Consider the following 55,345-nt stretch of genomic DNA (forward strand, 5'->3'; position numbering starts at 1 on the left):
GAATGATCTCATTCAGGAAGCTGGGTTGGGCCTCATGAAAGCTGCTGACAAGTTCGATCCTGACCGGGGCGTGCGGTTTTCGACCTATGCGGTCTGGTGGATCAAGGCCAGCATTCAGGATTACGTCATGCGCAACTGGTCAATGGTGCGGACGGGATCAACCTCTTCTCAGAAGTCCCTCTTCTTCAACATGCGCCGTGTTCAAGCCCGTTTGGAGCGTGAAGCCGCGACAGAGGGTATGGAGTTGGATCGTCATCAATTGCATCAGATGATCGCGGCCGAGATTGGGGTGCCTCTGCGCGACGTCGAGATGATGGAGGGAAGACTTTCCGGCTCTGACTTCTCATTGAATGCCTTACAGTCTGCCGATGAGGACGGTCGAGAGTGGATCGACGCCTTAGAGGATGAGCGTGAGCAGGCAGCCGAGACGGTCGAAAACAGCCATGACACCGAACAACTGCGCGAATGGTTGGTTACCGCGATGAAGGCGCTGAACGATCGAGAAAGGTTCATTGTTCGCGAACGCAAACTGCGTGAACCATCGCGGACATTGGAAAGCCTTGGGCAGGAATTGGGTCTTTCCAAAGAGCGTGTGCGTCAGCTCGAGGCGGCTGCATTTGTAAAAATGCGCAAGAACCTTGAAGCCCAATCGCGCGAGGTGCAACACTTCATTGCATGAGACAGCTTGCGATTCTGCTTTGTGCACTTGTGGTTATGGCCGGACCCGGCCATGCCGACGATCTGATACCGGATGACGTACTGACTGCGATGACCTCATCGGATGTCATTATTTTGGGCGAGATTCACGACAACCCTCAGCACCACGTTATCCAAGCCGAGGCTCTGAAGGCCATCATGCCATCGGCGGTGGTTTGGGAAATGGTGACCGAGGAAGGGGCGCAGCGCCTGGCCGACAAAGCTGTTTCCAACCCCGAGGAGCTTTCGAGAATACTTGAATGGCTGGAATCCGGCTGGCCGCCCCTTAGTATGTATTATCCTGTATTTCAGGCTTCGGACGCACCGGTATATGGCGCAATGGTGCCACGCGCTGCAGCCCGTGCCGCGATGGAGCGGGGTGCTGCCACCGCCCTAGGGGCAGACGCTGCTCGCTATGGATTGACGGTGCCTCTACCCCAAGATCAGCAGGCTGCGCGAGAAGCGGACCAGTTGGCCGCTCACTGCGATGCGATACCTGAGAGCGCTCTGCCTCAATTGGTTGCCATACAGCGGCTACGCGATGCTGTTCTGACCCGCGCGATCCTGCGCGCGTCGGATGAAACCGGTGGGCCTGTGGCGGTCATCACGGGCAACGGTCACGCACGCAAAGACCGTGGCATCCCGACCTTTTTGTCCCGATTGCGTCCAGGGCTAAAAGTGTTTGTGCTAGGCCAGTCCGAAGACGGTGCGGTAGCCGGAGAGTTCGACGCGGTGATCGACAGCCCGGGCATTGAGCGCGAAGACCCCTGCCTTGCTTTTGAAACGCAGAATTAACCGCTGGAACTGTTCGGCCCCCTTGCCTAATGTCGGGGCCGACCGGGACGGGAAGGGCTCAACATGCTGGCATCGAAACGCATTCTGCTGATCATTGGCGGTGGGATCGCGGCCTACAAATCGCTGGATCTGATCCGGCGTCTGAAAGAACGCGGCGCGGCCGTAACGCCCGTGCTGACCCGTGCAGCCGAAGAGTTCGTGACACCTTTGTCGGTTTCCGCCTTGGCTGGAGAAAAGGTCTACCGGGATTTGTTCGACCTGACAGACGAAGCTGAAATGGGTCATATCCAACTGTCGCGGTCTGCCGACCTGATCGTTGTTGCTCCGGCGACTGCGGATCTGATGGGTAAAATGACTTCGGGGTTAGCCAATGATCTGGCCTCAACACTTCTTATGGCAACTGACACGCCAGTTCTGTGCGCTCCGGCGATGAACGTCAGGATGTGGGAGCACCCAGCCACGCAGCGCAATCTCAAACAGTTGCAGGCAGACGGTATTCGCTTTGTCGGTCCTAACGAAGGTGACATGGCTTGTGGCGAATATGGCCCGGGCCGCATGTCCGAACCCCTTGAGATCGTAGCTGCGATCGAAGCTGAACTGGGCGCGGGACCGCTCAGCGGCAAGCGTGTGCTTGTAACCTCAGGGCCGACGCATGAGCCGATCGACCCGGTGCGCTACATCGCCAATCGCTCTTCCGGAGCTCAGGGTTCAGCGGTCGCCCGAGCCCTTGCTGCGCTGGGGGCTGACGTTGTCTTTGTAACTGGACCCGCAGATGTGCCGCCGCCACCGGGGGTTCAGGTGGTTGCAGTGGAAACCGCGCAGCAGATGTCTGACGCGGTGGATGCCGCCCTGCCGGTTGATGCGGGGGTATTTGCGGCTGCGGTTGCGGATTGGCGGGTTGCCAGTGCCTCGGATAAGAAGCTGAAGAAAAGTCGGGACGGGTTGCCGGCGCTGGAATTTGCCGAAAACCCGGACATTCTAAAGCGGATTGCCCATTTAAAGGCCGGACGGCCCGCGCTGGTGGTTGGCTTTGCGGCTGAGACTGACAACGTGATTGAACACGCCACTGCTAAGCGGGTACGCAAGGGCTGTGATTGGATCGTAGCCAATGATGTCAGCCCGGCAACAGGGATCATGGGCGGGTCCGAAAATGCGGTGATCCTGATCTCGGACCATGGCGCTGAGGAATGGCCTCGTATGGGCAAAGACGCGGTGGCGCAGCGTTTGGCGACTAAGATCGCTGATGCGCTGACACGCTAAACCAAGGGAGCGGTAATGGTTGCAATTCGTGTGATCCGAGAGGAGGGGTCTGATCCGTCGGTACCTCTGCCGTCCTATGAAACCGCCGGTGCGGCTGGCGCAGATGTGAGGGCGAACTTACCGGGGGCTGCTTCGATAACGCTAGAACCTGGTCAGCGTGCCTTGGTGCCCACTGGATTGCGCATCGAAATCCCGCAAGGATTTGAGGTACAGGTGCGCCCCCGCTCGGGCTTGGCGCTAAAACACGGCGTCACTCTGCCCAACACTCCAGGTACAATAGACAGTGACTATCGCGGCCCTTTGGGTGTGATCCTGCTGAACGCAGGGCAAGAGGCGTTTGAGATCACCCACGGTGAGCGTATCGCTCAATTGGTTGTTGCCCCAGTCCTGCAGGCCGTGTTCGAACCTGTTGACGCGCTTAGCGACACCGAGCGTGGCGCGGGCGGTTTTGGCTCGACCGGACGCGGCTGATGCTACTGGTTCTGATCCTGGCTGCGGGCCTTTGGGGTATCGGCTATTTGGCCGGAGTTTCCCGCTCTGCACGCATGGCTTCGGTTGGAATGTTGCTATTGGGTGTTATCACGGCCCAACTGGCTCTGCCTGATGGCCACCCGTTGCGTGAGGCGACTGGCGGCTCTGCGGCGATGTGGTTGATCTTGGGTGGCTTCGCCATTCTGGTTCTGGTTTACGGAAGAGTGCTGAAAGCGCTGCGAAATCGCGCAGTACCTGGCGCAGCCAAGGAGCCCGTAATGCCGTCCGACCAATTCTCTGAAACCGAACTGGAACGTTATGCTCGCCACATCGTTTTGCGAGAGCTGGGTGGCCCGGGGCAGAAGAAAATGAAACTGGCCCGCGTTCTGGTCATCGGTGCCGGAGGGCTCGGCGCCCCAGCGCTGCAGTATTTGGCGGCGGCTGGTGTCGGGACTATCGGCGTGATCGATGATGATGAGGTCGAGAATGCCAATCTGCAAAGACAGGTCATCCACCGGGACACTGATATTGGGATGCCCAAGGTTTTCTCGGCGCAACAGGCGATGCTGGCGCAAAACCCCAATGTGACCGTCCTGCCGTATCACCGGCGGTTAACTGACGAGGTCGCTTCGGACTTGTTTGCCGATTTCGATCTGATCCTCGATGGTACCGACAATTTCGAAACCCGCTATTTAGCTAACCGCACAGCGGTTGCGTTGGGCAAACCGCTGATCTCAGGTGCCCTGTCACAATGGGAAGGTCAGCTAAGCGTGTTTGATTCCGCCCATGATGCCCCCTGTTATCAGTGCATCTTCCCCGAGGCTCCGGCCCCCGGGTTGGCCCCGTCCTGCGCTGAGGCTGGGGTTATCGGCCCATTGCCGGGTGTGGTCGGGTCTATGATGGCGGTAGAAGCGATCAAAGTGATCACGGGTGCCGGGCAAGCGTTGCGCGGTGAGATGCTGATTTACGACGCACTTTATGGTGAAAGCCGCAAGATTACCCTCTCGCGTCGGACTGATTGCCCAATTTGTGGATCTGCTGCCTAGTTCCGTACTGGATCACCCGGCCTGCCGTTCCTAACTCTGTGGTCAAAGGAGACATGCATGACCAATCCGATCCTATCCGCTTGGACCACGCCGTTTGAAATCGCACCTTTCGCTGACATCGCCGATACAGACTTCGCCCCGGCACTGGACAAGGCGATGCAGGCCCACAACGCACAGATCGACGAAATTGCTGGCAACACGGACAAGCCCACTTTTGCCAACACGATCGAGGCGCTTGAGGCCGCAGGTGAGCAGATGGACAAAGTTCTGTCGGTGTTCTTCACTGTCGCGGGTGCGGACAGCAATTCGGCGAGGGAAGAGTTACAACGTGAATTCTCTCCCAAGTTGGCGGCGCATTTTTCGGGTATTTCTTCGAACAAAGCTCTGTTTAACCGCGTGGCTGATCTGTGGGCTCGCAAGGATGACTTGAACCTGACAGAAGAACAGGCGCGCGTATTGATGCTGACCCATCGAGGTTTTGTGCGCGCAGGTGCTGCTCTCGAGGGCGACGAGGACGCCCGGATGCAAGAGATCAAAGCGCGCTTGGCTTCGCTCGGGACCTCTTTCACTCAGAACCTTTTAGCGGATGAACGCGATTGGCGCATGGAACTGTCCGAAGATGATCTTGAGGGCTTGCCGGAATTCGTTGTGGATACCGCCCGCGCCGCTGGACAAGAGAAAGGGGCGAAGGGCCCGGTTGTAACTCTGTCCCGGTCACTCATCGTGCCATTCCTGCAATTTTCACCGCGCCGGGACCTACGGGAAAAGGCCTATCGCGCCTGGACTGCACGGGGCGCAAATGGCGGTGAGACCGACAACCGAGAGATTGCGGCCGAAATCCTAACCTTAAGAGAAGAACGGGCCAAGTTACTGGGGTATGAAAGTTTTGCGGCGTACAAGCTGGAAACCGAAATGGCCCGCACACCTGATAAGGTGCGCGATCTGCTGATGCAGGTGTGGGAACCCGCCAAAGCCCGTGCTGACTCAGATGCGGAAATCCTGACGCAGATGATGCAGGCGGAAGGCGTTAATGGCCCGCTGGAGGCCTGGGACTGGCGTTACTATGCTGAAAAGCGCCGCAAGGCCGAGCATGATCTGGATGAGGCCGCACTGAAGCCGTACCTGCAGCTGGACCGCATGATCGAGGCGTCGTTCGCTTGCGCCAATCGCCTGTTCGGGCTGGAATTTGCACCACTGGATGTACCGCTCTATCACCCCGATTGCCGGGCGTGGGAAGTCACGCGGAACGGGCAGCATATCGCGGTGTTCATCGGTGACTACTTTGCGCGTGGCTCGAAGCGTTCCGGCGCGTGGTGCAGCGCGATGCGGTCTCAGGCCAAGTTTCCCAAGGTGCAGGCGCCTGTCGTGATTAATGTTTGCAACTTTGCCAAGGGTGACCCGGCGCTGCTGTCATATGACGATGCGCGCACGTTGTTTCATGAATTCGGCCACGCGCTGCATCAGATGCTTTCGAATGTCACCTACGAAAGCATTTCGGGCACGTCGGTCGCTCGAGACTTTGTAGAGTTGCCCAGCCAGCTCTACGAGCATTGGCTGGAGGTTCCCGAGGTGTTGTCGGAGTTCGCTACGCATGCTGAAACGGGCGAACCGATGCCGCAAGAGATGCTGGAAAAAGTGCTCAAGGCTGCAAATTTCGATCAGGGGTTCCAGACGGTGGAATATGTGGCTTCGGCACTGGTTGATCTGGAGTTCCACAATGGCGCTGCGCCCGCTGATCCGATGGTAAAGCAGGCAGAGGTTTTGGCTGGAATTGGAATGCCCCAAGCTATCGGAATGCGTCATGCGACACCGCACTTTGCGCATGTGTTTGCTGGCGACGGTTATAGTTCCGGCTACTACAGCTATATGTGGTCCGAAGTGATGGACGCTGATGCTTTTGCCGCTTTTGAAGAGGCCGGAGGTGCATTTGACCCCGACAGGGCCAAGGCGCTGGAGGAAAACATTCTTTCCACCGGCGGTTCACGCGAGGCAGAGGATCTGTATCTGGCTTTCCGTGGGCGCTTGCCGGGTGTTGATGCGCTGTTGAAGGGCCGAGGCCTGATCGCCGCTTAGTACCCTAAGTCACGATCGACGAGGTGAAGGAAGGGTTCGCCAGCCTCTCCTCGTCGAATGTTCTCGCATATAACCTGGGCCGCCGTGGCGGGGCGCGTCTCAGACGCTATGTGAGGGGTCACTGTGACGTTAGGATGCGCCCAATAGGGATGGTCTGCAGGCAGCGGTTCTACCCTAAAAACATCCAACGTGGCGTGGCCTATGTGACCGGAGTTCAGGGCTGCGAGCAGCGCACCATCTTCGATCAAGGGGCCACGACCGGGGTTTATGATACACGCTCCGTTTGGCAGCAGGGCCAAGGCTTCGGCATTCAGTGTGTTCTCGGTCGCAGGCGTGTCTGGCAGCAGCAGAACCAAAATCTCTGCTTGGGATAAGGCGGCCCTAAGCCCGTCTTCGCCATGCAGACAATTGACGCCAGGGATATCTTTGGCGGTGCGGCTCCAACCGGTCACATTGAAGTTCAACGCGGCCAGCGCCCGGGCGACGGCTTCTCCCAAGGCGCCCAGACCAAGAATGCAGACCTCGCGTTGGTTGGCCAAAGGCGGTGCCTCGGGGTTCCAGACACCATCTTGCACAGTGATGTGCCGGTCCATCCCAAGATGGTAGCGCAGCACGTGGCCCACCACCCATTCTGTCATTCCCTGCGTCAGCCCATGATCCACCATTCGCGCTAATGGGACTGTCAGGGTTTCATTCCCGGCGATACTTTCAACTCCGGCCCACAGGCTCAGCACTGCCTTCAACTGCGTGTACGGGGTGAAATCCAGTAGCCCTCCGTTCGGGGCATAGACGACATAGTCGACCTGATCTGGCTCAAATTCAGTTCCCAGGTGAAAATCCACTCCCGCCTCAGTCAGGCCTTTGGTCAGCAAAAGCTCGTAAACAGGCCATAAGGCGGGGCGCGCGGAAAACAGGACGTTCACGGGCATAAGAGACCTTTCAGATCAGCGGGGGCGGTGGATATGGGCGCTTTGTACAATACCAAAGGCTGCCATCAGAACCAGCATGGCCGAACCTCCATAGCTCACCATCGGCAAAGGCACACCCACAACTGGGGCAAGGCCCATGACCATCGACATATTGACGGCAAAGAACAGGAAGAAGTTCAGCGCAATGCCCAATGTTACCAGCGACGAGAACCTGTCTTTGGTCGATAATGCAGTGACAAGACAAAACACCAGGATCAGACCGTAAAGGGTCAGAAGGGTAATGCCGCCGACAAAACCGAATTCTTCGGCCAATGTCGTAAAGATGAAGTCGGTGTGTTTCTCGGGCAGAAAGTTCAGTCGCGATTGGGTGCCCTGCATGAAGCCCCGCCCGTTCCAGCCGCCAGAGCCCAGTGCAATTTTGGACTGGGTGATGTGATACCCCGCACCCAAAGGATCCGTTGATGGATCCAAAAACGTATCGATCCGACGGAACTGGTAGTCCTTGAGCAACTGCCAGTCGGTTCCCCGGCTGTTGAAGACGGTGGCAATCAGACCAACCACAGCGGCGATGACTGCGGCGAAATATGCCCAATGGACACCGGCCAGGAACATCAGTCCCCCTCCTGCTGCCAGCAAAAGGATTGAGGTCCCAAGGTCCGGTTGTTTCAGGACCATGAATGTAGGGATCAGGATAAGGGCAACCGGGATCAGAACCCAAAGCGGTCGGGATGTTTTGTGCGAAGGCAGCCAGTCGTAATAGGCCGCCAAGAGCATCACCAACGTAACTTTCATGAGCTCTGAGGGTTGCAATCGCATGAACCCGAGGTCGATCCAACGCTGTGCGCCCATACCGACCGTGCCGAATAGTTCGACAAAAACCAGCAAAGCCAGCGAAACCAGATAAGCCAGTACGGACATATTTCGCCAGAACCAGATCGGCACAAGCGCAACAATAAACATAACCGTCAGGCCCAAGCCAAAGCGCTCTAGCTGTGGTTCGGCCCACGGCGTCCATGATCCGCCTGCCACGGAATAAAGCATCAGGAAACCGGCACTGGCGACACTGATCAGCAGCAGTGTCAGGGGCCAGTTCATATACAGGAATTTGCGGAATCCTGACGGAGTGGATTTTACGGCGTATTCAAGATAGCTCATGCGCGGTCCTTTTCGCTCGGACGCGCTTTGGGGCGACGATCACCCTCCAGCCGTTTTTGCTGTTCCTTGATCCGGTCGCGATCGGCGACAGGGTAGGCTTCTAACGGCGGTGTTCCGTCATAGAGCGCCTGTAGCATAATGTCCCGCGCGACGGGGGCCGCAGCCTTGGAGCCACCACCGCCATGTTCCACCACGACGGCCACCGCGTATTTTGGATTGTCATAGGGGGCAAAGCTCACAAACAGAGCGTGGTCACGGCGCTCCCATGGCAGATCCTCGTTGCGGATAACCCCGGCAGCGCGTTCGGCTTTGGTGATGTTCCGCACTTGACTCGTGCCGGTTTTACCCGCCATTCGGAATTCATCCGCGATAATGCGGCTACGATAGGCTGTACCGCGCCGGTCGTTCGAAACCGAGAACATTGCCTTGCGTACTTGCTCAAGGTTGTTGCGGTTTACCGCCAATGGCTCACCCGCGCCCGAGGGCTGTTCGACTCCGTTCACTGACCGCACCAAGCGTGGTGTTACTGAGCGACCCGTGGCAATTCGCGCTGTCATCACCGCCAGTTGCAGAGGTGAGGCCAGCATGAATCCCTGACCGATCGAAGCGTTGGCCGTGTCGCCTACCAGCCAGTCCTGACCATGAACGCGTTGCTTCCATTCTTGGTTTGGAGCCAACCCGGCGGCTACGGCGGACATTGGGATATCGTGCTTTACACCCAAGCCAAAGGTGCGCGCCATATCCGAGATTTTGTCGATGCCAACTCGCAGGGCCACGTCATAATAGTAAACGTCGCAACTGCGTTTCAGTGAAGTCTCCAGATCAACGGTGCCGTGCCCGCCGCGTTTCCAACAGTGGAACCGCCGGCTCCCGACTTTTAGGTGGCCGGGGCAGTAAACCGTATTGGCGGGTCCGATCACTCCGGCCTCAAGCGCGGCCATGGCGGTGATCATCTTGAAAGTCGAACCGGGTGGGTAAGTACCCTGCACCGTCTTGTTGGCCAGTGGGCGATAATTGTCCTGTGTCAGAGCACGATAGTCTGCGACCGAGATGCCGCGCACAAACAGGTTCGGGTCAAAACTGGGTGCGGAACTGATGGCCCGGATATCTCCGGTCTCACAGTCGATCACCACCGCAGCGGCGCTTTCCCCTGCCAGCCGCGCCTGAGCGTATTGCTGCAGGTTGGCGTCCACTGAAAGCTGTAGGTCGGCGCCGGCAGTCCCTTCCTGTCGATCTAGCTCGCGCATGACGCGGCCTGTCGCGTTGACTTCGACCCGTTTGGCTCCGGCCTTACCGCGGAGTGAGATCTCCTGCTTGGCTTCCAACCCGACCTTGCCGATCTGAAAGCGCGGGATTCGCAGAACCGGCTCGGGATCTTCGATCTGGCTCAGGTCATAATCGCTGACAGGGCCCACATAACCTACCACATGGGCAAAATCTTCGTAACGCGGGTATTGGCGTGTCATGCCGACTTCGGGTGTTACTCCAGGTAGCGCAGGCGCGTTGACCGCGACTTTCGAGATGTCTTCCCAAGTCACCTGATCGGCCAGTGTAACCGGAAGGAACGGTGCAGAGCGGCGCATCTCAGCCTTGGCGCGTTCAACTTCATCTTGTGTCAGTGGGATGAGTTCCGACAGTTTGGCGATGACTTTGTCTATGTCACCTGCGTCTTCGCGCACGATGACAATGCGGTAAGAAGGTGAGTTTAGGCCAATGACTTGGCCGTTTCGATCATAAATGCGACCGCGTGTTGGCGGGATCAAACGGATATTGATCCGGTTTTCTTCGGCTAGCAGGCGGTATTCGTCTGCCTGATCAACCTGCATGAAACGCATCCGAGCCGCCAAGCCTGCGATAAAGGCGGTTTGCAGACCACCCAGAATAAGTGCTCTTCGCGGTAGGCGTTTATAAGCGAGGCCCTGCGTCTTCGGTTTTCGTTGCTTCATGGCCGCGCCCCCAACGTTCCGCTGTCATTGGAAGACGCGCGTCGAATGCCCAGCCCGTTCTGGCTGAGTAGAACGATGAGTGGGTAGACCGCTATTGTGAACACCACTTGCATTACGACTGGACCCAATGCTGCTTGCTGTACCGACAGGATAGCAAGAATGATGCGGTTGAGCACGAAAACCGCAGAAATCACCACGGCAACCGTTGACCACTCTCCTGCAAACCCGGAGTCCTTCATGCCGGGCGTCGCAGACCTTAGGTAAGCTGAGCCAAGCACCACAAGCGCCGCTAGCAAGCCGGGTGGACGTTGCAGCAGCAGATCGGCCATCAGCATGACGAACGCGACCAGCAAGATCGGCACATATTCTGGACGACGGACAACCCAGGCAAAGGTCAGTGCAATCAACAGGTCTGGAAAGGGCCAGCGATCAGGCTGTGTATCCAACGGCAAGAGATGCAGGAACATGATCAGGGCGGCCAAAAAAAGAAAAAGGCCGCGTTTGGACCAAAGTTGGGAGGTTGGGCTACCCATCACCGGCCTCCGAAGGTGTCAATGCCGCCTCGGGCCGTTTGGGGCCTACAATATCGCCCGACTCCTGAATGCGGGGCGCGGATTGATAGCGCAGCACCCTGAGGAATTCGAGCCGCTCGAAGTCAGCAGACAGCCGGACTCGAAGCCGACCGCCGGGATCAGCTGTGATCTGCCCGATCAACAGGCCAGCCGGAAACACGCCGCCGTCACCCGATGTCACAACTCGGTCACCGGGTCGGACCAACTCGCGGTTTTCCAGAAATTCGACCGACGGTGCAGGGGTGTTGTCGCCCGTAATCAAAGCAGTTTGCCCTGAAGGTTGAATGGTTGCCGGGATCGCGCTTGACGCGTCAGTCATCAGGATCACGCGGGCCGTGTCAGGCCCAACGCCGGATATCCGACCGACGACGCCGATGCCATCCATTGTCGCCCATCCATCCTTGATCCCGTCGCGTTCTCCTACGTTTAGCAGAACCGACTGCCGGAAAGGCGAACCGCTGTCGGCCATGACAACACCAGTGATGTAGGTAAGCCTCGGGTCCAGCCGCACGTTGTTCAAATCCAGCAAGCGTGCGTTTTCCTGCTCAAGTTGCAGCGCGGCTTCTTTCCACGCACGCATAAGACGTAATTCGCTGCGCAATTCTTGGTTTTGCTCGCTCAGCCGCTGATAGCTTTGGAAATCCCTGACCAAGTTGACGACCGCAGTGACCGGAACCATTGCCCATTCCATCGACGGCACGACCCTGTCCACGACTTGCGCACGGAATCGTTCGACACGTGGGCTGTCGATCCGCCACACAAGGAAGATGCCAAGCAGGCACAGCACAACAATCCCCAAAAGCAAGCGGCGCAAGGGGGTGGTGTATTCGTCGCGCTGTGATCGGTCTTTTGCCACAGGACTCCTTCCCGTGCTGCTCGTGCCGAGTTTACCCTATTTTCAAAGGGTGCGCGCCTTAGCTTTCGTAGTCAATCGCGTGGCGCAGTTGTTTTTCGTATTCCAGAGCTTTGCCTGTGCCCAAAGCCACACAATTGAGGCTTTCGTCGGCAATAGAAACGGCGAGACCGGTCTGCTCGCGCAGCGCCAGGTCCAGATCGCCCAGCAGCGCACCGCCACCGGTCAGCATCACGCCCCGATCCACAATATCGGCGGCCAGATCCGGAGGTGTGGTTTCGAGAGCGGTCATCACCGCTTCGCAGATTTGCTGCACAGGTTCCGAAAGCGCCTCGGCCACCTGGGCCTGGCTGATTTCAATTTCCTTTGGCACGCCGTTCAAAAGGTCACGGCCGCGGATATGCATGGACTGGCCGCGTCCATCGTCGGGCATACGCGCAGTACCAATGGTGGTCTTGATGCGTTCGGCAGTGGATTCGCCGACCAGCAGGTTTTGCTGACGGCGCAGGTACGAGATGATGGCCTCGTCCATACGGTCGCCACCTACACGGACCGAGCGAGCATAAACGATGTCACCCAACGACAGGACGGCGACCTCAGTTGTACCACCACCGATATCAACAACCATGTTACCGGTTGGGTCAGTGATAGGCATACCTGCACCAATTGCGGCGGCGATAGGTTCTGCGATCAGACCAGCGCGGCGTGCACCTGCGGACAGGACCGACTGACGGATTGCGCGTTTTTCAACGGGTGTCGCGCCATGGGGGACGCAGACGATAATCTTGGGTTTCGAAAAGGTCGAGCGTTTGTGCACCTTGCGGATGAAGTGCTTGATCATTTCCTCGGCGGTGTCGAAATCGGCAATTACGCCTTCACGCATTGGGCGGATCGCTTCGATCGAACCCGGCGTTCGGCCCAGCATCAGCTTGGCGTCCTCGCCTACGGCCAGCACTTTTTTCACGCCGTCTTTGACGTGGTAGGCGACCACTGAAGGCTCAGACAGGATTACACCGCGCCCCTTGACGTAAACCAGCGTATTCGCCGTTCCAAGGTCGATAGCCATGTCCGCTGTGAACAGGCCGCCCAGATTGCCAAAGATCCCCATGTTTTCCCTGATCCTGTATGTCGATTTTTCTACTGCCCGCGACTCGACGGTTCCGGGACGGATGACTTATAGGGTGCCATCACGCCCGGTAAAAGGGCTGATTCCGCGATAATCAGCGCCTTTCCGCCTTATTGATGGGGACTTTAGAAGGCAATATGCTCTCATATCAACACATTTACCACGCTGGAAATCTGGCTGATGTGCAAAAGCACGCTTTGTTGGCATGTGTGCTGGAATATCTGACACGTAAGGACAAACCCCTTACCTACTTGGAAACTCATTCCGGACGTGGCCTCTATAATCTGAATGCGGCAGAGGCTGTGCGTACTGGAGAGGCCGAGGCGGGTATCCGACACGTCCAACAAGCAGACTGGTTTGGTCAGGACCATCCTTTGGAACGGGCAATTCACGCTGTGCAGGAGAGATATGGGGCGGACGCCTATCCCGGGTCTCCGATGATCGCAGCTAATCTGCTGAGAGAACAAGACAGCCTGCACTTTGCAGAACTGCACCCGCAAGAACACACTGCTCTGGCGATGGCAATGTCGCCGTTTGGGGCCAAGGTCTATAAACAGGATGGGTATGAGTTGGCGCAATCCCTGCTGCCGCCAACGCCGCGTCGTGGTGTAATGCTGATCGACCCGAGCTATGAGGTGAAATCAGAATACGACCGTCTGCCCGGTATCATCGGCAAATTACACCGAAAATGGAACGTGGGCGTGATTGCGCTGTGGTATCCAATTCTCACCGATGATCGCCATCGATCGATGGTTGCAGCCCTAAAGGCGCAGAACTTGCCAAAAACGTTGTGTCACGAGGTGCGATTTGGTCCGGTGCGTGATGGGCACCGTATGATCGGATCGGGCATGTTTGTTATAAACACGCCCTTCGGGCTGCAAGATGAGGCATCTCGGTTAACGGCTCTGTTCCAAAAGCTCTGAAACCAGCTTGCCTTTGGCCGCATGAGACTTCGGCGCCGCAGGTGCCAAATCCCGACAGTGTGCAGAAAGGCCGGGCCGCCGCATTTGCGGGAGCCCGGACTATGGTTGCAGTTAAGTCAGGTCTTTATAGCTGATCTCACGCGTGTCCGCGCCAGGACCGGTTTTTTCGCGGCGCACAACCAATCGGTTCAGAGCATGGATATAGGCCTTGGCCGACGCAACGACCGTGTCCGTATTGGCAGATTGACCCGTTGCGATCATGCCGTCCTCACTCAGCCGAACCGAAACGGTTGCTTGCGCATCGGTTCCTTCTGTTACGGCATGGACCTGATACAGCTGCAGACGGGCTGTATTGGGGTAGATCGCCCGGATCGCTTTGAATGTTGCATCCACTGGACCGTCGCCATGTTCGGTGGCGATGATGTCTTTGCCGTCCACTTCAAGCTCAACTGTTGCTTCGGCCTGACCGCCGGTGCCACATGTCACTTTCATCGAAACCAGCTGCAGATAATCGTCTTCTTCATCCAGCGTCATCAGCGCGATGAGGTCGTCGTCGAAAACCTCTTTCTTACGATCGGCCAGATCTTTGAAGCGGACAAAGATGTCCTTGAGTTGGTTGTCGCCTACCTCATAGCCCAAAGTTTCCAGCTTATCCCGCAAGGCGGCACGGCCCGAGTGCTTGCCCAAGGGCAAAGATGTACCGGACAAGCCGATATCCTCGGGGCGCATGATCTCAAAATTTTCGCGGTTTTTCAGCATCCCATCTTGGTGAATGCCGCTTTCATGTGCAAAGGCGTTCTTGCCGACGATAGCTTTGTTGAACTGCACGTTGAAGCCCGACACCGTAGCGACCCGACGCGAGATATGCATGATCTTGGTGGTGTCAATGCCGGTGTGCCACGGCATGATGTCGTTACGAGTGCGCAGCGCCATGACGACCTCTTCCAAAGCCGTATTGCCTGCACGTTCACCCAAACCGTTGATGGTGCATTCGATCTGACGCGCGCCACCTGCGACAGCGGCCAGAGAGTTCGCGGTCGCCATCCCAAGGTCGTTGTGGCAGTGGGTGGCAAAAACCACCTCATCCGCGCCCGGTACGGTCTCGATCAGGCGTTTGATCAGGTCGGCGCTTTCCACTGGGGCGGTGTAGCCCACGGTGTCAGGGATATTGATCGTGGTTGCGCCCGCTTTGATGGCAATCTCGATCACGCGGCAAAGGTAGTCCCACTCGGTCCGGGTCGCATCCATCGGCGACCACTGCACGTTTTCGCACAGGTTGCGAGCGTGGCTGACGGTTTCGTGGATCTTCTCGGCCATTTCGTCCTGTGTCAGGTTCGGAATGGCACGGTGCAGAGGCGATGTGCCGATGAATGTATGAATGCGGTTCTTCTCGGCGTGCTTCACGGCCTCCCAGCAGCGGTCGATATCGGCGAAGTTCGCACGGGCCAGACCGCAAATACGGCTGTTCTTGGACCGTTGGGCGATCTCTGACACGGCTTTGAAGTCGCCCTCGGATGCGATGGGGAAACCGGCCTCGATGATGTCGACACCCATTTCGTCCAACAGCTCAGCAATCTCGAGCTTTTCGTCATGGGTCATTGTGGCGCCGGGGCTCTGCTCGCCGTCGCGCAAAGTGGTATCGAAGATCAAGACGCGGTCTTGGTCGGTCACGTTAGTCATGGGAATCTCTTTCTTGTCTGTCCTAAAGCCTGTGGCGCGCTGGCGTCCTCCTCTGAGCGGGCGCGCCGGATGGCACGCTCAGAGGCGGATTAGGATCAGTAGGCCACGCAGAGACGCACCGCGAATGGCGGTGTCGGCAACAAAGATATCTGCGCGGTTGATCATGGGGCAGAATGTATACAGAGCGCGTCTGGAATGAAAAGACCAATTTATACAATAACCGTCCAAGGCGTGCTTCTTTTCGCCCGGATCGTTGATCCACTGGCTAAGCCGACTAGGTGGTTTCCCATGAAAACAGCTTTGATTATCGGATCAACAGGGGGAATCGGGCGGGCGGTCTTTGCTCGCCTGGAGGATCAAGGAGTCGCGGTTCAGGGTTTGTCGCGTTCGGTCGACGGGTTCGACCTGACCGACCCTGACAGCGTTTCTCGGACGTTGAACGCGATACCGGGTCCGGTCGACATGATATTTGTTGCCTCGGGCGCGTTGGAAATAGACGGCGCAGCGCCGGAAAAAACGCTGCGCGGAGTTTCGGCGGCCGCGATGATGGGCCACTTCGCGTTGAACGCCGTAGGCCCTGCCTTGGTTCTTAGCCATGCGGCGCGACTATTACCGCGCGATCGCCGTGCAGTCTTTGCTGTGCTGTCAGCTCGGGTGGGATCGATTGGGGACAACCGTTTGGGCGGGTGGGTCAGCTACCGTGCGGCAAAGGCGGCGGTGAATCAGATCGTCCATACCGGGGCGATCGAATTGGCGCGAACGCATAAGCAGGCAATTTGTGTTGCGCTGCACCCGGGAACAGTAAAGACGGAATTTACCCGCAAATACCTTGGCCGACATCCTGCTGTCGAACCCGACGAAGCCGCTGCGAACTTGCTGTCTGTCGTACAGCGGTTAACGCCAGCAGAAACTGGCGGTTTTTTTGACTCGGCAGGAGAACCGGTGCCTTGGTAATACCCCGTTTTTAACCGTCTGAAGCCTCTGGCTCGGGTTCAACGGTTTCGCTTGCTTCTGGAGTACTCTCGTCATCAGATTCGGCAAGCTCTCCGTCTTTCCACACGCCAGTCTCTTCTTCGCCATTGGCGTAGCGCATGGTTCCATTGCCCTGACGTTTTGCATCCACAAAGCTGCCTTCGTAGACGTCGCCGCTTGGGTAGGTCGCCGTTCCGACGCCGGTGATTTTTCCTTCGGCCCATTCACCGGAATAGCTAAAGTTGTTGGCCATCACTATTTCGCCCTGACCGTGGCGTTTGCCGGCCAGAAATTCGCCCGAGTAAACAGTCCCGTCTGGGTAGGTGGATTTGCCTTTACCTTGCCGTAAACCATCAACCCATTCACCGTCATAGCTGGAACCGTCGGCCGAAGTCAGAATGCCTTTGCCGTGGTTCTTGGCGTTTTTGAACTGGCCTTTGTAGACTGTGCCATTGGGGTAAGTGGATACGCCTCGCCCTTCGATAACTCCGGCAATCCAATCCCCATCGTAGGTGGATCCGTCCGTATAAGTGATCCGGCCTTTACCTTCGGCGAGATCTGCCTTGAAATCACCCACATAGATCGAGCCATCGGGATAGGTGACTTCGCCCAAGCCTTCGATCAGACCTTTGGTCCACTCGCCGGTGTAAACATACCCGTCAGTTCCGGTGTAGGTGCCCTGTCCGTGGCGGAAATCATCCTCGTAGTCGCCTTCGTAGACATCGCCGTTGGCGTAAACCACTTTGCCCTTGCCCTGGCGTCGCCCGTCAACCAGCGAGCCTTCGTAGACGTCGCCATTTACGTAGGACAGGCGCCCATTGCCGGTGATGCGATCTTCGGCCCAATCGCCCTTATATGCCATGCCGTCGGGAAGGGTCAGTGTGCCTTTGCCATGACGCTTTCCATCTTTGATGTCGCCTTCATAGACGCCGCCTTCAGCATAGGTGATTTTGCCTGCGCCTTGCTTGACGCCGTCTATCCAATCACCGCCGTAACTGTAGCCTGAGGCTGTCGTCATGACACCCTTGCCGTGATAACGGGCATCTTTGAAACCACCCTCGTACCGCGCACCGTTGGCATAGATCGCCAGACCGTTGCCGTTGATTGTTCCGTTCGACCAATCACCTTCATAGCTGCCACCATCGGCGTAGAGAATCTTGCCCTGCCCCTCCGGCTGGCCTTTGGCGAACATTCCTTCGTAGACCGACCCGTTGGCATAACGAGCGATGCCTTTGCCCTGGATCTCACCTTCGACCCACTCGCCCTCATATTCGAAGCCATTTGGCAGGCGATAGGTGCCAGTTCCGTGGCGCAGGCCGTTTTCGAACGTGCCTTCATAAACACCACCGACATCGTCATCTGCGACGATCACTTCATCACTCTGTGCGGCGGCGCTGGCTGCGATGATCGCTAGCGCTGATACGGCAATAGAAATGCGGAATGCGTTCATAATCGTTCCTGCCTGCCCGGTTCTAAATCCTTTTGCGCAAAACTAAGGTACGCGCGGGGGCAGAGCAACGTGTTTTGCCGCATTTGCCTTTCACTCGCGCAATGATCTGCTAAATGGCAATAAGACTGACGAGGGCAAGAGGGCACCATGGCCGACCGTTTCCGCATCACTTTGGCGCAACTCAACCCAACTGTTGGGGATATCGAAGGCAATGCCGCCAAGGCGTTAGCTGCTTGGGAACAGGCGCGCGATGCCGGGGCCAATCTGGTTGCGCTCCCTGAAATGTTCATCACCGGCTACAATACGCAGGACTTGGTGATGAAGCCTGTGTTCCACCAAGCCGCGATGGCTGCCGTCGAAGAACTGGCCGTCAAATGTGCCGAAGGCCCCGCGATGGCAATTGGTGGGCCATGGGTGGAAGATGAAAACCTGTACAACGCCTACCTCATTCTTAAGGGTGGGCGGATCGGCAGCAAGGTGCTGAAACACCACTTGCCCAACGAGACAGTGTTTGACGAAGTGCGGCTCTATGATTCCGGACCGTTGGGCGGCCCTTACTCCGTAGGCAATGCGCGCATCGGCAGCCCGATTTGCGAGGACAGCTGGCATCCTGATGTGGCCGAGACTTTGGAGGAAACTGGCGCCGAGTTTCTGCTGATTCCCAACGGATCCCCTTATTTCCGCAACAAGTACGACGTGCGTCTGAATCACATGGTTGCCCGTGTGGTCGAAACGGGCCTTCCGCTCATTTACCTGAACATGGTCGGCGGACAGGACGACCAAGTGTTCGACGGTGCAACGTTCGGCTTGAACCCAGGCGGAGAGCTGGCATTCCGTATGCCCGTCTTTGACGAGGCCATAGCTCATGTGGACCTGGAACGCGGGGATCACAGCTGGCGTATTGTGCCTGCCGAGGTCGTTCCGCAACCGGATGAATGGGAGCAGGACTATCGTGCGATGGTGCAGTCCTTGCGCGACTATATGGGCAAGACGGGCTTCAAGAAGGCTCTGTTGGGTCTGTCAGGTGGGGTTGATTCCGCATTGGTCGCAGCGATTGCGGTGGATGCCATTGGCGCGGACAATGTGCGCTGTGTGATGTTGCCTTCGGAATATACAAGTCAGGACTCGCTGGATGACGCAGAGGCTGTCGCCAAAGCGCTGGGCGTCCATTACGATTACGTTCCAATTTCTGACAGCCGGGCGGCAGTAACGAATACTCTGGGTCCGCTTTTTGCTGGTCGCGAGGCAGATCTGACCGAAGAAAATATTCAATCCCGACTGCGCGGCCTGTTGCTGATGGCAATCTCGAACAAATTCGGCGAGATGTTGTTGACCACAGGCAACAAATCCGAAGTCGCGGTGGGTTATGCTACCATCTATGGCGACATGAACGGTGGGTATAACCCGATCAAAGATCTGTATAAAACGCGCGTCTTCGAAACCTGTCGCTGGCGTAATGCTAATCATCGCGATTGGATGATGGGGCCACAGGGTGAGGTGATCCGCCCATCGGTTATCGACAAGCCACCAAGTGCCGAGTTGCGCGAGGATCAGAAAGACAGCGATAGCCTTCCAGATTATCCGATTCTGGACGCGATCCTGGACATTCTCGTCGATCAGGAGGGTTCGATTGCCGATTGCGTCGAGGCCGGTTTCGAAGAGGACGTCGCCCGGCGCGTCGAGCATCTTATCTACATCAGCGAGTATAAGCGCTTTCAATCTGCCCCGGGAACACGCTTGACCAGTAGAGCATTCTGGCTGGATCGCAGATATCCACTCGTGAATCGTTGGCGCGATCCAAGCTGAGTTGGTTGGGTCGCAAACAGCGGAATTTCGTTTCCACATTTCCTACAGTTCAGATCATTTTTTGAAACTGTTTCCCGTGGCTGGGGCGGCCTGACGGCTTCCAAAGCAATGGTTAACTGACGTCTTGAAATGGCGACATTTTTTTGCCACATTTTAGCTTAATTAATGCCTCATGTGGGGCAGTGCGACACAATTGAGTTCGCTCTCTGGTTAACCGGCTATGTGAAGCCGGATTCGAATGTGGCGCATCTGGTGTTAGATGTCTGAGTTAACGATTTGGTGCTATTATGTATGAGGGATATGACAAGCCGCTTCACCCGCCTCTAAGGTATAAATCCATGGAGTCCGAAGGTGGGGCGCTGGATGAGGCCAAGCTGGATTCAGCGATCGCCGATTTGCTGAGCGAAGAAGGTGACGAAGAACCCGAGCAACCGGTCGCTGCCGAAGTCGCAGCGAGAAGTGAACAGGTTTTCCCGGATTTGTCTGAGCAAGACGAAATAGATTTTGAAACTGCTGGGCAAGACAATGGGTTCGCTGCGGCGATCCGTCAAAAATTGGCCGAGTTGCGCGGCGCGGCCTGAATTCAGGTTTACTAACTGACGGCGCGGCTTTTGAGCTGCGCCTTTGGCGTTATAGCCACATCCCCGAAAAATCCTTGGGCAAGCGGTGCAGGGCGTGTTGCCTGTTCCGCAGTTCCTCGACTTCATTGCCGATAGAGTAACGAAGTAAGAGCGGTTGATGCCCGGCCCTAAACCAACCCCCGTCGAGCCAGATTTATCCCTCCCAAAATCCGTGGACGTTGTCGTGATTGGTGGCGGCATCATCGGAACGTCAACAGCGTTAGAGCTATCTGAGCGCGGTGCATCGGTGTTGTTGTGCGAAAAAGGCCAGATTGGTGCCGAGCAGAGCTCTCGAAACTGGGGTTGGGTGCGTCTGGGGATGCGCGATCCGCGAGAAATCCCGCTGATGGTCGAGGCTCTTCGTATCTGGCAGGGGCTAGATCAGCGTTTGGGCCGAAAGACCGGATATACACGGTCCGGTATCGTGTTCGGTGCCTCAAGTGAAAAGGACCGGGACGATCTTGCACGTTGGATGAGAAACGTTGACGGCTTGCAAACCGGAGCCAAGATTGTGTCCGGGGCAGAGCTCGACGAATTGGTGCCGGATAACCGAGTCGACGTGAAATACGCATTGCACATGCCTCAGGACGGGCGGGCCGAGCCGCAATGGGCCGCTCCGGCAATCGCTGAGGCAGCGCGTGACCGAGGGGCGGTTCTGATGACCAACTGCGCAGTGCGCAGTCTGGATGTTCAGAATGATCGTATTGCAGGGGTATTCACCGAGCGAGGACGCGTGGCATGCAACCATGTTGTTTTGGCCGGTGGGGCGTGGTCCCGGTTGTTTGCGGGTAACGCCGGAATCGACCTGCCGCAGCTCAAAGTCATGAACACCGTGTTGCGAACTTCGCCAGTCGAGGGACCGGAGGCTGCATTTTGGTCGGATGACTTTGCGATCCGCAAACGCGAGGACGGTGGTTACACGATCGCCTCGGGCCACGGAAATGTCGTGGATGTTGTGCCAGACAGTTTTCGGCTGGCAGTCCGGTTTCTGCCTGCATTGGCGCAGGAATGGCGGTCCCTTGGCTTCCGACTTTCAAAACGTTGGGCGATTGAAGCGCGGCAGGACAGAACGTGGCTGCCGACAGATGTTACGCCCTTTGAGCACTGTCGAATTCTCGACCCAGAGCCTTCGCAGAAGCTGCTGCGCCGGGCGTGGACCCGTGCGCGTCGTGGTTTGCCGGTCCTGGAGCAGGCAGAAATAGTTCAGAGTTGGGCAGGTATGATCGACGTAACACCTGACGCGATCCCAGTCATCTCGGGCGTTGATCAAATTCAGGGAATGTTCATCGCCACCGGGTTTTCTGGTCATGGTTTTGGCATTGGTCCGGGGGCGGGCAGGCTTATGGCCGATTTGGTTGAAGGATCTCAGCCGTGTGTTGATCCGGCCGCTTTTCGCCTTGCCCGATTTACGGATGGCTCCAAAGTGCGGCCGGATGCAGGGTTTTAAACCTGTCAGCCCATCATCTGATAGCTGACTGGGACAAAGCGGAAGCCCTCTCCGCGTGTTTCAACGTAGCCCGCCGCGGGGAAGGGCATGTGGTAGCCGATCATCGGTACCTTGTCAGCGGCCAGCATCCCTAGCACATTTCTGCGTGACGCGGTCGCCGCGGCTTTGTCCATGTCAAACCGCACCTCCCACTCGGGGTGTGCAAAGGACCATACATAATGGTTGGCCAAATCTGCCGTCAGAACCAAGCGCTGACCGTTGCTTTCCAGATGATAGACCGTGTGCCCTGGCGTGTGGCCATAGGCGGCAACTGCGGTGATACCAGAGGTGACTTCGCCGCCGTCTTCAAGAAATGTCATCTTCTCAGCCAGCGGTGTGACTTTGGCGGCAACAAGATCGCCAACGCGATTGCCTGCGTCCTGAGCTGCCCAGAAATCATATTCGGGCGACGCGGTGATATAACGCGCGTTCGGGAAAGTCGGTGCGTCATCAGTGGTCATTCCACCGATATGGTCCGGGTGCATATGGGTCAGAACAACCACGTTGATTTGGTCCGGGGTGACCCCTGCATCAGCCAAAGCGGCCTGAATGCCGCCTTGTCCAAGTCCGGTGTCAAACAGGATCAGCTCTGAGCCCGTATTGACCAGCGTCGGAGTAAAGAAGAACTGAGCGATATCAGTCGGAATGAAATTGTCAGCTGAAACCTTGGCGAATTCTTCATCCGAAGCGCCGCCGCCGAATATCTCTTTGGCACCATCGCGAGGCAGGCTTCCATCCAGCAATGTGGTGACGGTAAAGTCGCCAACGTTAAACGATTTAGCGATCGTTGAGTTCGCCTTGCTGTCTGTTCCTGCTGCCAGTACCGGTGCTGCGGCCGAAGCAAAAGGTAAAGCCGCTGCTGCACCCAGCGCAGCGCGGCGTGTCAGTTTAATTGTCATATTCATTCTCCCTGTCAGGATCCATTCGGATGAGTTAGGGCGGCACGAAACCCCTGCCACTATATAAGCCATTCACATGGGGTGCGTGGATGAACATTACGTGTTAATTTTTGTTCATGCCTACATTGGGAAATAAAACCGTTCCAACAGAGCAGAGCGTTGATGCTTTTCTGGCGACGGTTCAGCCGGATCGGCGGGCTCAAGACGCGCGCGCTCTGGACAAGCTATTTCGGTCGGTGACGGGTTTTGCACCGGTCATGTGGGGTCCGTCGATTGTGGGATACGGGCGCTATCACTATCGATACCAATCTGGCCGCGAGGGGGATTTCCTTGCGACAGGTTTTTCCCCGCGTAAGACAGCGCTTTCGATATACATTATGCCGGGCTATGCGGATTTTAGCAGCATCCTGGATCGGTTGGGAAAGCACAAGATCGGCAAGTCCTGCCTGTATATGAACAAGCTGGCAGACATTGATTTGGACGTTCTGTCCGAATTGATCCGCGCTGGCCTGACAAACCTTGGCAGATCGTGGGCTGTGGAACCCTCCTGAATCACCTGTTGGATCAAGCGGCGGGTGGACAAAAACGCGCCTTTGTGACAAGAGCCGCGCCAACAGGAGATATCCATGACCACCACCCGTTTTGCTCCGTCGCCCACCGGTTACATCCATGTGGGCAACCTGCGCACCGCCTTGATGAACTATCTGATCGCCCGCAAGGCTGGCGGCACGTTCATTCTGCGCATCGACGATACCGATCCTGAGCGGTCGAAAGAAGAATATGTTGATGCCATTAAACAGGATATGGAATGGCTGGGCCTGCATTGGGACCGGATCGAGCGTCAGTCAGATCGTCTTGACCGTTATGCCGAAGCCGCCGACAAGCTGCGGGACATGGGCCGGTTCTATGAGGCTTTCGAGACGCCGACCGAACTGGATCTTAAACGCAAAAAGCAACTGAACATGGGCAAGCCACCGGTATATGACCGCGCTGCGCTGAACCTGTCTGATGCTGAGAAAGAGGCGCTGCGGGCCGAACGTGGTAACGGCGTCTGGCGTTTTAAGCTGGATCATGAACGGATCGATTGGCACGACGGTATCCTAGGAGACATCTCGATTGATGCAGCCTCGGTTTCCGACCCGGTGCTTATCCGTGGTGACGGTCAGGTACTGTATACGATCGCTTCGGTTGTGGACGACACTGAAATGGGTGTTACGGATGTGGTGCGTGGTTCAGACCACGTAACTAACACGGCAACGCAGATTCAGATCATCGAGGCGCTGGGCGGTACATGCCCGCGGTTCGCGCATCATTCGCTGTTGACCGGTCCCCAAGGTGAGGCGTTGTCAAAGCGTTTGGGGACACTGGCCCTGCGCGATCTGCGTGAGCAGGGTGTGCAACCGATGGCTCTGCTGAGCTTGATGGCGCGGCTGGGGTCTTCAGACCCGGTTGAGCTGCGCTCGGAAATGGCTGAATTGGTCGAGGGCTTTGACATCCATCGCTTTGGGGCTGCACCGACCAAGTTCGATGTACAGGATCTTTTCCCGCTGACGGCCAAGCACCTGCAATCTCTTCCTTTGGCGGATGTGGCTGATGCCGTTGCCGGTGCAGGCGTTCCAGCCGAACTGGCCGAACCGTTTTGGGCAATGGCGCGCGAGAACATAACCACCCTGGCTGATCTCAAAGGCTGGTGGGAACTTTGCCGCGACGGAGCAGAGCCATTGATCGCCGATGAGGATCGCGAATTCATCGCCGAAGCGATTGCCTTGCTACCCGAAGGTCCTTTCAATGGCGAGACCTGGGGGCAGTGGACTGCTGCTGTGAAAGAGGCGACGGGACGCAAGGGCAAAGGCTTGTTCATGCCGCTGCGCAAGGCGCTGACCGGAATGGAGCGCGGTCCTGAGATGGCTGCTCTGCTGCCTTTGCTTCAGGTCATTCGTGCCCGCGGTTGATCCAAGCTTTTTGGGAATTGAAGGGGCGGGGCCGATGAGCCTCGCCTTTTTTATGCGGTCTGTACGATGTGGGCCGCGATACGCTGCAGGCGGGCGTCTACAAATTCTGTCTCTAAGGGTTTTAGCTGCTGGTGGCGTGGGTATCGCGGCTCGGCCCTATCGTTAAGGATCGTTGCGTTCCATCCGTCGGTGGTCGAGAAAAAGCGGTCGGCACCGTCCTCACCAAACGTGCGCAGATAGCCTTGCACAACTACGTCGATATAGCTCAGCAGCAGCGGGTATTGGTCGCTGGGCTCGTTGTGGCGGTCTTGCGGAACGGAATACACCGCGATTTCGATCTCATGCGTTAAGGAATGAACGACGGAATGCGTTGCTGGAATGCGGTCGTAAGCCCATTCGCGCTCATCCAACGCGGCCCAGTCGTTTTTCGGGACATGAGCAATCATACCTTCGATCTCGGAATCTGCATCGGGTACGACCGTCAGAAAGGCAACCGGACGCAGATCCGTATGTCGCCAAGCGCGCCTCCACCCTTTCAGTTTAGCGGGCCTTGGGTCTGGAAAATCGTGAGTAGCCAGGTTCACAAGGCTGCCATAGCCAAAGAAATAAGGGTCTGCCATCGGCCGCCAACTCCTTTTAGAGCGATTGATGTATGTCAAACCGCTTTTTTGTCCGACATGCAATAAGATCGCATCTTGAAATTTGGGAGGCCTAGATGCGGATTACCAAACGGACGAACATAGCAGTGCGCCTGCTGATGTATTGCGCAGCGCACCAGGATCGGCTGGTGACAAAGGCCGAAATTGCGGATGTGTGTAACATCTCGGAAAACCATCTTGCGCAAGTAATTAATCAACTGAGCCAGCTGAACTACCTCAGCACACAGCGCGGTCGCAACGGCGGTATGTCGTTGGCGCGCCCGGCCGATCAAATTCGCATCGGTTCCGTGTTTCGACATGTCGAAGGCGGCCTGCCCATTGCAGAATGCTTTGCCGATGCCGACAACACGTGCCCGCTGACGGATGCGTGCCGTCTAAGGTTGGCTCTGCAAGACGCGGCAGAAGTGTTTTATGCCTCGCTGGACGAGATCACCTTGGATGCACTGGTCTGCGACAACGATCAGTTGCTGCAGATACTTCAACCCGTCGCCTGCGTGCGCTGAGTTTAATCGCTGGCCCGCAGGATGCGGGCCGGACGAACCGCCAGGGGGCGCAAAGCAAAAAACAGACCGGCGCCAAGTGTTACAAGGATGCCGGCCAGAATTATGCCAAGGGCGGATGACCAGATGACGGAAAAGCTGGTGTCGAAGATATAAGTTGCTACGGCCCAACCGCCTAAAATTCCGGTCAGCAAGGCAACAATGCCTGCCGCTGCGCCCAACAACACAGCGCGCAAGGCAAAGCTAACAAGTATCCGACGCCGATCAGCACCAAGCGTTTTGAGAATTGCAGCTTCGTATCGACGGGCAGGTTCGCCCGCGGCGGCGGCTCCGATCAGCACCAGAAATCCGGTGAGTAGGGAAACGCCAGCCCCGTAAGATGTTGCCGCTGCAAGCCCGGCTAACAAACCTGAGACCCGGTCGATTGCGTCTCGGACCCGGATGCCGGTGATGTTGGGAAATTGCCCGGCCAGATCGCGTAGAATGGCAGCTTCGGCTTGCTCTTCTGCATAAACTGTTGCGATGAAACTGTGTGGGGCGCCGGCCAGCGCGGACGGGTTCATCGACATGATGAATCCTATTCCTGCAGTTGAGAAATCGACCTCGCGCAGAGATGTGACTTCGGCCGCTATGTCCCTGCCCAGAATGTTGATGGTCAATTCGTCGCCTAGGGAAAGACCCATTTCTTCTGCTTCGGTCGCCGCAAAGCTGACTTGTGGAGTGCCAGAGTAATCCTGGGCCCACCATTCACCGGCAGTTATCCGGGCATTTTCCGGAGGAAGGGTCGAGTATGTGATGCCCCGATCTCCATCAAGTACCCAGTGGTTTCCCGCAACTTCACGAGCAGGTTGGCCGTTGATCTGGGTGATAATCCCACGCAACATTGGTGCGCTTTCGATCCGGCTGACGGCGGGATCATTTTCCAGCCTTTCGGTAAAGCCTGGCATCTGGTCTTTCTGGATGTCGACGAAGAAATATGACGGCGCCACATCCGGCAGGTTGCCTGAAATCGCGTTTCGGAGGGTGCCGTCGATCTGTCCGACGGCCGCCAGTACAGAAAGACCCAGACCAAGGGACAAAACGACTGAGGCCGCTCCTTCACGCGGGTCAGAAATCGCTGACAGCGCCCAACGTAAGGCCGGACGACCACGGGTCGGCGATGTGCTTAGGTGGGCCAATTTGCGAACGACGAATGCGGATAAAGACAGCAGTAAAAGCGCGCCCACCAAGCCTCCGCTGGTCCACAGAGTCAGGCGGATTGAACCACTAAACCAGGCAGCAGCTGTGACCAACAGAACAAGACCAATGCCCGTCGCAACGACAAACACCGGGCGGGGAATCGCACGGGCTGAAGACAGCGCATCTCGGAATAGGGTAGCCGCACGAACCTCTTCGGTTCGGGCAAGGGGCCAGAGGGTAAACAGGAAGGCCGTCAGAAGACCGTAAAGCGCAGCTTCGGCCAAGGGCTGAGTATAGAGAGAGAACACTGCAGGGACTGGCAGGCGAGCCTCAATCAAAGGGGCAAGTAAAAGGGGGAGCAGCCCACCTAATGCAATTCCCAGCGCAATTCCGATCGTTGAAAGAACGCCGATCTGTATCATGTAAGTCTGAAAGATCGTCGTTCGGTCGGCTCCGAGGGTTCGCAATGTCGCAATGGATTCAGTCTTTTGGACTAAGTAGGCACGGACGGCGGCTGAAACACCAATACCTCCAACCGCCAGGCCGGACAGTCCAACCAAAACGAGAAAGGCGCTCAGGCGGGTGACGAATTCTGCAATACCAGGCGCACCATTGCGGGCGTCCGTCCAACGCATTCCGGTGCCTTCAAAGCTTTGACTAGCCTCTGTCGACAGTTGTTCCAGGTTAGCTCCGCTCGGCAAATCCAACCTGTATTTCGTTGAAAACAGCGTTCCAGGTGCGAGCAGGCCCGAATTCTGCAAATCCTCTGTTCGAACCAAAGTGCGCGGCCCCAATCCGAACCCGTCCGCTGCGCCGTCTGGTTCGTGAACCAAGGCGGCAGTCAAAACAAACTGCTGCGACCCAAGTGCAAAGCTATCTCCTATGGACAGGCCCAGCCGGTCGATAAGCGATGGGTCCATGACTGCGCCGGGCAAGCTTTGATCGCCAGCGAACGCGGTGGACAGGGTTTGCTCAGGCTCCAACTTCGCCGCCCCTAAAAGAGGATAGGAGGCATCCACGGATTTCACTTGAGTCAATGCTCGCTGGGTTTCGCCGTCCTGATTAACAACAGCCATCGAGCGAAAGTCGACAACCTCTGATACATCGGTCGCGGTCTGCTCCATCCACGCGCGTTCATTGTCGGAGGCGAAACGGTAGGTGAACTCCAACTGCGCGTCACCGCCTAGCAAAGATGCACCTTCCTGCGTCAGACCAGTTTGGATTGCGTGCCGGACCGACCCGACTGCAGCGATGGCCGCCACACCGAGTGCCAAGCAGGCCAAGAAGACACGAAACCCTCGTAGTCCCCCGCGCAACTCTCGTCGAGCCAGTCGCCCGGCCAGCTTCAGAGTCATTCTGCTGCCTCTTGCCGCGTGTCTTCCGAAAGGCGCCCGTCACGCAGCCGGACCACACGATCGCATTTTTCAGCAAGGCTGTGGCTATGAGTCACCAAAATAAGGGTGGCCCCATGCCTTTCGCGCAAACCAAACAGCAAATCGACAATGGCTGCTCCGGTTGTTTGGTCCAGGTTCCCGGTTGGTTCATCCGCCAAGAGGATTTGAGGACGCGGGGCCGATGCCCGAGCCAGAGCCACACGCTGTTGCTCGCCACCCGACATTTGTGCCGGGTAGTGGTCGCGTCGATGCGACAGCCCGACGGAGTCAAGTTCTGCAGCTGCGCGATCGAACGCATCCTTGTGCCCTGCCAGTTCAAGAGGTGTGGCAACGTTCTCTAACGCCGTCATGGTCGGGATCAGGTGAAAGTTTTGGAACACCACTCCCATCGTATTGCGTCGGAACCTTGCCAGGGCATCTTCGTCCATGTCGGTCAAATCGTGACCAAGGGCGTTGATCGTGCCTCCGGTTGCCTGCTCAAGGCCGCCCATCAGCATCAGTAGCGAGGACTTACCTGACCCAGAAGGCCCAATGAGGCCTAACGTTTCACCTTTCGCCACGTCGAGAGAGATGTCATGCAGGATATCCACCCGCCCGGCATTGCCATCCAGCGACAAAGCGGCATTTTGAAGTGAAAGAACAGGTGAGGTCATAGGTCTTTCCAAGCGGGGACAGTCAATTGGGATATGGAGCGGTTCAGATGTTGCGCAAGGCTTTGATGTTGGTGCCGTTTGTGTTTTGCGGTTTTGCTGCCACAGCCGAGCAGGTCGTTATTGCCGCTTTAGGTGATTCTCTGACGCAGGGCTATGGGTTGCCTGAACAAGACGGGTTTGTACCGCAGCTCGACCGTTGGTTAAAGGCGCAGGGCGCAGACGTTCGTCTGATCAACGCTGGGGTGTCAGGGGACACCACCGCTGGAGGCGCTGCCCGCGTGGATTGGACTCTGACGCCAGACGTGGATGGATTGATCGTTACACTTGGGGGCAACGATCTGCTGCGCGGTATCGACCCAGCCGTGTCGCGTGCCAATCTGGAGCAAATCATGAAGTCCGCTGCTACGTCTGAAATCGACGTGTTGCTGGTTGGTATGCAGGCACCGGGAAATTATGGGCCTGCGTACAAGACGGCATTTGATGCGATTTATCCCGACTTGGCCGAATTGTACCAAAGCGGCTACGCGCCCAGCTTTTTCGCCGGGTTAAATGCCGAGGGCGACCCGGATGCGGTGCGAAATTACATGCAACCCGATGGCATCCACCCAAATGCAAAGGGTGTTGCACTGATCGTCGAGGGCCTTGGACCCCATGTGCTGGAGTTGGTCGAGGCGACCAAAAAGTAGTCAGACAACTGTAACGACAGTTCCAATCGGTACCCGTTCGTAGAGATCGATAACATGCGCGTTCAGCATGCGGATACACCCGTTGGAGGCCGCGTGTCCGATGGTTTGAGGCTGCGTAGTGCCGTGAATGCGGAAATATGTGTCGATACCATTCTGGAATAGATAGAGCGCCCGCGCGCCCAGCGGATTGTCGTTGCCACCAGGCTGCACGTAATCGTTGTCTTTGAACCGAGCATAGGTGACAGGCTCGCGTTCAATCATCTCGTCGGTCGGCCGCCAGGTTGGCCACTCTTTCTTTACGTCGATCGTGGCGGTGCCTGTGAACTCCAGCCCTGCTTTACCTACTCCGCAGCCATAGCGGATTGCCTTGCGAGGTTCCGTGACGAAATAGAGGTAAAAAGATCGCGGCACCACTAGCAGCTGCCCCGGTTGGAACTGCTTCTTGACCCGAACAAACTGCGGAGTTGGATCGTATTCGACGGCTTTTTTCTTTGCCATCGCAACGCTGGGCACAACACTTGCTGCGGCAGTCGCTGTCAGAAACGTTCGGCGTGTGAACATGGCGGCTCTCTTTAAAAAAACTGAAAAATCGTTCCCATAGTGTCGGAATGATAACCGATCCGGTCAATTGCCGACGGAATGTAACCCGATTGTGATGTAATCGTTGCGCCACACCCCCAATATTGGATGTGGGTGTATACTGACTTTTATTGTTGCGGTCCGCGAGGTTGCCGCCCGCTTGAACAGAAATCGAGAAAACGCATCAGAGTTTTCAGGGCAAAATAGACTCACTTTTGAGCCAAATAAGATGATCAGTCAGACTGGTTGAGCCAGCCTATTTAAACCCCCAAGTGTCCAGGGTGTCTTTGAACCGTTCAGTCAGAAACTCTGCCGTTTCGGGTTTCAGCTCATGTTGCCATTGCCCACTTTTCCCGGATCTTTTGTGCTCCATCACGGTGTCGCCTTTGCGGACTGGGCTGGCTGACTGCGCAAGGTTTTCAATGACCTCTTGTGGAAGATCAATTTCGAGATATTCCGCGATCCTATTCAGAAACTGTTCCGTTTCGGTCGCAAACTCGTCGTACCGTAAAACAAGTGCAGACTCGGCGGACTTGGAAAGCCGATTAAATCCTTCAAACCGTCCAAGTATTTCGGTGGACTTTCGCGTTACAAATGCGTCGATCCCGCCTTCCAACAGACGTTCTCGCCACTTACGGAATCTTTCACGTTCCCCGGCATGTAGAGGTTCGGGATGAGTGTATGCGAACGAAAAAAACATGGATACGAGCACATCTCTGGGATCCCTAAAGAAGAAGATGTGCTTGAAACGCTCGCGCCCCGGGAAATCTATTGGGCGACGAATGGGGCCATATATCTCACCAAACTGAGAAAATAGCGCATCGTAGTGGCGGATCATGAACTGCTGATCTGTAACGTTGGACTGGTCGACTTCATCGCCCAGTTCCCAATACGCACCTTCGTAGTTCATATTTGAATACGGGCTCTGGGCATCAAGATTGTCCAGTAGCGCAGTGACAAAAGTTGAAGCGCATTTGTGCGTGGTGAAAAACAGAACCGATTGCAGATCTTCAGGTCGAGAATTGGCTTCACGGACTCTTTGCTTGGCCGCGGCGAAGTCTTCAAAGGTCTCAGTTTCGCTTGATGTTTCGACCGCTTGGCCCTCTTCAGCCGGTGGTTGTTCGCTTTCGGCTGGAGACTCTGCTGCCGCCTCATTTTCCAAAGCTTCAACGATAGGCGTTTCGGGCTTTGGTGCTTCGACTTCCAGAGCGTTGATGGTCGTGTTTTCAACGACAGATTCTTCGGGTTCGATAGGCTGAGTGGGGGCGGGCGCCGTTTTGCTGCCGTCGTCTTTTCGATGAGGGCGAAACAATTTCAGAAACTTTTTCATTTTACAGATTTCGATCCACTCGACGCCGCAACCAAGCGGTGCCCGACATAATTTACATTTCTACCCCGCCGGACGACTGGCGCATGATTAACGTCCACAGACATGCACCGGTTTGCCTGAACGCGGTCACTCGGCAATTGGCAGCTTATCCACGATCTTGCGGTATTTTGACGACGCCATAAAGCACTTTGGCAACTGTGCGACCACTTCGTCGATCGGATCGTATACCCGGTCCGCTCCTTCTTTGAACTCTGCCGGAATCTCCTTTGGCATACGTTCGCGTCGCTCGGGTGGCGTGAATTTCAAACCGGTGAACCGAGAGATTGTGTTTTGGTAATCCCACAGCGCGTCATAGTGAACGCACAAAACGGGGATGTCCTCAAAGGTCACCCACTCTTTGATCTGGCGGGCTTGTTGCAGAACATCGCGTTCAAACAACTCATCGTACGTGCCGGTGGCATGCAGATGATAGAAGTGCTGGTTGATCCAGTCTTCGCCGTAACGCTCCTTTGCCGAATAAACCGAAAAGGTAGACTCTTTGGTTGGCCCGAAACAAAACACGACCCGAGTTTCCTTAGGCCAAGAGGACAAAGGCTGCGGGAAGTCGTGCGTTTTATACAAAAACGGGGCCTGAAACTTTGCGTCTTCCATGCGCGCGAGGAACAGAGCCTGACTTGCCGCCTTTGGGTCGACAGTTCTCAGTGCGTCCAACAGAGCGGTGTAGGTCATCGTACTGCCGGATCGGCCATTGCTTGCCACGATCACGCAGTGATCTGTTCTAAGCATTTGACGCATGCGCGTGCGCATGGGGGCCAGCACTTTTCGTGTGCTGCGCACCCACTTTTCCGCCCGCGTTTTCAATTTTCCGGTCATCGCGCGAACTTCTTGTGCTTCAACCGCTTGGGCTCAAGCGCATCCGGTCCGAGACGACGTTTTTTGTCTTCTTCATAATCTTCGAAGTTACCCTCGAACCACTCCACATGAGCGTCGCCCTCAAAGGCCAGAATATGCGTGCAAATCCGGTCAAGGAAGAAACGGTCGTGCGAGATGACTACGGCGCAGCCGGCGAAATCGACCAGGGCGTCTTCCAGCGCGCGTAGGGTTTCGACGTCCAGATCGTTGGTCGGTTCGTCGAGCAGCAGGACGTTGCCGCCTTCTTTCAGCAGGCGGGCCATGTGGACGCGGTTGCGTTCACCGCCTGACAGCAGAGAAACCTTCTTCTGCTGGTCGCCGCCCTTGAAGTTGAAGGAAGAGCAGTAGGCGCGGGAATTGACCTGCGCGTCGCCCAGCTGAATGATCTCGGCGCCGCCGGTGATCGCCTCCCAAACGGTGTCGTTGTCCTTGAGGTCGTCGCGGGATTGGTCAACGTAGGACAGCTCAACGGTATCGCCCAGCGTGATAGTTCCGCCGTCGGGCTGTTCCTGACCGGTGAGCATCTTGAACAGCGTCGATTTACCGGCACCGTTGGGGCCGATGACGCCGACAATGCCGCCGGGGGGCAGGGCGAAGTCGAGGTTCTCGATCAGTTGCTTGTCGCCCATGTGTTTCGACAGGCCCTCGACCTCGATCACCTTGCCGCCAAGGCGCTGGCCGTTGGGGATGACGATCTGGGCGCGGGTCAGTTTTTCGCGCTCGGACTGCTCGGCCAGTTCGTTATAGGCGTTGATCCGGGCCTTGGATTTAGCCTGGCGGGCCTTCTGACCCTGACGCATCCATTCCAATTCGCGCTGCAGCGTCTTCTGCTTGGACTTGTCCTCGCGGGCTTCCTGCTCCAGTCGCTTGGCCTTTTGCTCCAGCCATGCCGAGTAGTTGCCCTCGTAAGGAATGCCGCGGCCGCGGTCGAGTTCAAGAATCCAGCCGGTGATGTCGTCCAGGAAATAACGGTCGTGGGTGACGATCAGGATGGTGCCCTTGTAGTCGATAAGGTGCTGTTGCAGCCAGGCGATGGTCTCGGCGTCCAAGTGGTTGGTTGGTTCGTCGAGCAGCAGCATGTCGGGCGCTTCCAGCAGCAGCTTGCACAGCGCCACGCGGCGTTTCTCACCTCCCGAGAGGTTGGCGATGTTGGCGTCATCCGGCGGGCAGCGCAGCGCTTCCATCGAAACGTCGATCTGGCTGTCGAGATCCCAAAGGTTTTCCGCGTCGATCGCGTCCTGCAGGGTGGTCATCTCCTCCATCAGCTCGTCCGAGTAGTTCTCGGCAATCTCCATCGCGATCTCGTTGAACCGATCAACCTTGGCCTTTTTTGCGGCTACGCCCAGCATGACGTTTTCGCGGACGCTGAGGCTTTCATCCAGTTGCGGTTCCTGCGGCAGATAACCGACCTTGGCGCCTTCGGCGGCCCATGCTTCGCCGGTGAAGTCGGTGTCGAGGCCTGCCATGATCTTCATCAGTGTCGATTTACCTGCGCCGTTGACGCCGACAACACCGATCTTCACGCCGGGCAGAAAGCTCAGGTGGATGTTTTCAAAGCACTTCTTGCCACCGGGATAAGTCTTGGAGACACCCTGCATGTGGTAGACATATTGATAGGCGGCCATGTCGCGTCCTCTGGGTCGGGGAAATCAGGTTGGCCGGTGTGATAGCGGATGCGTTGGGCGGGGGCAATGGATAGGGAACTAAAGTAGGCAGTAGAAACGCACTCCAGTTTTGATAAGGAATAGCGTCAGATAGTTTAAGAGCATTGACGCGAAATCCTTGGGTTAAATCGACGGCGCCATAGTCACTGCGGGGCGCCTTTAATTTGTTGCGTGTCTAGTCCGAATACTAAAACTGGACAGCGAGACCGCGTAGGTGCATTCTCAAATCTATAGAGAACCGATCCGCCATCGGAGAATAGTGGGATTTCCTGCACCAGGGTCACAGAACAGTCCCGAAGATGTCGCGCATAGCGGGTTTTTGACCTATATTTAGGAGAGTGATGCTCGATGTCCTTTTGTCGTGGCCATTAATGTACGTACTTGGGGCGACAGCACCTTAAATGTCATTGGCTATTCTGATTGCTGGCTGGGCGCAGCCGGGGTGTATTGAATGGATTGGCTTACGCCCTGAGCGGCGCGCAAAGTTGCAGGCTGAAAACACAGTTTTGATCACCACTGACGGCCTCGAAGGCGATCGCGGTTGCGCGGGCCGGCGGGCTGTGACTTTGATCCAAAAAGAGCATTTGGCGGCGATTGGGTCGTATCTGGGGCAGGGGTCGGTTTCCCCCGAAATACTGCGCCGCAATCTGGTGGTTTCGGGGATCAATCTGGCGGCACTCAAGGGGCGCGAAGTACAGGTGGGCGAGGCCATTCTGCGCTTTTCCGTGATCTGCGCGCCGTGCAGTCGGATGGAGGAGGCGCTGGGCCAAGGCGGTTACTCCGCTGTTCGTGGACACGGTGGTTGGTGCGCAGAAGTTATTCAGCCCGGGCGGGTAAGGCTTGGAGATCCAGTGCAACCTGTTGATTGACAACGCCCCTCAGTTCTGAACAACAGCAAAGGATGTTGCGAAGCGCTATTCCATATGCGCGTCCCGGGCAGGTTATCGGGCTATTCGGCGGGTCCTTCGATCCGCCGCACCGGGGACACGTGCATGTCACGCTTGAAGCGATGAAGGCCTTTGGGCTGGATCGAGTGTGGTGGTTGGTTTCTCCGGGCAATCCGTTGAAAGAACGTGGTCCGGCTCCTTTGCAGCAAAGGGTCCAAGCGGCAAAAGCAGTGATGCAGCATCCGCGTGTTGAGGTCACGGATATCGAAGCGCTGACCGGTACACGAGCGACAGCCGATACTTTGGCCGCTTTGCAGCATTTGTATCCGCACGTGAAGTTCGTCTGGCTTATGGGCGCTGACAATCTGGCTCAGTTTCACCGCTGGAAGGATTGGCGTCAGATCATGGATAGTGTGCCGGTCGGCGTGGTTGCACGGCCCGGAGACCGCATATCTGCGCGCATGTCACCTGCGGCCAGGCTGTATGAGCATTATCGTATTGACGGGCAGGCGCGGCATTTGCTGGGCCGGTCAGAGGCGCCCGCTTGGTGTTTTGTCAACGTGCCCATGGTTGACGTGAGCTCGACCCAGATCCGAACGCGTGGTGACTGGTCTGAAGAGGTGTTGCCTGAATAGCCAAAGTCCGCGCATAATCCTTTTAACAGGTTGTTTGCTGGTGATCTCTGGGATTGTATTGGCCCATGCTTGATCGTTGTTCACGTCGCTTATTTCTTGCAGGGCTTGGCGCCTCGATTATGTCGGGTGCAGCTCTGGCCGATGCTCCATTGCAGTCTTTGCGCCCCCAGCTTCGGGGGGACTTGCCCGACGGAGCAGAGCGGCTGGTCCAAGCCGCTCGATTACGCGGGGAGGTTGTCTTTGCCGTCGCCGATGCCGAAACAGGTATTCCGTTAGAGGCGTTCGGAGGTGATCAAGGTCTTCCACCTGCGAGTGTCGCCAAAGCACTTACCGCTCTGTATGCCTTGGATGTTCTTGGGGCTGACTACCGTTTCGAAACCTCTTTGGTCGCAGACGGGCCGATAGAAAACGGCGTGTTGATGGGCGACCTTATCCTGGTTGGAGGCGGGGATCCGCTGTTGGATACTGACGATTTGGCGACTATGGCCGCAAATCTGCGCGAGGCTGGAGTCACCGAAGTACGTGGAGCTTTCAAGGTTTATGACGGTGCGTTACCCTATGTGTTCAGCATCGACCCAGGGCAGCCTGATCATTTGGGTTACAGCCCTTCAATCAGCGGCATCTCTCTCAACTTCAATCGTGTGCATTTCGAATGGAAACCTGATGGTGCCAGCTATGATGTGACTATGGACGCGCGCACGGCCCGCTATACTCCGTCCGTTGATATGGCGACCATGCGGGTCGAAAGTCGCAGTTTGCCGATCTACACCTATCAGCCAAGCGCTCGTCAGGACCGTTGGACCGTTGCCAAAGGCGCATTGGGAAAAGGCGGTGCACGATGGTTGCCGGTTCGAAAACCTGCGCTTTATGCGGGTGATGTGTTCCGGACACTGGCCCGTTCGAATGGGATAGTTCTGGGGCGCGTTCAGATTACAAGCCAAACGCCCCAAGGTCAGGTGCTGGTTGTGCATCAAAGTGATCCGTTGGACAGCATCCTGCGCGGGATGTTGAAGTACTCGACCAATCTGACTGCTGAGATGGTGGGGATGATGGCCTCGAAAGCTCGTGGTGCCGAGATGGAGAGCCTAGCCGATTCTGCCGCAGAAATGAATCGTTGGGCGTCCGAGACTTATGGGGTGAACGGGATTGCGATGGTGGACCACTCGGGTCTTGGCGATGCGTCCCGTATGGCGCCCGGCGATCTGGTTACTGCACTTGTTGCTGCTCGCAAGGCAGGGGCGCTGCGGCCTTTGCTGAAAAAGTTCACGCTTGCAGACAGCAAAGGGCGTCCCGTCAAAGATCATCCGATCAAGGTGGATGCCAAGACCGGAACTTTGAACTTTGTGTCGGGCCTCGGCGGGTTCATTACGACGCCCGGTGGTTCTGAGCTCGCTTTTGCGATTTTTACTGCTGATGTCGACCACCGAGCCACAATTCCGCGCGCCCTGCGAGAAAGACCGGACGGCGCGCGCAGCTGGAACAATAGATCCCGAAAGCTGCAACGCGCGTTGATCGAGCGCTGGGGGACGTTGGCCGGTAGCTAGGATTAGGTTGTGTGGCGCGCCCGTGCCCCACGCTCAATGGCGGCTGCGTGCAGACGGTCGATGTTCAGTTCGTACCGGATCTCTTCCAACAGGCGCAGCTCGGTTTCTGCCAGCGACCCATCCGCCGCGGCCACGTCGCAGGCCAGAGCATAGGCGGTTTCATTAAGGCGTTCGGGCAAGTTTTCGCGAATAAGGCCGAACAGGGCGTCCAGCCCGTCCTCTTGCTCGAACAGATCGAACACGGTTTGCGATACGCGACGGGTGCGGTCGATATCGTATTCGGCAAAAACTGGCAGCATGTTGACTGCGCCTTCGATTTTAACCAGCTCGGCTGTACGGATGGTTTCATCCGATGCAGAGACCGCAACCATGATCGCGACAAGGCAATCCTGTGGGGACATCGGGTGGGGTACTTGTTCGGTCATGGTGTCGTCCTGATTGGGCTTTTCTGCGCTCGCACGATAGGAGGGCTGGCGCGCAGGTTCAACGAAATTTGCCGGAATGGCCTACAGAATGGGTAGTGGCCCCCGTGTTTTGTTCTGACGCAATACGAAATTGCTGCGCGTATCGCGAACCAGACCCGACTTGAGCAACCGTTGCATAATGAAGTGTTCGAGGTCCTCAGGTGTTTTTGCATAGACCTTGAGGATAAAGTCATGATCCCCGGTAATCGAAGCGCATTCGACTATCTGAGGTTCTGTTTCGACCAGCCGCAGGAACGAGGTGATGCTGTCCTCTTGATGATCGCGCAGGGCGACGTGGACATACGCGATGGCGTCCAGTCCTACAGATTTGGCACGCACCTGAGCTGTGTATCCGGACACTACGCCAGAGGCTTCCATATCGCGCACACGCCGCCAGCATTGCGACGAAGACAAGCCTGTACGGTCTGCAAGCTCTTGCATCGACAAGCGCCCGTCTACTTGCAGCTCTTGCAGGATGGCAATATCAGCCGGTTGAAGTGTTTGTTTCATAAATTTCTATCTTTCGGCATATATTTGCCAAAATACCTTTAAATCTCAAACGCTCCAAACAAAAACATTCATGCGGCGTGGCTATACTTTTCCTGAGGAGGAAAACTAGATGCCAAAGTCGACCAAATACGTCGCCAAGGTGGCCGATACACAGGGTCATATCGCCTATACAGCCGAGGAAGATGCGGTCTGGGCCGATCTCTACGCCGCTCAGGAAAAGAATGTTCAGCAATATATGGCCCGAGATTATCTTAAAGGGCTAGAGCGTTTGGAATTGCCCAAAACGCGGGTGCCATCCTGTGCGGATATTTCTGAGCGTCTATTGGATATGACCGGTTGGCGGGTACAGCCTGTGCCTGCGCTGATCGGATTCAAAACCTTCTTTGGCATGCTGGCGGACAGGGTATTCCCTGCCGCGTCGTTTATCCGGTCGCGCGAAGATTTCGATTACATCGAAGAGCCGGATATCTTCCACGAGATTTTCGGTCACACACCTTTGTTGAGTGACCCACGTTTCGCGGCCTTCAGCCAGGCCATCGGTAAAGCGGGGGTAAGGGCAAGTGACAAAGACTACGCCTGGCTGATCCGGCTCTATTGGTTCTCGATCGAATTTGGTCTGCGACGTCAGGACGGGCAGATAAAGGCGTTGGGTTCAGGCCTCGCGTCTTCGCCAACCGAACTTGTCTATGCGGTAGAGAGCGATATCCCAGACCGTGACCCCTTTGATGTAATGACAATCCTGCGCACGCCTTATCGGATCGACATGCACCAGATGGGCTATTTCGTGCTAAACTCACCCGAGGAATTGTTTGCAGCCGCTGATCGCGATCTGTTGGCGGATGTGCGTCAGGCACAGTCTTTGGGATTGTTGCCCAACAAGTTCCCGGCAAAAGCAACCGCAGCGGAGTAAACGGACAATGACCACATCAGGACAAACCTGCAGCCTATCCGATCGAACCTGTGTACCCTGTTCCGGAGGCGTCCCGGCATTGACCAGGGACGAAGCCAACACGCACATGGCCGAACTTTCATCAGACTGGAAGCTGGATGCAGATGCCAAGGAACTGAGCCGTCACTACAAGTTTAAAGGGTTTGCCAAGGCAACTTATCTGGCCAACCTTTGCGCTTGGCTTGCCGATCAGCAGGGACATCACCCGGATGTCTCGTTTGGTTGGGGCTATGTAGACGTCAAACTAACCACTCACGAAATCGGTGGACTCAGCGAGAATGACTTTATCTGGGCGGCCAAACTGGATCAATTGACCGCGTAAAACAGCATCTCCGTCAGGAAAAACCCCGCAGTTTATTGACTCATGCTGCACCGGCACAATAGGAGGGGCCGGTCGGTTGCAAAGGGCGACCGGCGCTGTTTTTCCCGATGGAGCTAATCTGATGTCTGAACTGCGTGAAACCGCGATGTCGTCCAAGGCCTGGCCTTTTGAAGAGGCGCGCCGGTTGCTCAAACGCTATCAGAAAGGCGCTCCGGAAAAGGGGTACGTGCTTTTTGAGACTGGCTACGGACCTTCGGGACTGCCGCATATCGGTACCTTTGGCGAGGTCGCACGGACCACGATGGTCAAGCGCGCGTTTGAGGCTCTGTCGGACATCCCCACCAAGCTGATCTGTTTCTCAGACGATTTGGACGGGATGCGGAAAGTGCCGACCAATGTGCCGAACCCGGAAGCGCTGCAGGAATATCTGCAATGCCCGCTTACCTCAGTGCCTGACCCGTTTGGCACACATGACAGCTTTGGTGAGCATAATAACGCCATGCTGCGCCGGTTCCTCGACACCTTCGGGTTCGAGTATGAGTTCTATTCGGCGCGTGAGTTTTACCGCTCAGGTCAGTTTGACGAGATCCTCAAGCGTGCCGTTGAGAAGTATGACGACGTGATGGCCATTATGCTGAAAAGCCTGCGGGAAGAACGTCAGCAGACTTATTCAATCTTCCTGCCTATCCACCCCGAGACCGGGCGGGTTCTGTATGTGCCGATGAAGAAGGTTTGCGCCGAGACCTACACGGTCACGTTCGATGACGAGGACGGTAAGGAATGGACGCTGCCCGTGACCGGCGGCAACGTGAAACTGCAGTGGAAGCCGGATTTCGGCGCGCGCTGGGCTGCGCTGGGCGTTGATTTTGAGATGTATGGCAAGGAGCACGCGACGAACGAAAAGATCTATGACGCGATCTGCCGTGCGCTGGGCGGCCGCGCCCCAGAGCATTTCTCGTATGAGCTGTTCCTTGACGAGAATGGGCAGAAGATCTCGAAGTCGTCCGGCAACGGTGTATCGATCGACGAGTGGTTGACCTACGCGCCCACCGAGTCTTTGGCCTACTTCATGTACCAGAAGCCCAAGACTGCCAAACGGATGCATTTCGACGTGATCCCGAAGGCGTATGACGAGTATCACCAGCAGCTGCGGGCCTATCCTGGGCAGGATCTGAAAGCTCAGTTGAACAACCCGGTATGGCACATTCATGGTGGTGATGTACCGAAGTCCACGCTGATTGTTCCGTTTGCGATGCTGCTGAACCTGGCATCTGTATCCGGAGCAGAGGACAAAGAGGCGCTTTGGGGCTTTATCCGTCGCTATGCGCCGGAAGCCACAGCAAAAACGCATCCTGACTTGGATCAGGCGGCGGGTTTCGCGGTGCGCTATTTCAACGATTTCGTGAAGCCGGAACGTAAGCACCGCGCCCCAACAGATCAAGAGCGTGAAGCCCTTGAAGCGTTGAAAGCCGCACTTGAGGCTTATGATGGTCCGATTGACGACGAGGCCCTGCAATCAGTCGTTTACTCCATCGGCCGTGAGCGTTTTGACCCGATGCGCGGCTGGTTTACTGCGCTATACGAAGTGCTGCTGGGGGCGTCGCAAGGCCCGCGTTTTGGCGGTTTCATCGCGCTATACGGTGTACCTGAAACTGTTGCTCTGATTGACAAAGCTCTGAACGGAGAGCTGGTCTGATTTGACCCGGCAACGCGCGGGGCTACTCTTCTGAATAGGAGGTGGCCCCATGCGTCGTTTTTTGCTTTCTGTATCATTGAGTGTCGGCTTAGCTACGGGAGTTTTTGCCCAAAACGCTGAGATTGAGGCAAACATCAGGGCGCAGATACAGGCCTTTAAGGCTGATGACTTTGTCACTGCCTTTACTTTCGCCAGTCCCAATATTCAGCAGCTGTTCCAAAGCCCGGAAAACTTTGGCGCTATGGTCCGCAGAGGTTACCCGATGGTTTGGCGGCCTGCGGACATACGTTTTCTAGAGCTGCGCGATGTTGCTGGTTCCCTTTGGCAGAAGGTTATGATCACCGACGGCGATGGTCGGGTGCACATCCTCGACTATCAGATGGTTCCGCTTGAAAATGGCTGGAAGATCAATGGCGTGCAGTTGCTGGGAAACTCTGACCCGGCTGCCTGACGCAACACCACCGTTACGGTGATATGAGCGACGATTAATCCCTTTTCTCTACTCAGGTTTTTGCGCTCGGGGAGGACCCGGGCACTGGGTTTGTGCGCACGGCGGTTTGTCGCGGCGCGATTGGGAAAGGGATTTCAATGAACAAAGCAATCACCGACGGCATCGTGTTCATGCCGCCTGCTTTCGCAAATGGTCTGAATGTGTGGTCCAGCGGCGACGGCACACCGGGCTCTCCGACCTACGGTGGATCCGGAACCGGCGCATTTGTACCTGCTGACGCGGATTTCGGCGGCTGCCTTGAAATTTTTAAGGTCAACGCGACACAACAACTGCGTTACATGGGGCAAACTCAATTGCTGCCTGGGTGCTACTTGCAAATCAAAGCCCGGGTCAAAGCCATTAGTGGACCGCTGCCGTCGGTACGTATTGCGGGTTGGGCTGGTGGAGCTGGCGATACGCAAGTAACCGGTGTGATTGAGCAAGGCCCCGCGACCCAGCTCTCGGGTTATGGCAGGGTGCATGAGATCACTGCAATTGTCGGCACTGGTCAGCGTGATGGCGTGGACATGCCTTGGGGCGTTGCGGCATTGTACGGTCACTTTGGCCTGGACATTGATGGTGCGAACGGGGCCGTTGTCCGGGTTGACGATATTCAGATCACCGACGTCACCAGTGTGTTCCTGCGCGATCTGATCAGCTTGGTCGACGTGCGTGATTTCGGAGCGATTGGTGACGGCGTCGTGGATGACTCAGCAGCTTTTGAAGCTGCCGATCAGGCCGCGAACGGGCGCCGTATTTTCGTGCCCGAGGGGACATACCTGCTGGAGCAGAACACCTCAATCGCGTCTGAGATCGAATTCGAAGGTACGGTCACCATGCCAGCAGACAAGATGCTGTTGCTAACCAAGGACTTTGACCTGCCAACTTATATTTCGGCCTTTGGAAACGAAACGTTGGCGTTCAAAAAGGCATTTCAGGCTCTGCTGAACAACTCAGACCATGAATCGCTGGACTTGGGGGGACGAAAAGTGTCGGTCAGCGAACCCATTGATATGGCGGCTGCAGTTCCCAACAGGCAAAGCGGGTTCTCGACGCGCCGTGTTATCCGTAATGGTCAGTTTGACGTCCAAAGTAGTAACGCCTGGGACACTGAGACGTTTCGGTCCGTCGCAACCTATAATCCGAACAACCCGACGCGCCTGACCAATGTGGCGAACGTGGCCAATATCCCCGTTGGTGCGCTGGTTCAAGGCAGCGGTGTCGGGCGTGAGATTTACGTGCGCTCCAAGAATGTCGGTGCAGGTGAGATCACACTTAACGCGCCGATTTATGATGCGGCGGGTACTCAGGTTTTTGACTTTACGGATTTCAAATATCTACTGGACTTCAGCGGTTTCAGCACGTTGCGCAAGTTCGGCATGGAAGAGATCGAATTCCAGTGCAATGGTCGCTGTAGCGCAATTCGTTTGGCACCGTCTGGAAGCACTTTTGCGGTAACGAATTGCTTTGTTAGCCGACCCAAAGACCGCGGTATTACCTCTTTCGGGACCGGGTGCCAGGGGATGCTGATAGACAATTGTCAGTTTTTGTCGAGCGAGGAGTCCTTTAATGTCTCAGACCGCAAGTCCATCGCCTTGAATGCGACGGCCAACGATATCAAGCTACGCCACAATCGATCAGTTCGGTTCCTGCACTTTGCGGTTTTGGGTGGGACCAACAACATGGTTCTGGGGAACCACTTCTTTCAAGGCGATAGTATTGCCCGTGGTATTCGCAGTGCCGGTCTCATCATGATTGGCACGTACAACAGTTCGACTATCTCAGAAAATTACGTCGACAACTGCTTTGTGGAATGGACGAATGAACGTGATGCAAACCCGGTTTATTCAGCCGGTTTCTCGTTCAGCGCGATGAGCATCACCGACAACATCTTTTATTCCAGCGAGGTAGCCCCTTGGTTCAGCTACATCGTTATTCGCCCTCATGGAGCAGGGCACTTTCTGAACGGCGTAGTTGTTACTGGCAACAAGTTCCGTTCTACTAACGGTAGCATTAGCCGAGCGGAGCGCGTTGATACCACATATGCGAACCTGAACAGCGCTGCTCATATGAATGTAATGTTCGAGAACAACACGTTTCATGGCGTAACAGCTAAGGTCGCAAACCCGTTGCGGATTCGGCATACTCAAAACTCGGCGGCACAGGCGTGGACATTGTCAGCACCGGGGCAGATTCCATTCTTTGGCAGAGCGCGTGGTTGTGACGCTGTTACTAAGGTTGGTCCCCTTAGGACGACCTTTGGATCCCTAGCTTACTCATCCCCGTATGTTGAACTGGGGCAAGGGTCGAATGGCGATCTAGTGCGCTTGCGATGGCCCGAAGCAGTCAGAGGCGAAGTATCGGCAATCATTCGCATGGATCGCTAACACCTGTATGGTCGCCCTTAACGGGGCGACCAATTCCGAGGGCTTAAAACTCGTTCCAAAGTGCCAACTTTAAGCCAGTATCACTGCGGGCATCATTGCGTTCGAAGCCCAGTACCCAAGTTGAGGGGCTGTCAGGAATGCGGATCATGATCGAAGGGCGTGCCCGCCAGAAAAGCGACTTCTTGGGCGAATACGATGTTTCGATCTGAAGCAATGGGTTCAAAAGCCCTTGCGACGAAAGGCCAACGGTTAGGTCCAGTTTGCGAAAAACTGCGTCGTGCGTACGGTACTCCAACGCGGAATCGACAGCGACCCAGCCATTACCCCAACCAGTTTGAAAGCCTTTTCCGTAGGAAAGGCCTACTTTGTAAAGTGCCCAGGCCCGTTTCTGTCTGTGATGAACTCCTGCGCCGAATTCGGCGGCAAACCGTCCCCAAGCACCGTAGTCAGCAACCGGTACCCTTGCGAATACCAAGGCATGGCCATAGGCATCGCGGTGCTCTTCAAAGTCTAAACCAACGGTTAGGTTGGGCTTGGTACCCCATTCGGCATAAAGAGAAGTTGTGTACTCGTACCCCCCGTAAGGGTCTTTGAATACGGTGGCGGCTGCGGCGGAAAAGGACGTATCTTCTTCCCGAAGCCACGCACCGGGCCAGACGGGTGCCGCGTATAGCAGCATCGATATCAGGAAAAGGAGCCGGTACATGCGCGCAGCATCCGTTAACATGGTTAACGGATGGTTAGGATTTAGTTCATTTTTTAGAAGCCGCCGCCGAACCGTAAGCAAGAAAGGAAACACAAGACGTTTCCAAATCCTGTGTTAGGCTTACGAAAGATAAGGGAGAATCCAGATGCCGAAGATTTCCAAGAATGCCAGCGTCCAGACAGTGATCACCACCTTTGAAATGACGCCGGGCACCTGCCAGGATCTGCTGGACGCGCTTACCGAAGCCTATGCTGACTTCATCTCTAAACAACCGGGTTTCATCTCAGCTGGCTTGCACATGAATGATGCGCAGACCCGGATCGCCAACTACTCTCAATGGGAACGTCGCGAGGATTTTCTGGCTATGCTCCGCACTCCGGAAATGCGCGATCGCAACCGCAAGATCAACGAACTTTGCAAAAGCTTCGAACCAGTCATGTACGACGTTGCCGAAACATTCAGCAGTTCCTGACTTGGATCAAAGCTTTACGGCCCGATTGATCGCAAACTGTTCGCGCGAAAACGGAGGTGCGCGTCATGTATCACAATATTCTGGTTCCAATTTCCTTTGATGCAGAACGAGACATATCCGGCCCTTTGAAGCTGGCCGAGATATTGGCAACTCCAAATGCCGAGATCACGCTGCTGCATGTGGTTGAACATATTCCGAACTATGCGATCTCTTACATGCCCCCGGAATACCTTTCCGAGGCGCGCAAGGCGATTCAGCTGGAATTGAACGAACTGGCGTCAAAGCTGCCTAACGCAAAAGGCATAGTTGTCGAAGGACACTCTGGACGTACTATTCTGGATTGGTCGGAAGACCATAAACCGGATCTGATTATTATGGCATCCCACCGGCCGGGGATGCAGGATTTGTTGCTGGGCTCCACTGCCAACCATGTTGTACGTCACGCATCCTGCGCCGTTCACGTGGTGCGTTAATCCGGCCAAAGGTCCTTGGGGGCAAGGCGCCATGCCTTGCCGAAACCACCGTTCAACATACCGTCCGACACGTGAAACCGTACGAAGCTGAAATCGGCAAAATCCACATAGAGTTTGGCTTTCGGTCGCAAGGAGAGATACCGGTTTCGTAGGTTTGTGTGTTCAGCGGCTTTTCTTGAGACAAACTCGGCACTGCTATGAAGTGTAAGACGCGGGTGTGTCAAAGGATCGCCACTGTCCCCCGGTTCACCGATCAAAAGCGCGCAGGCAGGGTTGGCTCTCAGGGAGCGCGTGTGATCGGCCAACTCTGAGATCAGCGTGATCAGCCCACCGCTTTCATCCGTGGCCAAAGCGATGCGGGAAACAGACGGCAGCACTGTGTCCGGACGCAGAACGGCAAGCGCCGCATAGGTCGCGTTCTGGGTCAGTGTGCGGGCCAGTTCGCAGGCTGTGGCGTCCGCAGGACGGAACGGATCTGTGTTCGGCATAATGAGGCAATGTCCCGGTTTGGAATTGTAAAAAGGATATATCCAATGCGTTTTGAGCGCGCGAGTGCGTTAGTGACGAACCCACGTCTGATCTGGGGTGCAACCTTCGCGTTGTCTCGCTTTCGCCACAAACTGCATGTATCCGATGCCCATGTCCCAGCGAAATTTTCTGCGCAGATTGCTTTTCACAGACTCGGCGGCGTCAAAGCGCCGTCAGCGGGCCGAGCTTGTGCGCAAACGGGCTCTGTCCCCTCTGCGTATTTTGGTGATGGTTCTGTTTCTGCCGGTCACGACTGTTGGAATAGCGATCGGTGTTTACATGCGCACCTCAGAGTTCGAGCGCGAGGAAGCGGTGCTGCATCTCATTGCCCTGGCGGGGTGTTCGACAGTCGAGGCAATTGTTCCCGGTCCATTTTATAGAGGCCACCCCGGGTATCATCCGCGGAACGACCATGATGGAAATGGTGTTGCCTGCGAAGGCCCCCTGCCTATTCCGGGGCAAAGTTCACTTCCAACCCAGGCAGAACCTCCTGCGAAGCGAAGCGTTGGAAACGCCAAGTTCTTACGTTCCGAGTAAGAGAGCAGTTAGTTTCCCTGCAAGCCCAATAAAAAACCCGCCGTTGCCGACGGGTTTGCTTTTCTCAAACGCCGCGCGAAACAGCTGCGGCGTATTTTAATTACGCGCTCATTTCCGCGGTCAGCTGCTGGCGCATCGAGCTTTTCTGGTTCGAAATCTTCCCGGGGATTAGGAATGCGTCGACGATCATCCAGATCATGACGCCAAGCAGAATGAGGTAGCCGACCAGAAGGATCGCTGTCAGGAAACCCACGATGGTCAGAACCAGCATAATGATCCCGGATTTGTTCTCGCCCAGATAAAAGCGGTGGGCACCGATCATGCCAAAGAAAAACCACAGCAAATAAGCCACAAAGATGTTCTTTGAATCGTTGGCAATCCGTTGTTCGATTAGCTGTTGCTGGTCCGTCGAAAGCGTCATTATTCGTCCCTTTTCAATGTAGTGCGCTCTGTTTTGGCGGCGCGGTGTTGTTCACTGGATTTTTGGAAAGTGCTGAAATTCGCAGAAACTGCCTAAAAACTGTCTGTCCACTGCATCACTTGGTTTCTGTCGCGCCAGTACGCATTCACAGAACTACCGAACATAGAGGCAAAAAAATGTTCACAAATTGTTAATATCTAAGGCTTCTTTCGTTAGTTGGTCACTGCCGACTTGCCCTGATCTTACGCGCCCGTCTAACGTGCGGTCATGACCCGTGATGAGTTCAATTCCTTTTGTGCCAGCCTCAAAGCCACCAACCATGTGGTGCAATGGGGCAATGCGGATGTTTGGAAGGTGGGCGGCAAGGTCTTTGCGATCTGTGGCTGGAATGACGGCAAGGACGCATTCACGTTCAAAGTAACAGACCTGGCTTTTGAAGTGTTGGGCAATGAGCCCGGCATCCGCCCAGCGCCATACCTGGCCTCACGCGGGATGAAATGGCTGCAGGTTTATGAGGAACGTGGGATGAGCGACGCCTCGCTGCGCGAACACATCGTGACCTCATATGATCTGGTCGTGGCCAAGCTGACTAAGAAGCTGCGGGCCGATCTGGGTGTCTAACCCTTCATCGCCTGCAGCAATTCCAACAGACGTTTGCGGTCGTCATCATCGGCATAGTCGCCGGCGGCCAGACGTTGGGCGATATTCAGGCGCAGGCGTTCGTGCTGTGTGCGGACCTCTTCACCTGCGGTTTCGGCCAGGGTTTTCATGATCACTGCCACCGCCTGTTGCCGCTTGGTGGTAGGGTTGGCGATGTAGTCGACAATGCTCTGCTGACCGGAATCAAGGATGTTTTCGGCCAGATCGCGCAACTGCTCGCCATTCGGGAGCAACGGGGTAGGGGCGTCCTCGGGGGGTAAAATTTCTGGCACGCTACGTGGCGTTTCGGCCAGCGCATTGGCCCCGTCGACAAAGGCTTCGGTAATCATCCGGGTGATTTTGATCGCGCGCGGGTCCTTGAACAGCGTCGAGGCGATGGCCACGCCATAATCCGTATAGACCCACGGATTGACCCGCCGCCCACCGCGGCCCTTGGGTTTTGAAATCACATTCTGTGATTGCAAATCGGCGACCTCGGCATCGGTCAGCTGAAAGCGGTAGCCCTCGAACAAATCCTTGTTGCGCGACACGGCCTGGTTGAAGGCGCTGACGGATTTTCCATAGAACTGCGCCAGATCCTCGGCCAGAACCACACGGGTGCCGCGGACCCGGTGAATGGCGCTTTGAACCTCATGGGTACTGGGCAGGTTCTTGGTGTTTGTCATCGCAACCCTTTGGAATCACAGACTGTGATTTCAAACGTGAAGCAGGCCGCGCTGTGCTGCAAGGTTGATCTGCGGGAGTGGAGGTGAAATCCGAGTAATTTTATTAAGCCCGGATATCCGAGTAATTCTATCAACTATATGTCTCTATTGGGCTTTTTGTTGACAATGGACTTGGGCCTCTTATATCTGATTCATATCGAGTTCACAGGAACCAAGCTGCAGCAAGCTATCGTAAGCCACAGCTAGCAAAAGCCAGCCTCGCGCCAGCAACAGCAAGCAAAAGCCAACGATAGCCAGCGATAGTCAGCCCACAGCAAGCAAGCGCACGTCAGAGCCAGGCACCCAGCTGAATTCGTTTGATTTTCAAAATACGATTGTGACCGCGAAAGCTCGCGTTAATGTTGAACGCAAACTGCAGGAAGACACGGGCCGACTGCCCAGTGATCGGTGTTTTGAATCTCCCGTGTTCCGGACAGGTCTTTTTGGTTCGGCGAGGCATTTGTTCGGAAACACAACTGTTAACTTCAAACGTCAAGCGACCCGCGCTGGGCTGCAACCCAGAAGTGTCAGTTGCCCGGTTGCGGTGAGCCGCCCAGTTGAAAATGCCCCTAAACCCCTCGCATCAATTCGAGATTCAGTGCTGTCGTGCTAGAGTGCGCGCGGCGGGGCCGCTCCGGCCGCGTCCCATGGCAATTTCGCCAGGCGAGGGAGGAAAGTGATGTTTGCACGAATTACTCAATACAAAATGAAGCCGGGAACGCGTGAGGCCGCGACGGCGAAGATGAACGCATTGAAATCCGAAATCATGGCCATGCCGGGAATGCACAGCTTTACCAATGTGATGAACGAGGACGGTTCCGGTTATGTGATTTCGGTGGTCGAGAGCGAAGCGACATCGAATGCAAACGCGCCCAAAGTGGCCGAGCTTTGGGGTCATTTCGCCGAATTCATGGAAGGTCCGCCCTCACCGGTCGGGTACGACGTGATTGCACACTGGGATAAAGGTTGAGAATTGACCCGAGCGTGAAGCCCACGCTCGGGTTTTTACGGTTCTTACCCGGTGTAGTTAGCTTTATACGCTTTTAGATCGCGCATTTATCTCAATCTGGAAACTCTAAAACTCAGGTAGATCAGGACAGTTGAGCCCCTGCGCATTCGCGAAAAATGCGCACCTGATCAGCTGCGCCATCTAGCGAGAATTCCATCACCTGATCCTGCGTGAATGCATAGGCTTTTTGATTGTATTCCAAACCGTCAAGCACGTTGCCGAAACCGGTGTTTGTTACTGTTAAAGACGTTGCGCTGTCGGAAAGAAAATGGCGCGATGTTGCAATCTCTATAGGATTGGGGCCATCGAAACGCATTGCGAACCAGGGTGTCCGCGTCCAGATAGAGTTTCTATGGGTAACGGTGATTGTGTAAAGCGGTTCCGAGGGGTCGTAGGTAAGGAAAATTTTCGCCGTGTCTGTCTCGTGAGAAAGGGTGCAATTTGGACCAACCGTCGCATCCCACGCAAAGGCAGGCGTGCTGAGGATCATTGAAAGCAAAAAGGCGCGCATAGGCGGAACGTAGCTACACAATGCAGCTAGGCAAGGCCATTGAGGAAAATCACAGCGGTCTGCGGATCACACTTTAACGCTTCACCGCTTCCTCCGCTTCACATTCCCACCCCGCTGACCCGGCCTGCCAGCCGTTGATCGCCCGCGCGATTTCACCGCGTCTTCCGAGGCCTTCTCGACCGCCCATTGACGCGCCATGGGATCGTCGGCGACGGCCAGATCGACCGCTTCCAGACGTTTGATCTCATCCCGGATATTGGCGGCCTCCTCGAATTCCAGATTCTCGGCGGCTTTGCGCATTTTCTCGCGCAGTCCGTCCAGATGCGCCTCGAGGTTGGCGCCGTGCATCGGCTTGTCGATGGTGGCGGTGACGCGGTTCATGTCGACGTCGCCTTCGTAGAGACCGGCCAGAACGTCTTCGACATTCTTTTTTACCGTCTCCGGCGTGATGCCGTGTTCCTCGTTATAGGCGAGTTGTTTGGCGCGGCGGCGGTTGGTTTCGTTTAGGGCGCGCTCCATGCTGCCGGTGATCTTGTCTGCATACATGATCACGCGGCCATCGGCGTTTCGCGCGGCGCGGCCGATGGTCTGGACCAGAGAGGTCTCGGACCGCAGGAAGCCTTCTTTATCCGCGTCCAGAATGGCGACCAGCCCGCATTCGGGAATGTCGAGCCCCTCGCGCAGCAGGTTGATGCCAACCAGCACGTCAAACGCACCCAACCGCAGGTCGCGCAGGATTTCGATGCGTTCCAGCGTGTCTATGTCCGAGTGCATGTAGCGGACCTTGATGCCCTGTTCGTGCAGGTATTCCGTCAGGTCCTCGGCCATTCGTTTGGTCAGCGTGGTGACCAGCGTGCGGAAGCCATTGGCGGTGACCTTGCGCACTTCGTCCAGCAGATCGTCGACCTGCATCGACACGGGGCGGATTTCGACTTCGGGGTCCAAGAGGCCAGTGGGTCGGATCACCTGTTCGGTGAAGACGCCGCCTGTCTGTTCGATTTCCCACTTTGCGGGGGTGGCCGAGACAAAGACGGACTGCGGGCGCATCGCGTCCCATTCCTCGAACTTTAGCGGGCGGTTGTCCATGCAGGACGGCAAGCGGAACCCGTGTTCCGCAAGCGTGAACTTGCGCCGATAGTCGCCCCGATACATGCCGCCGATCTGCGGCACGCTGACGTGAGACTCGTCAGCGAACACGATGGCGTTGTCGGGGATGAATTCGAATAGCGTCGGAGGCGGCTCGCCCGGTGCGCGACCCGTCAAGTAACGTGAATAGTTCTCGATCCCGTTGCAGACGCCGGTGGCTTCGAGCATTTCCAGATCGAAATTGGTACGCTGCTCCAGACGTTGGGCTTCCAGCAGTTTGCCCTCGCCCACCAATTGGTCCAACCGGATGCGCAGTTCCTTTTTGATGCCGATTATCGCCTGTTGCATGGTCGGTTTCGGCGTCACGTAGTGGGAGTTTGCATAGACGCGGACCTGCTCCATCGCGGCGGCGCGTTCTCCGGTCAGCGGGTCGAATTCGGTGATTTGCTCTAGCTCTTCGCCGAAGAATGAGAACTTCCAGGCGCGATCCTCAAGGTGAGCAGGCCAGATCTCCAATGAGTCGCCTCGCACCCGGAACGACCCGCGCTGAAACGCCTGATCGTTGCGGCGGTATTGCTGAGCGACGAGATCGGCCATCACTTGCCGCTGGTCGTATTCGTTGCCGACCTTGAGATCCTGCGTCATCGCCCCGTAGGTCTCGACGGATCCGATACCATAGATGCAGGACACCGAGGCGACGATGATCACGTCATCGCGCTCGAGCAGCGCCCGCGTGGCCGAGTGGCGCATCCGGTCGATCTGTTCGTTGATCTGCGATTCTTTCTCGATATAGGTGTCGCTCCGCGGCACATAGGCTTCGGGCTGGTAGTAGTCGTAGTAAGAGACGAAATACTCAACCGAGTTTTCGGGGAAGAACCCTTTGAACTCACCATACAGCTGCGCCGCCAGAGTCTTGTTGGGCGCAAGGATGATGGCCGGGCGCTGTGTTTCCTCGATCACCTTGGCCATGGTGAAGGTCTTGCCCGTTCCGGTCGCGCCCAGCAGAACCTGATCACGTTCACCGTCCAGCACGCCCCCTGCCAGTTCTTTGATCGCCGTTGGCTGATCACCGGCCGGTGCAAATTCAGTATGCATGACGAATTCCTTGCCACCTTCCAGCTTCAGGCGGGCGCGGACATCTTCGGCAGTCAGTTGGGTCTTGTCGGAATGAGCGTAAGCCATAAGGGGGGATTCCTTTCGCGCCTGATTTTGGTCTGTTTTTGTTCTTGTTCAAGAGGGCAATTCCAATCATCAAAATTGCGACAATTGCGGACTTGTCCGCGCCGCGCGTCTGACGCATAAACATTTCCAGCCAAGTGAGTACGGAGAGGCGACATGCGCGCACGGATTTACAAGCCTGCAAGAAATGCGATGACCTCAGGGATGGCCAAAACTCGTAAATGGGTTTTGGAGTATGCCCCTGCGTCGGCGCGTGAGGTTGATCCGCTGATGGGCTGGACATCGTCCCACGACACGCAGACTCAGGTTCGTCTGAAGTTCGATACCAAAGAAGAGGCTATGGATTACGCCAAGGACAACGGGATTGAGGCGCAGGTCAGCGAACCGCACAAGCGCAAGCCCAACCTTCGCGCCCGCGGCTATGGCGAAAACTTCGCCACTGATAGGCGCGGTCCCTGGACTCACTGAATTGATCGAAATTCGTCAGACCGACCCGACCTCTGATGCATTGCGCCCATTGGTTGAGGCGCATTTCGCCCACGGCGAAACCGCAGGTCCTGCAGAAAGCAACCATACCATGGATGCCGAAGCGCTGGCTGGTCCGGGGATACGATTCTGGGCAATGTACGAAGCAGATGAGCCTATAGGATGCGGTGCGCTCAAGGCGTTGCCAGACGGCACCGCCGAGGTCAAATCTGTACATATCTTGGAACAGGCTCGGGGGCGCGGTCTGGCGCGTGACATGATGGATCACTTCGCGAATTTGGCACGTTCCGAAGGGATTTCGGCACTGGTTCTGGAGACTGGTGCATCGCATCTGCCGGAATATGATGCGGCCCGTAAGCTGTATGAGGCTTTAGGCTATGCCTATTGCGGGCCAATTTTCGGGTATGAAGCCGATCCAAACAGCGCGTTCATGCGCTTGGGTCTTGAACCCCGCTCGTAAAAACCGCAAGAAGGGCACAGCGGTCCCGTAGCTCAACTGGATAGAGCAGCTGACTTCTAATCAGCAGGTTGAGGGTTCGAGTCCTTCCGGGATCGCCATTATTAAACAACACCTTACCGACATGATGGCGCGTCTTGGCAGCCAATGGAAACAGACCAGTTTTCGGGTGCGTCGGAAGTTTCAATGGCGTCTGCCGATCGATACTTTTTTTCTAGCAACTCAGCCGTGCTGTGGTCGGCCAAGGTCCCGCTAAAAAACTGCCCCCATTAGTTTTCTCTTAAGTTGGAAAAATCAGCTATACTTGCTGTTGTCTTAAGTCAGGAGATTGCCATGCTTTATCCAATTGCAACGCTGGAAGCAGATAAACTCAACGCGGTTCGAGCGCTTGAAAAAGAAATCGGGAGCCCAGTCGTTGCGCTTGCTGCTGTTGAGGCCGACACCGCTAATTTGCCAAAGGACGACCTCAAAAAGCTGAAGGCATTGGAAGAAGAGCTTGATGTCGTTCTCGTAGCGGTAAGACCAAGCTGAATTCCCTGAAATATTAAATCGCCAAACTTAGCCAAGAGAAGTTCGGCGTATCTGGATTACATCAACGGTTCAGTTGGCGTTATGGGGCACGTTCTGTCGGCGCGCTCTTGTATAGTGATGCGCTGATGTATCCAGATCGCGCGCAAATCAGAGCTCTAAATCTGTTTTGTTTTCGGGCCGGATTGGCAGCTTCACCTTAGTTGGAAATTGGCCAGCGCTGTTATTTCTACCCCGCGCAGTAGGGGTAGAGGCGGTTTCGTGAAAAAATTCTTGCAACCGGTTGCAAAGATAAACATTGTGTCACCAATTTAAAGAATCAGGAGAACCGCATGCTGAGAATCGGATTGCTTGGTGCTGGACGTATTGGTCGCGTACACGCGCAGGCAATAACCTCGCATCCTCAGAGCCAGCTTTGCGCGGTCTCTGATGCGATTGCCGAAGCTGCTGAAAGCCTTGCTTCCGAATACGGTGCATCGGTCGCCGGATCGGACGAGATTATAGCTGACCCGTCAATCGATGCGGTTCTGATCGCAACGCCGACCGATACACATTCGGACTTGATCGAGGCAGCCACACGCGCCGGAAAGGCGGTCCTTTGTGAAAAGCCGGTTGATCTTAGTCTGGAGAGAGCGCTGACCTGCCAGTCTGTGGCAGAGGAAACCGGACAGCCGGCTATGGTGGGTTTTAATCGCCGGTTTGACCCCAGCTTTTCCACGCTAAAATCCGCCGCTGAAAGCGGAGAGATCGGCAATGCCGAGATGCTGTCGATTACGTCATTCGATCCGGCTCCGCCTCCGGTCAGTTACGTCAAAGTGTCCGGTGGTCTGTTCCGAGACATGATGATCCACGATTTCGATATGGCTAACTATCTGATGGGGCAGTTGCCAATTCAGATTTCGGCTGTAGGAACTTCGATTGTCGATCCCGAGATTGGTGCCGCTGGTGATGTAGATACTGCTGTTGTCACAATGACTTATGCCGATGGAAAGATCGCGGTTATCAAGAACTCAAGGCGCGCTGTCTATGGTTACGATCAGCGTATCGAACTGCTCGGGTCCGGGGGGTTGCTGCAGGCTCATAACATCATGGAAAATGCGGTTGTGAAGTCGACTGCTGAAGGCGTGACCGGAGCAAAACCTACCTACTTTTTCTTGGAACGCTACATGCCTGCGTATCGCGCGGAATGGGATGCATTCGTACAGGCGGTGCTTTCAGGTTCGTCAATGCCGGTTACGTTGAAAGACGGCGTTGCCGCCCTTGCGATGGCCGAGGCGGCAACGCTTTCAGCCCAATCCGGACAGCCGGTGGCAATGGGGGATATATTGAAACCGGTTGCAAAATGACAGGATATCCGGAAACTGTCGCAAGCTCCGCCAGTTTCCGGAGTGGAGGAGATTCGGTGAATCCGAATGATTGGGGCTAGTGCCCCGGTAAT

At 56.1% G+C, this 55,345-nt stretch carries 56 protein-coding genes and 1 tRNA gene (1 of these 57 only partly in view); 33 read left to right on the top strand and 24 right to left on the bottom strand.

The genetic code is table 11. The features are described from left to right. From ACR0EO_RS17820 to ACR0EO_RS17845, 6 genes are all read left to right on the top strand, one after another. Window positions 1-679: the 3' portion of an RNA polymerase factor sigma-32 gene (locus ACR0EO_RS17820; protein ID WP_480692060.1), read on the top strand. It extends 200 nt beyond the left edge of the window; only the last 679 of its 879 coding nucleotides appear in the window; its start codon lies beyond the left edge, outside the window; it ends in the stop codon at window positions 677-679. Then, window positions 676-1,491: a ChaN family lipoprotein gene (locus ACR0EO_RS17825; protein ID WP_480692062.1), complete on the top strand. Its 816-nt coding sequence runs from the start codon at window positions 676-678 to the stop codon at window positions 1,489-1,491. The genes ACR0EO_RS17820 and ACR0EO_RS17825 overlap by 4 nt, the downstream gene beginning before the upstream one ends. Before the next feature lie 63 nt (window positions 1,492-1,554). Then, a complete protein-coding gene (gene coaBC, locus ACR0EO_RS17830; RefSeq protein WP_480692064.1) occupies window positions 1,555-2,751 on the top strand; it encodes a bifunctional phosphopantothenoylcysteine decarboxylase/phosphopantothenate--cysteine ligase CoaBC in 1,197 nt (398 codons plus the stop codon). Between the two features lie 15 nt (window positions 2,752-2,766). Further along, window positions 2,767-3,222, top strand: a complete 456-nt coding sequence (dut, locus tag ACR0EO_RS17835; protein WP_480692066.1) for a dUTP diphosphatase — start codon at window positions 2,767-2,769, stop codon at window positions 3,220-3,222. After that, window positions 3,222-4,268, top strand: a complete 1,047-nt coding sequence (locus ACR0EO_RS17840) for a HesA/MoeB/ThiF family protein (RefSeq protein ID WP_480692068.1) — start codon at window positions 3,222-3,224, stop codon at window positions 4,266-4,268. The genes dut and ACR0EO_RS17840 overlap by 1 nt, the downstream gene beginning before the upstream one ends. A 57-nt stretch (window positions 4,269-4,325) precedes the next feature. After that, window positions 4,326-6,341 (top strand): M3 family metallopeptidase, encoded by a 2,016-nt coding sequence (locus tag ACR0EO_RS17845; protein WP_480692070.1) that lies wholly within the window; start codon window positions 4,326-4,328, stop codon window positions 6,339-6,341. On the opposite strand, the gene ACR0EO_RS17850 is transcribed toward ACR0EO_RS17845, so the two are convergent. From ACR0EO_RS17850 to ACR0EO_RS17875, 6 genes are read right to left on the bottom strand one after another with little or no spacing between them, the layout of a single operon-like run. Beyond that, window positions 6,338-7,270, bottom strand: a complete 933-nt coding sequence (locus ACR0EO_RS17850) for a 2-hydroxyacid dehydrogenase (RefSeq protein WP_480692072.1) — start codon at window positions 7,268-7,270, stop codon at window positions 6,338-6,340. The genes ACR0EO_RS17845 and ACR0EO_RS17850 overlap by 4 nt on opposite strands. Window positions 7,271-7,285: 15 nt before the next feature. After that, complete coding sequence (gene rodA, locus ACR0EO_RS17855) at window positions 7,286-8,425, bottom strand: rod shape-determining protein RodA (protein WP_480692074.1); 1,140 nt, start codon at window positions 8,423-8,425, stop codon at window positions 7,286-7,288. Then, window positions 8,422-10,371 carry a penicillin-binding protein 2 gene (gene mrdA / locus ACR0EO_RS17860; protein WP_480692076.1) on the bottom strand — a complete coding sequence of 650 codons (1,950 nt, stop codon included), beginning with the start codon at window positions 10,369-10,371 and terminating at the stop codon, window positions 8,422-8,424. The genes rodA and mrdA overlap by 4 nt, the downstream gene beginning before the upstream one ends. Next, window positions 10,368-10,904: a rod shape-determining protein MreD gene (locus ACR0EO_RS17865; protein WP_480692078.1), complete on the bottom strand. Its 537-nt coding sequence runs from the start codon at window positions 10,902-10,904 to the stop codon at window positions 10,368-10,370. The genes mrdA and ACR0EO_RS17865 overlap by 4 nt, the downstream gene beginning before the upstream one ends. Next, on the bottom strand, window positions 10,897-11,799 hold the full coding sequence (gene mreC, locus ACR0EO_RS17870) for a rod shape-determining protein MreC (protein ID WP_480692080.1): 903 nt from the start codon (window positions 11,797-11,799) through the stop codon (window positions 10,897-10,899). Before mreC ends, ACR0EO_RS17865 begins: the two co-directional genes overlap by 8 nt. Before the next feature lie 58 nt (window positions 11,800-11,857). After that, a complete protein-coding gene (locus ACR0EO_RS17875) occupies window positions 11,858-12,904 on the bottom strand; it encodes a rod shape-determining protein (RefSeq protein ID WP_039523195.1) in 1,047 nt (348 codons plus the stop codon). Between the two features lie 155 nt (window positions 12,905-13,059). On the opposite strand from ACR0EO_RS17875, the gene ACR0EO_RS17880 reads away from it, so the two are divergent. Next, window positions 13,060-13,845: a 23S rRNA (adenine(2030)-N(6))-methyltransferase RlmJ gene (locus tag ACR0EO_RS17880; RefSeq protein ID WP_480692082.1), complete on the top strand. Its 786-nt coding sequence runs from the start codon at window positions 13,060-13,062 to the stop codon at window positions 13,843-13,845. 111 nt (window positions 13,846-13,956) lie between these two features. Here the strand turns inward: ACR0EO_RS17880 and ACR0EO_RS17885 are convergent, their stop codons facing one another. Next, window positions 13,957-15,525, bottom strand: coding sequence for a 2-isopropylmalate synthase (locus ACR0EO_RS17885; protein WP_480692084.1), 1,569 nt, complete (start codon window positions 15,523-15,525; stop codon window positions 13,957-13,959). 288 nt (window positions 15,526-15,813) lie between these two features. On the opposite strand from ACR0EO_RS17885, the gene ACR0EO_RS17890 reads away from it, so the two are divergent. Beyond that, entirely contained in the window at window positions 15,814-16,479 is a 666-nt protein-coding gene (locus ACR0EO_RS17890) for an SDR family NAD(P)-dependent oxidoreductase (protein ID WP_480692086.1), read from the top strand. 10 nt (window positions 16,480-16,489) lie between these two features. Here ACR0EO_RS17890 and ACR0EO_RS17895 read toward each other — a convergent pair whose 3' ends face one another. Next, complete coding sequence (locus ACR0EO_RS17895; protein WP_480692088.1) at window positions 16,490-17,947, bottom strand: MORN repeat-containing protein; 1,458 nt, start codon at window positions 17,945-17,947, stop codon at window positions 16,490-16,492. A 147-nt stretch (window positions 17,948-18,094) separates the two neighbouring features. On the opposite strand from ACR0EO_RS17895, the gene ACR0EO_RS17900 reads away from it, so the two are divergent. The 3 genes from ACR0EO_RS17900 (at window position 18,095) to ACR0EO_RS17910 (ending at window position 21,820) form a co-directional block, all read left to right on the top strand. Next, on the top strand, window positions 18,095-19,753 hold the full coding sequence (locus ACR0EO_RS17900) for an NAD+ synthase (protein ID WP_480692090.1): 1,659 nt from the start codon (window positions 18,095-18,097) through the stop codon (window positions 19,751-19,753). Window positions 19,754-20,091: 338 nt separating this feature from the next. Continuing rightward, window positions 20,092-20,334 carry a hypothetical protein gene (locus tag ACR0EO_RS17905; RefSeq protein WP_480692092.1) on the top strand — a complete coding sequence of 81 codons (243 nt, stop codon included), beginning with the start codon at window positions 20,092-20,094 and terminating at the stop codon, window positions 20,332-20,334. 157 nt (window positions 20,335-20,491) lie between these two features. Continuing rightward, window positions 20,492-21,820, top strand: a complete 1,329-nt coding sequence (locus tag ACR0EO_RS17910; protein ID WP_480692094.1) for an NAD(P)/FAD-dependent oxidoreductase — start codon at window positions 20,492-20,494, stop codon at window positions 21,818-21,820. Between the two features lie 5 nt (window positions 21,821-21,825). On the opposite strand, the gene ACR0EO_RS17915 is transcribed toward ACR0EO_RS17910, so the two are convergent. After that, window positions 21,826-22,758: an MBL fold metallo-hydrolase gene (locus ACR0EO_RS17915; RefSeq protein ID WP_480692096.1), complete on the bottom strand. Its 933-nt coding sequence runs from the start codon at window positions 22,756-22,758 to the stop codon at window positions 21,826-21,828. 116 nt (window positions 22,759-22,874) lie between these two features. On the opposite strand from ACR0EO_RS17915, the gene ACR0EO_RS17920 reads away from it, so the two are divergent. Beyond that, entirely contained in the window at window positions 22,875-23,309 is a 435-nt protein-coding gene (locus ACR0EO_RS17920) for a DUF1801 domain-containing protein (RefSeq protein ID WP_480692098.1), read from the top strand. Between the two features lie 75 nt (window positions 23,310-23,384). After that, complete coding sequence (gene gltX / locus ACR0EO_RS17925; RefSeq protein ID WP_480692100.1) at window positions 23,385-24,710, top strand: glutamate--tRNA ligase; 1,326 nt, start codon at window positions 23,385-23,387, stop codon at window positions 24,708-24,710. A 50-nt stretch (window positions 24,711-24,760) separates the two neighbouring features. Here gltX and ACR0EO_RS17930 read toward each other — a convergent pair whose 3' ends face one another. Further along, window positions 24,761-25,330, bottom strand: a complete 570-nt coding sequence (locus ACR0EO_RS17930) for a gamma-glutamylcyclotransferase family protein (RefSeq protein WP_480692102.1) — start codon at window positions 25,328-25,330, stop codon at window positions 24,761-24,763. 95 nt (window positions 25,331-25,425) lie between these two features. Here ACR0EO_RS17930 and ACR0EO_RS17935 point away from each other — a divergent pair, with 95 nt between their 5' ends. Further along, a complete protein-coding gene (locus ACR0EO_RS17935; protein WP_480692104.1) occupies window positions 25,426-25,872 on the top strand; it encodes an RrF2 family transcriptional regulator in 447 nt (148 codons plus the stop codon). Window positions 25,873-25,874: 2 nt separating this feature from the next. Here the strand turns inward: ACR0EO_RS17935 and ACR0EO_RS17940 are convergent, their stop codons facing one another. After that, the gene (locus ACR0EO_RS17940) at window positions 25,875-28,403 is read right to left on the bottom strand and encodes an ABC transporter permease (RefSeq protein WP_480692106.1); all 2,529 of its coding nucleotides are present in this window, start codon (window positions 28,401-28,403) and stop codon (window positions 25,875-25,877) included. Next, window positions 28,400-29,095, bottom strand: coding sequence for an ABC transporter ATP-binding protein (locus tag ACR0EO_RS17945; RefSeq protein WP_480692108.1), 696 nt, complete (start codon window positions 29,093-29,095; stop codon window positions 28,400-28,402). Before ACR0EO_RS17945 ends, ACR0EO_RS17940 begins: the two co-directional genes overlap by 4 nt. A 47-nt stretch (window positions 29,096-29,142) precedes the next feature. On the opposite strand from ACR0EO_RS17945, the gene ACR0EO_RS17950 reads away from it, so the two are divergent. Then, the gene (locus ACR0EO_RS17950) at window positions 29,143-29,781 is read left to right on the top strand and encodes an arylesterase (RefSeq protein ID WP_480692110.1); all 639 of its coding nucleotides are present in this window, start codon (window positions 29,143-29,145) and stop codon (window positions 29,779-29,781) included. Here the strand turns inward: ACR0EO_RS17950 and ACR0EO_RS17955 are convergent, their stop codons facing one another. The 4 genes from ACR0EO_RS17955 to ettA form a co-directional block, all read right to left on the bottom strand. Next, window positions 29,782-30,342, bottom strand: coding sequence for a L,D-transpeptidase (locus ACR0EO_RS17955; RefSeq protein ID WP_480692112.1), 561 nt, complete (start codon window positions 30,340-30,342; stop codon window positions 29,782-29,784). It abuts the gene before it with no gap. A gap of 274 nt (window positions 30,343-30,616) precedes the next feature. Further along, window positions 30,617-31,690, bottom strand: coding sequence for a sulfotransferase domain-containing protein (locus ACR0EO_RS17960; RefSeq protein ID WP_480692114.1), 1,074 nt, complete (start codon window positions 31,688-31,690; stop codon window positions 30,617-30,619). A gap of 126 nt (window positions 31,691-31,816) precedes the next feature. Continuing rightward, window positions 31,817-32,563, bottom strand: coding sequence for a hypothetical protein (locus tag ACR0EO_RS17965; protein ID WP_480692116.1), 747 nt, complete (start codon window positions 32,561-32,563; stop codon window positions 31,817-31,819). Beyond that, window positions 32,560-34,227, bottom strand: coding sequence for an energy-dependent translational throttle protein EttA (gene ettA, locus ACR0EO_RS17970; protein WP_480692118.1), 1,668 nt, complete (start codon window positions 34,225-34,227; stop codon window positions 32,560-32,562). The genes ACR0EO_RS17965 and ettA overlap by 4 nt, the downstream gene beginning before the upstream one ends. A gap of 440 nt (window positions 34,228-34,667) precedes the next feature. Here ettA and ACR0EO_RS17975 point away from each other — a divergent pair, with 440 nt between their 5' ends. The 3 genes from ACR0EO_RS17975 (at window position 34,668) to dacB (ending at window position 37,332) form a co-directional block, all read left to right on the top strand. Next, window positions 34,668-35,135, top strand: a complete 468-nt coding sequence (locus ACR0EO_RS17975) for an MOSC domain-containing protein (RefSeq protein WP_480692120.1) — start codon at window positions 34,668-34,670, stop codon at window positions 35,133-35,135. 32 nt (window positions 35,136-35,167) lie between these two features. Next, a complete protein-coding gene (locus ACR0EO_RS17980) occupies window positions 35,168-35,788 on the top strand; it encodes a nicotinate-nucleotide adenylyltransferase (protein WP_480692122.1) in 621 nt (206 codons plus the stop codon). A gap of 65 nt (window positions 35,789-35,853) precedes the next feature. Continuing rightward, window positions 35,854-37,332 carry a D-alanyl-D-alanine carboxypeptidase/D-alanyl-D-alanine endopeptidase gene (gene dacB, locus ACR0EO_RS17985; RefSeq protein ID WP_480692124.1) on the top strand — a complete coding sequence of 493 codons (1,479 nt, stop codon included), beginning with the start codon at window positions 35,854-35,856 and terminating at the stop codon, window positions 37,330-37,332. A 2-nt stretch (window positions 37,333-37,334) separates the two neighbouring features. On the opposite strand, the gene ACR0EO_RS17990 is transcribed toward dacB, so the two are convergent. Further along, the gene (locus ACR0EO_RS17990; protein ID WP_170488914.1) at window positions 37,335-37,757 is read right to left on the bottom strand and encodes a tellurite resistance TerB family protein; all 423 of its coding nucleotides are present in this window, start codon (window positions 37,755-37,757) and stop codon (window positions 37,335-37,337) included. Window positions 37,758-37,838: 81 nt separating this feature from the next. Next, window positions 37,839-38,306, bottom strand: a complete 468-nt coding sequence (locus ACR0EO_RS17995; RefSeq protein ID WP_480692126.1) for an Lrp/AsnC family transcriptional regulator — start codon at window positions 38,304-38,306, stop codon at window positions 37,839-37,841. A 109-nt stretch (window positions 38,307-38,415) separates the two neighbouring features. Here ACR0EO_RS17995 and phhA point away from each other — a divergent pair, with 109 nt between their 5' ends. The 5 genes from phhA to ACR0EO_RS18020 all read left to right on the top strand — a co-directional run bounded on the left by phhA (window position 38,416) and on the right by ACR0EO_RS18020 (window position 44,150). Further along, window positions 38,416-39,216 carry a phenylalanine 4-monooxygenase gene (gene phhA, locus ACR0EO_RS18000; protein ID WP_480692128.1) on the top strand — a complete coding sequence of 267 codons (801 nt, stop codon included), beginning with the start codon at window positions 38,416-38,418 and terminating at the stop codon, window positions 39,214-39,216. A 79-nt stretch (window positions 39,217-39,295) separates the two neighbouring features. Next, on the top strand, window positions 39,296-39,577 hold the full coding sequence (locus tag ACR0EO_RS18005; RefSeq protein ID WP_480692130.1) for a 4a-hydroxytetrahydrobiopterin dehydratase: 282 nt from the start codon (window positions 39,296-39,298) through the stop codon (window positions 39,575-39,577). A gap of 121 nt (window positions 39,578-39,698) precedes the next feature. Next, the gene (locus ACR0EO_RS18010; protein WP_480692132.1) at window positions 39,699-41,273 is read left to right on the top strand and encodes a lysine--tRNA ligase; all 1,575 of its coding nucleotides are present in this window, start codon (window positions 39,699-39,701) and stop codon (window positions 41,271-41,273) included. A 49-nt stretch (window positions 41,274-41,322) separates the two neighbouring features. Further along, window positions 41,323-41,724, top strand: a complete 402-nt coding sequence (locus ACR0EO_RS18015) for a DUF4864 domain-containing protein (protein ID WP_480692134.1) — start codon at window positions 41,323-41,325, stop codon at window positions 41,722-41,724. A gap of 137 nt (window positions 41,725-41,861) precedes the next feature. Continuing rightward, the gene (locus tag ACR0EO_RS18020; protein ID WP_480692136.1) at window positions 41,862-44,150 is read left to right on the top strand and encodes a glycosyl hydrolase family 28-related protein; all 2,289 of its coding nucleotides are present in this window, start codon (window positions 41,862-41,864) and stop codon (window positions 44,148-44,150) included. Window positions 44,151-44,193: 43 nt separating this feature from the next. On the opposite strand, the gene ACR0EO_RS18025 is transcribed toward ACR0EO_RS18020, so the two are convergent. Beyond that, a complete protein-coding gene (locus ACR0EO_RS18025) occupies window positions 44,194-44,856 on the bottom strand; it encodes a hypothetical protein (protein WP_480692138.1) in 663 nt (220 codons plus the stop codon). Window positions 44,857-45,001: 145 nt separating this feature from the next. On the opposite strand from ACR0EO_RS18025, the gene ACR0EO_RS18030 reads away from it, so the two are divergent. Both ACR0EO_RS18030 and ACR0EO_RS18035 read left to right on the top strand, forming a co-directional pair. Beyond that, window positions 45,002-45,328 carry an antibiotic biosynthesis monooxygenase family protein gene (locus tag ACR0EO_RS18030; RefSeq protein ID WP_480692140.1) on the top strand — a complete coding sequence of 109 codons (327 nt, stop codon included), beginning with the start codon at window positions 45,002-45,004 and terminating at the stop codon, window positions 45,326-45,328. Window positions 45,329-45,393: 65 nt separating this feature from the next. Continuing rightward, window positions 45,394-45,801 carry a universal stress protein gene (locus ACR0EO_RS18035; protein ID WP_480692142.1) on the top strand — a complete coding sequence of 136 codons (408 nt, stop codon included), beginning with the start codon at window positions 45,394-45,396 and terminating at the stop codon, window positions 45,799-45,801. Here ACR0EO_RS18035 and ACR0EO_RS18040 read toward each other — a convergent pair. Further along, a complete protein-coding gene (locus ACR0EO_RS18040; protein WP_480692144.1) occupies window positions 45,798-46,289 on the bottom strand; it encodes a HugZ family pyridoxamine 5'-phosphate oxidase in 492 nt (163 codons plus the stop codon). The genes ACR0EO_RS18035 and ACR0EO_RS18040 overlap by 4 nt on opposite strands. Window positions 46,290-46,440: 151 nt before the next feature. Here ACR0EO_RS18040 and ACR0EO_RS18045 point away from each other — a divergent pair, with 151 nt between their 5' ends. Further along, window positions 46,441-46,866, top strand: coding sequence for an excalibur calcium-binding domain-containing protein (locus tag ACR0EO_RS18045; RefSeq protein WP_480692146.1), 426 nt, complete (start codon window positions 46,441-46,443; stop codon window positions 46,864-46,866). Between the two features lie 100 nt (window positions 46,867-46,966). On the opposite strand, the gene ACR0EO_RS18050 is transcribed toward ACR0EO_RS18045, so the two are convergent. Further along, the gene (locus tag ACR0EO_RS18050) at window positions 46,967-47,287 is read right to left on the bottom strand and encodes a TM2 domain-containing protein (protein ID WP_480692148.1); all 321 of its coding nucleotides are present in this window, start codon (window positions 47,285-47,287) and stop codon (window positions 46,967-46,969) included. Between the two features lie 267 nt (window positions 47,288-47,554). Here ACR0EO_RS18050 and ACR0EO_RS18055 point away from each other — a divergent pair, with 267 nt between their 5' ends. After that, window positions 47,555-47,908 (top strand): MmcQ/YjbR family DNA-binding protein, encoded by a 354-nt coding sequence (locus tag ACR0EO_RS18055; RefSeq protein WP_480692150.1) that lies wholly within the window; start codon window positions 47,555-47,557, stop codon window positions 47,906-47,908. Here ACR0EO_RS18055 and ACR0EO_RS18060 read toward each other — a convergent pair. Next, window positions 47,905-48,612 carry an ORF6N domain-containing protein gene (locus tag ACR0EO_RS18060; RefSeq protein WP_480692152.1) on the bottom strand — a complete coding sequence of 236 codons (708 nt, stop codon included), beginning with the start codon at window positions 48,610-48,612 and terminating at the stop codon, window positions 47,905-47,907. The genes ACR0EO_RS18055 and ACR0EO_RS18060 overlap by 4 nt on opposite strands. A 718-nt stretch (window positions 48,613-49,330) precedes the next feature. Between ACR0EO_RS18060 and ACR0EO_RS18065 the strand changes: the two genes are divergently transcribed. Further along, a complete protein-coding gene (locus tag ACR0EO_RS18065; RefSeq protein WP_480692154.1) occupies window positions 49,331-49,621 on the top strand; it encodes an antibiotic biosynthesis monooxygenase family protein in 291 nt (96 codons plus the stop codon). Window positions 49,622-49,742: 121 nt separating this feature from the next. Here the strand turns inward: ACR0EO_RS18065 and ACR0EO_RS18070 are convergent, their stop codons facing one another. Further along, window positions 49,743-50,171 (bottom strand): hypothetical protein, encoded by a 429-nt coding sequence (locus ACR0EO_RS18070; RefSeq protein ID WP_480692156.1) that lies wholly within the window; start codon window positions 50,169-50,171, stop codon window positions 49,743-49,745. An 81-nt stretch (window positions 50,172-50,252) separates the two neighbouring features. Further along, window positions 50,253-52,439, bottom strand: coding sequence for an excinuclease ABC subunit UvrB (gene uvrB, locus ACR0EO_RS18075; protein ID WP_480692158.1), 2,187 nt, complete (start codon window positions 52,437-52,439; stop codon window positions 50,253-50,255). Window positions 52,440-52,592: 153 nt separating this feature from the next. Here uvrB and ACR0EO_RS18080 point away from each other — a divergent pair, with 153 nt between their 5' ends. The 5 genes from ACR0EO_RS18080 to iolG all read left to right on the top strand — a co-directional run bounded on the left by ACR0EO_RS18080 (window position 52,593) and on the right by iolG (window position 55,253). Next, entirely contained in the window at window positions 52,593-52,904 is a 312-nt protein-coding gene (locus ACR0EO_RS18080; RefSeq protein ID WP_480692160.1) for an ETC complex I subunit, read from the top strand. Window position 52,905: 1 nt separating this feature from the next. Next, entirely contained in the window at window positions 52,906-53,382 is a 477-nt protein-coding gene (locus ACR0EO_RS18085; protein ID WP_480692161.1) for a GNAT family N-acetyltransferase, read from the top strand. Window positions 53,383-53,403: 21 nt separating this feature from the next. Then, window positions 53,404-53,480, top strand: a tRNA-Arg gene (locus tag ACR0EO_RS18090). A 232-nt stretch (window positions 53,481-53,712) separates the two neighbouring features. Beyond that, a complete protein-coding gene (locus ACR0EO_RS18095) occupies window positions 53,713-53,910 on the top strand; it encodes a hypothetical protein (protein WP_480692163.1) in 198 nt (65 codons plus the stop codon). 329 nt (window positions 53,911-54,239) lie between these two features. After that, complete coding sequence (gene iolG / locus ACR0EO_RS18100) at window positions 54,240-55,253, top strand: inositol 2-dehydrogenase (RefSeq protein ID WP_480692165.1); 1,014 nt, start codon at window positions 54,240-54,242, stop codon at window positions 55,251-55,253. The last annotated feature ends 92 nt before the right edge of the window (window positions 55,254-55,345 follow it).

The organism is Ruegeria sp. BE9, assembly GCF_056538765.1.

Bases quoted from the DNA above. Each gene is read 5' to 3' on its own strand.
- ACR0EO_RS17910 (WP_480692094.1), top strand. From the start codon at position 20,492: ATGCCCGGCCCTAAACCAACCCCCGTCGAGCCAGATTTATCCCTCCCA.
- dut (WP_480692066.1), top strand. From the start codon at position 2,767: ATGGTTGCAATTCGTGTGATCCGAGAGGAGGGGTCTGATCCGTCGGTA.
- ACR0EO_RS18055 (WP_480692150.1), top strand. From the start codon at position 47,555: ATGACCCGTGATGAGTTCAATTCCTTTTGTGCCAGCCTCAAAGCCACC.
- ACR0EO_RS17850 (WP_480692072.1), bottom strand. From the start codon at position 7,270: ATGCCCGTGAACGTCCTGTTTTCCGCGCGCCCCGCCTTATGGCCTGTT.
- ACR0EO_RS17825 (WP_480692062.1), top strand. From the start codon at position 676: ATGAGACAGCTTGCGATTCTGCTTTGTGCACTTGTGGTTATGGCCGGA.
- ACR0EO_RS17885 (WP_480692084.1), bottom strand. From the start codon at position 15,525: ATGACTAACGTGACCGACCAAGACCGCGTCTTGATCTTCGATACCACT.
- ACR0EO_RS17990 (WP_170488914.1), bottom strand. From the start codon at position 37,757: ATGACCGAACAAGTACCCCACCCGATGTCCCCACAGGATTGCCTTGTC.
- ACR0EO_RS18035 (WP_480692142.1), top strand. From the start codon at position 45,394: ATGTATCACAATATTCTGGTTCCAATTTCCTTTGATGCAGAACGAGAC.
- ACR0EO_RS18080 (WP_480692160.1), top strand. From the start codon at position 52,593: ATGCGCGCACGGATTTACAAGCCTGCAAGAAATGCGATGACCTCAGGG.
- ACR0EO_RS18020 (WP_480692136.1), top strand. From the start codon at position 41,862: ATGAACAAAGCAATCACCGACGGCATCGTGTTCATGCCGCCTGCTTTC.
- ACR0EO_RS18030 (WP_480692140.1), top strand. From the start codon at position 45,002: ATGCCGAAGATTTCCAAGAATGCCAGCGTCCAGACAGTGATCACCACC.
- ACR0EO_RS17895 (WP_480692088.1), bottom strand. From the start codon at position 17,947: ATGAACGCATTCCGCATTTCTATTGCCGTATCAGCGCTAGCGATCATC.
- ACR0EO_RS17960 (WP_480692114.1), bottom strand. From the start codon at position 31,690: ATGAAAAAGTTTCTGAAATTGTTTCGCCCTCATCGAAAAGACGACGGC.
- ACR0EO_RS17955 (WP_480692112.1), bottom strand. From the start codon at position 30,342: ATGTTCACACGCCGAACGTTTCTGACAGCGACTGCCGCAGCAAGTGTT.
- ACR0EO_RS17845 (WP_480692070.1), top strand. From the start codon at position 4,326: ATGACCAATCCGATCCTATCCGCTTGGACCACGCCGTTTGAAATCGCA.
- ACR0EO_RS17975 (WP_480692120.1), top strand. From the start codon at position 34,668: ATGTCATTGGCTATTCTGATTGCTGGCTGGGCGCAGCCGGGGTGTATT.
- ACR0EO_RS18025 (WP_480692138.1), bottom strand. From the start codon at position 44,856: ATGTACCGGCTCCTTTTCCTGATATCGATGCTGCTATACGCGGCACCC.
- ACR0EO_RS17880 (WP_480692082.1), top strand. From the start codon at position 13,060: ATGCTCTCATATCAACACATTTACCACGCTGGAAATCTGGCTGATGTG.
- ACR0EO_RS17930 (WP_480692102.1), bottom strand. From the start codon at position 25,330: ATGGCAGACCCTTATTTCTTTGGCTATGGCAGCCTTGTGAACCTGGCT.
- ACR0EO_RS17890 (WP_480692086.1), top strand. From the start codon at position 15,814: ATGAAAACAGCTTTGATTATCGGATCAACAGGGGGAATCGGGCGGGCG.
- ACR0EO_RS17900 (WP_480692090.1), top strand. From the start codon at position 18,095: ATGGCCGACCGTTTCCGCATCACTTTGGCGCAACTCAACCCAACTGTT.
- mrdA (WP_480692076.1), bottom strand. From the start codon at position 10,371: ATGAAGCAACGAAAACCGAAGACGCAGGGCCTCGCTTATAAACGCCTA.
- ACR0EO_RS17940 (WP_480692106.1), bottom strand. From the start codon at position 28,403: ATGACTCTGAAGCTGGCCGGGCGACTGGCTCGACGAGAGTTGCGCGGG.
- ACR0EO_RS18070 (WP_480692156.1), bottom strand. From the start codon at position 50,171: ATGCGCGCCTTTTTGCTTTCAATGATCCTCAGCACGCCTGCCTTTGCG.
- ACR0EO_RS18095 (WP_480692163.1), top strand. From the start codon at position 53,713: ATGCTTTATCCAATTGCAACGCTGGAAGCAGATAAACTCAACGCGGTT.
- ACR0EO_RS18050 (WP_480692148.1), bottom strand. From the start codon at position 47,287: ATGACGCTTTCGACGGACCAGCAACAGCTAATCGAACAACGGATTGCC.
- ACR0EO_RS17915 (WP_480692096.1), bottom strand. From the start codon at position 22,758: ATGACAATTAAACTGACACGCCGCGCTGCGCTGGGTGCAGCAGCGGCT.
- ACR0EO_RS17980 (WP_480692122.1), top strand. From the start codon at position 35,168: ATGTTGCGAAGCGCTATTCCATATGCGCGTCCCGGGCAGGTTATCGGG.
- ACR0EO_RS18040 (WP_480692144.1), bottom strand. From the start codon at position 46,289: ATGCCGAACACAGATCCGTTCCGTCCTGCGGACGCCACAGCCTGCGAA.
- ACR0EO_RS17840 (WP_480692068.1), top strand. From the start codon at position 3,222: ATGCTACTGGTTCTGATCCTGGCTGCGGGCCTTTGGGGTATCGGCTAT.
- ACR0EO_RS18065 (WP_480692154.1), top strand. From the start codon at position 49,331: ATGTTTGCACGAATTACTCAATACAAAATGAAGCCGGGAACGCGTGAG.
- ACR0EO_RS18015 (WP_480692134.1), top strand. From the start codon at position 41,323: ATGCGTCGTTTTTTGCTTTCTGTATCATTGAGTGTCGGCTTAGCTACG.
- ACR0EO_RS17995 (WP_480692126.1), bottom strand. From the start codon at position 38,306: ATGAAACAAACACTTCAACCGGCTGATATTGCCATCCTGCAAGAGCTG.
- ACR0EO_RS17905 (WP_480692092.1), top strand. From the start codon at position 20,092: ATGGAGTCCGAAGGTGGGGCGCTGGATGAGGCCAAGCTGGATTCAGCG.
- coaBC (WP_480692064.1), top strand. From the start codon at position 1,555: ATGCTGGCATCGAAACGCATTCTGCTGATCATTGGCGGTGGGATCGCG.
- ACR0EO_RS17935 (WP_480692104.1), top strand. From the start codon at position 25,426: ATGCGGATTACCAAACGGACGAACATAGCAGTGCGCCTGCTGATGTAT.
- dacB (WP_480692124.1), top strand. From the start codon at position 35,854: ATGCTTGATCGTTGTTCACGTCGCTTATTTCTTGCAGGGCTTGGCGCC.
- uvrB (WP_480692158.1), bottom strand. From the start codon at position 52,439: ATGGCTTACGCTCATTCCGACAAGACCCAACTGACTGCCGAAGATGTC.
- ACR0EO_RS17875 (WP_039523195.1), bottom strand. From the start codon at position 12,904: ATGGGGATCTTTGGCAATCTGGGCGGCCTGTTCACAGCGGACATGGCT.
- rodA (WP_480692074.1), bottom strand. From the start codon at position 8,425: ATGAGCTATCTTGAATACGCCGTAAAATCCACTCCGTCAGGATTCCGC.
- ACR0EO_RS17945 (WP_480692108.1), bottom strand. From the start codon at position 29,095: ATGACCTCACCTGTTCTTTCACTTCAAAATGCCGCTTTGTCGCTGGAT.
- ACR0EO_RS18060 (WP_480692152.1), bottom strand. From the start codon at position 48,612: ATGACAAACACCAAGAACCTGCCCAGTACCCATGAGGTTCAAAGCGCC.
- iolG (WP_480692165.1), top strand. From the start codon at position 54,240: ATGCTGAGAATCGGATTGCTTGGTGCTGGACGTATTGGTCGCGTACAC.
- phhA (WP_480692128.1), top strand. From the start codon at position 38,416: ATGCCAAAGTCGACCAAATACGTCGCCAAGGTGGCCGATACACAGGGT.
- gltX (WP_480692100.1), top strand. From the start codon at position 23,385: ATGACCACCACCCGTTTTGCTCCGTCGCCCACCGGTTACATCCATGTG.
- ACR0EO_RS18045 (WP_480692146.1), top strand. From the start codon at position 46,441: ATGTCCCAGCGAAATTTTCTGCGCAGATTGCTTTTCACAGACTCGGCG.
- ACR0EO_RS17865 (WP_480692078.1), bottom strand. From the start codon at position 10,904: ATGGGTAGCCCAACCTCCCAACTTTGGTCCAAACGCGGCCTTTTTCTT.
- ACR0EO_RS17920 (WP_480692098.1), top strand. From the start codon at position 22,875: ATGCCTACATTGGGAAATAAAACCGTTCCAACAGAGCAGAGCGTTGAT.
- ACR0EO_RS17950 (WP_480692110.1), top strand. From the start codon at position 29,143: ATGTTGCGCAAGGCTTTGATGTTGGTGCCGTTTGTGTTTTGCGGTTTT.
- ettA (WP_480692118.1), bottom strand. From the start codon at position 34,227: ATGGCCGCCTATCAATATGTCTACCACATGCAGGGTGTCTCCAAGACT.
- ACR0EO_RS17965 (WP_480692116.1), bottom strand. From the start codon at position 32,563: ATGACCGGAAAATTGAAAACGCGGGCGGAAAAGTGGGTGCGCAGCACA.
- ACR0EO_RS18010 (WP_480692132.1), top strand. From the start codon at position 39,699: ATGTCTGAACTGCGTGAAACCGCGATGTCGTCCAAGGCCTGGCCTTTT.